Below are 50,932 nucleotides of genomic sequence, written 5' to 3'. Positions count from 1 at the left end.
CTCGCAGCCATGGCGCGGCGAATTTTGTGACAGATCAACCAGGCCGTTTTGTAGGTGACATGGATCGCTTCGGAGAGCTGGCGGGCATTCACGCAGCGGGGCTGGGCATGCAGAAATATGGCCTGGAACCAACGATGAAGAGGCGTACGGCTGCCCTCCATAATGGTGCCGGCGATCAAGGAAGTTTGCGTATGGCAGGAGCGACATTCGTAGAGCGGAATCCGACGGGTGGAAATGAGATAGAAAAGCGAGTGGTTGCAGCGCGGACAGCGAAAGCCGTCGGGCCACTTCAACTCGAACAGAACAGGGAAACAATCCGCTTCCTCTTTAAAGACGGAACAAAACTTTTGGAATTTCTCCGCGGCTTCTTTAAGGCTCATACGAATCTCCTTTCCGTTTTCAGCGAACGTTTGTTCTACTTTTATTATACCAAACATTTGTTCTTATTTAAAGTTGTAATTCGCTCATTTTTCTTTTTATCCATGTGATTTCCAACTGACTCGAAGGGATGTCGGCAAAAGGGGAGAAAAGCTGTAAGCATGGTATGAGATAGCGTGAACTGACCGAAAGGGATAGCGACAAAGGGGTGAAAAAGGCGGTGGGGCAGGTGCGGCGTGAACTGAATGGAGGGGATAGCGGCAAAAGGCGCACAGAGAATGAATGGAGAGAGATAGAACGAACTGATCGAGAGGGATATCGGTAAAAAGGATGAAAAGTAGATGTGATGCTGGAGAGGACTGACGGAAGGGGATAACGACAAAGAAGTGGAAAGTGGGATGGGAGAAGCAGACCGCCTGATGGAAGGGGATATCGTGAAAGGGGAGAAAGGAGAAGAGGAGACGAGAGGGCTGCCTTTGTTCCTCGTTGTGCCGCCGCTCGCGAGATTGTTCTGGAATAAGCGGTTGGAACCATGTAAATTTGTCGACGTATGAGATAATATAGGCTATAGAGAGGAGAGAGTGGGATGAGTTTTTTCAAAAAAATTACGGATACGGTCAGCAAAGGGGTAACGACGGCAACGGAGAAAGCGCAGCAGACCGTGGAGATCACCAAGCTGAACAATCAAATCTCTGGCAAACGCAAAGATATCGATAAATTGTACGCCGCGATCGGCGAAGCCGTATACGAAGCTTATTTGGCGAAGGATCTGTCCGTCTCGGAAGATCAGGTAAGACCGAAGTGCGAGGAGATTTCCTCGATTCGGGAAGAGATCGCCTCGCTGGACGCCAGAATCAAAGCGATCCGCAACGAGAAGGACTGCGAATCATGCGGCAAGCGGGTGTCCGACGAGACGAGATTCTGTCCTTCGTGCGGCCACGCCTTCCCGCCTCCTGTCGTCGAGAAGGAACCGATCCAAGTCGATCTGCACGTGCCGGAAGAGCCGCATGGAGCGGGGACGTCTGAGGCGGCAGAGGCATCGGCTTCGCCGGATGCGTCAGATGCGGCGACATCGGCGGAAGAAGAAGCGCCTCGCCTGGATCAGCGGCAGATTTGTAATAGCTGCGACACCCCGCTCTACGCGGACAGCCATTCCTGCCCGGCCTGCGGGCAATCTACCCGCGCGTAAGCTCTCTCCCCGCGTTGACCGGACGGTCCGCTTCCTGAACCGGCCGATGGACGACGGAAAATACTTGAAAAAACGAGTAACGAGCCCGGGACCGCTCCAAATCGGCCAATACCCGCTGGCCAAAACAGCGCTGGTCTTCGCAAAAACAAGCCTTCACCGGAGTTCATCCGGACGAAGGCTTGTTTTTCTATTCTTTGACCGCACCGGCGGTAATGCCGGAGAAGACGTACCTTTGCAGGAACAGGTACAGCAGCAGCGTCGGGATCAGCACGATCAGAATCGCCGCCGACAGCTGTTCGAAGCTGGAGGCGCGCTGGCCGACGAACGTCATGAGCGAGGTCGACAGCGTATGGAGGCTCTTCGACGGCATGTACAGATAAGGGATGTACATGTCGTTCATGATGTCGACCGCTTTGATGATGCCGAGCGTGGCGGAAGCCGGCAGCAACAGCGGGAAGATGATTCGCGTGAAGATGCCGACGTACGAGGAGCCGTCGATCATCGCGCTTTCGTCGAGCTGCGCGGAGATTTTCTCGATAAACTGCAGGAAGATGAAAATTTGCAGCAGATCGGTACCCGCGTAGATGAGCAGCGGCGCTCCGAGCGAGTCGTACAGGCCGAGCCCCTTGATAATCTGGAACCTGGCGACCTCCGTCGTGTAGAACGGCACGACCATGGCGACGATGAACATGCCCATGACGAGCTTTTTCAGCCTAAAATCGAAGCGGTTCAGCACGTAGGCCGTCATCGCGCCGAGAATCGTGTTCAGGAACACGCTGACGAAGACGAGAATGCCGGTGTTGCGGAAGCCGACGAGCATGTTGCCTTTTTCGAACGCCGTCTTCAGGTTGACGAAACTCCACTGCTTCGGCAGAGAAAGCGGAGAGGAGCTCATCAAGTCTCCAGGCGTCTTGAATGCGGTCATGACGTTGATGGCGATCGGAAACAGCACGACGGCGGTAATGGCGACGAACAGCAGGTAGAGCAGCGGAAGGGAGCGCGCCCGAACGTTCATGACGATTCTCCTTTCCCTTTGAACAATCGTCCCTGCAAGTAGCTGAAGACGATGATCATGAGCATCAGAATGACGGCTAGCGACGAGGCGAGTCCGTAGTTGTTATACTTGAAAGCCGTCTGGATCGTATATACCGTAAAGGTGGTGCTCGCAAGTCCTGGCCCGCCCTGCGTCATCAGAAACGGAATGTCGAACACTTGCAGAGCGCCCCTGACGTTCAGGAACAAGACGATCTCCATTACCCGCGAGATGCCGGGCAGCGTAATATGGACGAATTTCTTGAGCGGTCCCGCTCCGTCGATCGTTGCCGCTTCGTACAGGTCGTTTGGGATCGACTGCAGACCGGCAAGGAACAGCACGACGTGAAGCCCGCTGAATCTCCATAGCGAGACGACGACAAGCGAATAGTTGACGATGCTCTTGTCGCTGAGCCAGTTCCGAATCCAGCTTTCCAGACCGACCGCTTCGAGCAGCGCGTTGATCGGGCCGTTGATCGGGTTGTACAGGAAGCTGAACAGATAGGCGACGGCTACGCCGTTCAAAATGTAAGGCATAAAGACGATAGAGCGGAAAAAGCGGCTTGCGCGCATTTTGTTGTTCAGGAATACGGCCAGCATAACCTCGAGCGGGATAAATACCGCGTGGATGCCGAAATACAGAAAGTTGTTGGACAGCGCCTTCCATACGTCGGGATTGCGGAAAGCCTCGACGTAGTTGTCGAATCCGACGTAGTTGAAGCTCTTGCTCATTCCGTTCCAATCCGTCAAGCTGAATTGCAGCAGTCTGAGCGACGGGTATAGCAGGAACAGGAGGAGCAGCGCCACGGGTATGAACAGGAACGAGACGACGACCAGTCTCTTCTGCATCGAATAACTCATAAGACAATCCCCTTAATGATCGAGGCCGTCCTTGCCAGGACAGCCCCGTGTCGTAAAATTGCGCTTGTCGATCAGGGACCGGAGCGTCGGATTACTTGGAGGCTTTCGCTTTCGCCCACTTGTCGTTCAGGGCGGGCAAAATGTCTTCGACCTTCTTGCCGGCCATCATATCCTGGCCGATCGCTTTTACGTCGAGCTGGATCGCGTTCGTGATCCGGGTGTATTCGGCGTCTCCCGGGATATAGCTGAACGTCTCGTTCTGGTTGTCGGCATAGAACGCTTTCAGGAACGGCACGTTCGACTCCACGCCTTCGAACGTGGATACCAGCTTCTGCGCGTCGATGTACGTCTGGTACACGTCCGGGGAGAAGAACCAGTTCAGGAACTGCTTCGCTTCTTCCTGATGGTCCGATCCGCTCGTAATGCCGTAGAAATGGTCGGTGAACATCATCAGCTTAAGCGGCTCGCTCTCGTCGAGGCGGTAAGGCATCGGGAAAGCGGCCAGATCGTCGATACTGCCGACCTTGGCTTCATACGTCGGAGCGAACCACAGTCCCGCTGCGATGACGGCCGCCTGCTTGGACGAGAACAGATCGGTCGCCTGATCCCAGCCGATGCCGAGCGGGTCGGGTCCCATCACGTCGAGGGCGTACAGCTCTTCGATCTGTTTGTACGATTCGAAGAAAGGCTTGCCCTCCGCGAACGGACTGTCGTCCTTGGCCATATCGCTCAGATAGGATTCGGCTCCAGAGACGAGCTGGGGAAGGAACTCGTTAAACGGATAGTTCGGCCAAGCGTCCTTGCCTCCCATAGCGTACGGAATGTATTTGCTGTTGTCCTTGATGTTCTGCAGCAGATCGAGGAATTGCGGCCAAGTCGTCGGCACCTGCAAATTCAGTTCCTGGAAAATGCTCGGACGGTAGTAGACCAGCTCGGGGAATGCCATCATCGGGACGGCGTAAGTTTTGCCGTCGATCGCGAACTTGTCGGCGTATTGGTTCTGGGCCAAGTAAGCTTCTCCGTCCAGCGGGACGAGCTGCTCCCGGAAGTCGTACAGCCAGTTCGGCTTCAAGCCCATGACGTCGGGGAGCTCGTTGCCCGTCGCCCGTACCTTCATCGCCTGCAGGTAGTCTCCGTCGGACTTGAACGTCTCGAGCTCGACGGTGACGTTCGGAGCGACGCTCGAATACGCTTTCACTTTCTCGTCGAGATAGGTGAGAAAGTCGTTGTTGACGTCCCAGATGGCCATCTTAAGCGTCACTTTCTCTTTGCTGGCGGCCGGAGACGAGCTCGCTCCGGATGCCGCCGGACTTGGCGAAGCTTCTCCGCCGTTGTTGCCTCCGCAGGCGGACAGCAGCGTAGTTGCGGCCAGTGCGGAAGCGAGCGCCAGCGTGACCCTGTTTCTCTTTTTCATCTTTGCAGACCTCCGTAATGGAATAATGTAATCGCTTTCGAATTGTATTTTATCGGCTATGGAGGCGCTTTCCCATGTTAATCCTTGTTCTTTTTTTCTCTCTTTTTATCCTCGGACGGCGCGAAGGGACTCACTTGGAAACCAGCTGCTCGCGATATTCGAGCGGCGTCTTGCCCGTTACCTTCTTGAAAATTTTGCTGAAATGGCCCTGATTCGGATAACCGACCTTCTCGGCGATTTCGTAGATTTTCATGCCGCTGCCCATGAACAGAATCGCTTTCTCCACGCGGGTTTTCATAACGTATTCGACGAACGTTTCTCCCGTTTCCTTGGCGAAAATCTTGCTCAGATAGCTCTCGCTGATGCCGGCCGCTTCGCTTGCACTCGCCAGCGAGATCGGCTCCTGGTAGTGCCGGTCGATCCACTTTTTCACCTTGTCGACGAGCGGAGGGGAAGTTTCGAGAAACCGTTTCTTCGGATCGATCGCGTCGTGGACGGCGCGAACGAGCGAGCCGATCCACACGTTCAGCGCGCGGGAATGCTCGAAATGTCCGACTCGCTCGAGCGGGGACTGCGGTTCGCCCAGCTCGGCCCAGCTCAGTCCTCTGGAATGGAGCAGCGAGCCGATCTCCCAGAGCAGGGAGCGATATTCCTGCTCCGCCGTTTCCACGGGAACGCCGCACGAGCCGGCGAGCTTGTTCATTCCTTCTTCGAGGGGTCCGGTCCAATCGGTTCGTCCGGCTTCCAGGCAGCGCAAAATTTCCGGGACGTCCCAGACCGGAGCGGTCAGCTGCCGCGGATAGGCGCTGACGTCCTCTTCGAAGTAGGCGCGTCCCGAGCCGAGGTAGAAGCGCGTCCGCGCCAAATGCCGTGCCTCGCCGTAGCGTTCCTGCCATGCGGCTGTGCCAGAGCCGGCGCGAAGCAGGCCCAGCGTGGCTTCCAGGTTCAAGTAATCCCGGATCTGGCTGATGATTCTGCCCGCCAATTCCGCGACGGCTTCGCGGGCTTGCAGCTCTCCGAGGCGGCCGGGCACGGGAAGCAGCAGGGCGTACTCCCGCGAAGCGATGCGGGCGATCGTCGGTTCGATGCGGTAGTTCGCGGAAGCCTGGCGAATCGAGTGTGCGATCATCCGGCTCCGCGTCTTGTCCATCTCTCCGGATTCGCCCGAGGCATCGCGATCGACGAGCAGACAGCAGAGAAACGGCATGCCGCTGTCCGCGGAGGCGAGCCATTCGGGAGTCGGAGAAGTTTCGGCTCCGGGAGCGGCGTCGGGACGGACGAGAGCAAGCAGCGCTTCTTCTTTGCGCGCTTCCTCGAGGGCCAGGCTTTCGAGCTGCCGGCGTTCCCGGAGATGGTTGGCTTCGCCGATTTTGCCGACCGTTTTGTCGATGATTTCCCCGACATGCTCCGCGTTCAAATCTTCTTTGATCATATAGTCGTGGACGCCGTGCATGAATGCCTCCCGAACGTATTCGAACTGGGAATAGGCGCTGAGTACGATGACTGCGGTGTCCTGCCCCTCGGGCGACGACCTCAGTTTCTTCAGAAACTCCAGACCGGTCATAATCGGCATCTGGACATCGACGACGACCAGGTCGATTCGGCGGGAAGAGACCATGCGCAAGGCGTCCAGTCCGTTCGATGCTTCCGCCGCGATCTCGCAGCCGTAATCCTCCCAGCGGATCAATTCCCTCAGCGCCAGCCGGTATATCGGTTCGTCGTCGACGATCATAACTCTTAACATATCAGTTCTCCTCTCTTAACACGGGAAGCGCAAGCGTGACGATCGTGCCCTTGAGCGGCTCGCTTGCGATCGACAGCCCGAAAGACGTCCCGTAATTCAGCGTCAGCCTGTCGTGAACGTTCCGCAATCCGATGCCGTTAAAGCTCATCCGTTCACCGGCGTCGGCTTGGTCCAGCAGAGCGTTGCGGACGTCGGGGCTCATTCCCCTTCCGTCATCGCCGACGGCGATCGCGAAGACGTTGTCTCGGCGGATTTCGCCGGCGATCCGAATCGTTCCTCTCGTTTCCCGCTCGTGCACGCCGTGGATAATCGCGTTCTCGACGATCGGCTGAAGCAGCAGCTTCAGCATGCGGAGCGAACGCGTATCGGGCGGGAAGTCGTATACGACGTCGAACCGGTCCCCGTAACGGATTTTCATGATCTGAACGTAATAGTCCAGCAGGTTGATCTCTTCCTCCACGCTTGTGTACGCGCCTCCGCGGTTAAAGGCGGAAGACAGCAGCTTCGTTAACGCCTCGGTCATTTTCTGAATATTGGGAGCTTTAGAGAGACCGGCCATCAGCTTGATCGTGTTCAGCGTGTTGAGCAGGAAGTGCGGATTGATCTGCGATTGCAGAGCCGCGATCTCCGCCAGCCGCTTCTGCGTCTCCTTGTCCTCGATCTCGCGGATCGACGCTTTGAGCTGCGCGACCATCTCGTTGAAGGTAACGCCCAGCACGTACGTCTCGACGGGGCCGGACTCCTTGATGTTCGCTTTCAAGTTGCCCGTCTTGACGGCGGCCATCTGGTTGACCAGCGATCCGAGAGGTTTGACGATGCTGCGAACAAGCCAGTAAGAGACGAATAGAAACACGAGCAGGGCAGCCGCGGACATGACGAGGATGCGCCTGTACGTGGCGTTGGTCTGCTCCAGCATTCCGGCGTAGGAATACACCTGGATATATTTGAACCCTTGTTCCGATAAGCGGTAGACGACGAAAGATTGCCGTCCGTCGATCGTCTCGACGTAGTGGCCGTTGCCGCCTTCCAGCGCTCGCCGGTAATGCGGATTGTCCGCGATGCCCCGGTCCATCGCCTCGGCGTCTGTCGAAGCGATGACGTTGCCGGATGCGTCCAGGACGAAGCTGTCGCCTGCGTCGCTGGCTTCCGTCTTGAGCAGCTCGGCGATTTCCCTGACGTGAAAGACGAAATATATCGTTTCGACGCCGAACAAGGGGATGCTGTAGTTCGGCGCCACCGCCAAGCTGATGTAGCGGTGCCCGCCGAACAGGCTTGCGTTCGTCTCGGCTCCCATGATGTGCACTTTGTTCGGGTTCAGCAGAACGTTGCGGTACCAAATCTGGCCGCGCATCGTTGTCTCGTCGATCGCCAAATTGCGCTTGTAGTTGTCGACGCCTCCGCCGCGGAAAGTGAACAACACCGATTGGACATCGGGCGTGTAGTGGAAGTAGCTGTGCAGGGTAGATTCCAGCTTCCTGCTCTGCTCGAGCTGCTCCTGGCGGGTTGCCGAGAAGCGGGCCGCCGATGCGGCAGCGATGATTTCGCGGTCGTTGGCGATCGTGGCGATCGTGTTTTTCATCAGCCGCAGCTTGGAATCGACCGTATACGAAACTTGTTCCAACGTCTGCATCGCTCTGGAACTGGCATTGTCCAGCAGAATCGTATTGAAGGAGCGGACCGAGTAAGCGGCGATCAAGGAAATTGGAAGCGATATCATAATGACGAACGAAACGAGCAGGACGGTCGAGAACTTCCATCTTCTGCGATAGAGCGGCATCGAGCTTCGGGGCAAAGGGTTTCCCTCATTCCTTCGAGTGGTATGGAATATCGTATACGATAGCTTGTTTTCTTTTATTCGACAAGATGGAAGGTGCGAGGGGGAAGACGCAGGAAATCGTTCGTCGCGCTATTCGATTTTAGGCTGCGTTAAGTAATGTGACTTGGCTAAAACGAGGTTTTTTTTCGATTTAGGACAAATCTATCAACGATTTCCTTACTTTTTAGTAAAACAAGATAAAGACATTTCGATTATTATGTTATAATATATAACATAAATAGTTAGTTAAGTTGTTGGATGCTGGATTTCGGCTGTCAATGTTATATTATGTGGCGCTTTGTAATAGAAGGAGGCAAGCTTCATGACCATCATGCCGCGCAAAGAAACGTACATCGATCATCGGGAGGATCTTTCGTCCGGCGTTATGGAACGGACGGTACTTCAAGGCAACGCGATGCTGACCGAGCTTAACGGGCGATTGCGGAAGCTGACGGCGTTGCTGTTGGAGGGGAGAGGCCTGTACGCGATTTTGGACGAAATGGAAGCGATGCTGGACAATCCGGTCGTCGTCGTCCGGGAGCACGACAAAGCTTGGCTGTCCCGCGGGCTCAGGGATACGGAACCGACCGAAGTATGGCCGCTCCTTCAATCGCTTACTTACCGCCAGCTCGACCGTGGGGCGGGCGAAGGATACGTTCCGTTGACGAATTCCGTCCGCGTCTACGTTAAGCCGATTCCGGAGCAGAAGACAAAGCAGTCCTACCTGGCGGCGGTCGAGCATAAGCGCGAGCTGAGACCGCTCGACAAGCTTAGCATCGACCGGCTGGCTTCGCTGGTCGGCATGGAGCTGGCCAACGTGGAAGCCGTTCGCGAAGTGGAAGACAAATATTTGGACCAGTTTCTGCACGACTGGCTCACGGGGAAAATCGTCTCCGAAGCGGATTGGAAGCTGAGGGCCGAAGTATGCGGCTGTCTGATTCCGGACGGAACGGCGCTCGTAGCCGCGATGGTCGGATTGCCCGAGACCGACGGTTCGGCGGATCGCCTACGTGAGGCGTGCCGCCTGCTCCGCTCGGAACGGGGGCGCACAGCCGAAGGGTTGCTCGTCGCGCCCGTTGGCGACGACTTGGCTGCCGTGCTGTCGATTCCGCAGGGGAAGCTGGCCGAGGGCGAACGCGAGTCCGCGCTGTTCGCCGCGTTAACCGAACTGCTGGACAGTCTGAAGGAGCATCTCGGAGAACCCGAGCTGAAGCTGTACGCCGGGAGGGCGGCGCACCGGCCGGACGGCTTGCAGGGCAGCTGGACGCAGGCCAAGCACGCCCGTCAGGTGGCCGAAGTGTGCGCGCTTCCGGGCGACGTCATCGCTTACGATAAACTGGGCGTGTATTCCCTCTTGTACTTGATCCCTTCCGGGGAAGAGCGGGAGCAGTTCCTTAACCGATACTCGCTGCCGCTTCAACTGGCGGATCGCAAGGGAGGGGGGAGGCTGATGGAGACGCTGGAAATGTTTTTCCGCTGCAACGGGAATATCAAGCTCACTTCCGAAAGGCTGTTCGCCCACTATAACACGATCGTCTACCGGTTGGAGAAGGTGCAGGCGATTCTGGGCGTCTCCCTCGACGATCCGGAAGACCGGCTCCAGCTTCATCTGGCGCTGAAGCTCGGCCAGATTACGCCAAGCTCCGCGCCGAACTGAGCGTCCCGACGGCAAATAAACGTACGTCCCCGCACTCTGTGCGGGGACGTACGTTTATTTTGCGACGGCTCGATTAATATCCCGCGCGAAGAATGATAACCAACAAAACGAACAAAACCAGGGCGAATGCAGCCGTTCCGAAATAACCGCCGCCGTGAGTCGGCTTGCAACCGCAAACTGCCGCACCTGCTACCGGATAACTCATTTGTGAAAACCTCCCGTATTCATGTGGTTGTGATGGCGAATCACAATGTCAGCATATGACGGGGGGCATATGGAGTCCTGTACGTTTGTACCGTCAGGACGAATAATCCCTATTTTCAGCGGATGTCCCGACTGGAGAAGCGACGAGGTTGTTGAAGTGGCGAATGTGCTTGATTCTCGTGACGCCCTGCACCGGGCCGCTGCAGCCGACGCGAAACGTGGACGAGCTGGAAACCCCAAGCGCGTAGACGCAGCCTACCTGCAGGGTGGGCCAGGGCGATTCGCTCCGGAAGCGAACGGGAACTTCGGCTTCGGGAACGAGCTGCGGCAAATAAAAGATCGGATAAGCTTCGAAGAAAAACTCGTCATCCTGGAAATTCGCGATAGCCCGCTGCACGGCGAGCGCCCGCGAAGCCATATTGGTGTCCTGTCCGTCTCCAAGGTGCACGATTCCCGACGAACTGACGGTGTTCACGTAAAGCGAGAGCAGCGTCGTGCTTCTGGGGTCACGGTTCATTTTGTTCTTCTCCCCCTCCCGGCAGCGGCAAAGGAGCCATCGGAGTCACGATCATCGATTCGGCGGGCGTATCGAAGTAAGAATACAGCGTGATCGATTCGGTGTCGCCAAGCAGCAGCGCCGACGAACTGGACACTCCGACGAGATTGATGCAGCCGACGGATACGGGGCCGTTGGTTACGTGAAGAGACAGCGGCGACGACAAGGCGCTCACCCCCTTTTATCGGACTGTTGGAATTGTTGTTGTTGCTGTTGCTGTTGCTGCTTGCTTAAATAAGCGGTGAAGGCGCCTTGAACGTCGCGCATCGTCTTCTCTTTGACCGAATCCCGCCATTTTCGCTTCTCCTCCTCCGTCCCTTCGGACGGGTAGGCTTCGGAGCGGGCGTAATAATGCACGCGTTCGTTAAGCTGCTTCTTCACGTCCGCGACGATCTGCCTGCGGTGCTCTTCACCCAGGACAATTCCGAATTGCGGCTCCAGTCCGGCCAGTGCGCCGTAAGCTTCGGCGTCCATGTAGGCGGCCATCTCCTGCTGAAGCTGGCGCATCGGCTGAAGCGCTGCGTCGGCGCTTCCTTCGGCCGCTTTCCATCCGGCGAAGCCGGGCGTCTCCAGAGATTCCATGTCTTGAATGCCTTGCGGAGAGATGCCGACGTTCAAAGTGCCTTCCAGACGGTTGACCTTCAACTGGTCAAAGTGATATTCGACGTGCAGAGGGGGTTTGCTCTTCACTTCGTCAAGCTGCTTCTGCAGCGAGGCGATCTGCTCCGTCATCTGCTTAAGCCGGACCTCCGCCTGATACAGGCGCTGGGCCATGCCAGCCCACGAATTTGGGTGCACGGCCGCTTGCCCGTTGTTGAGATGAACGCCGGGCTGGGCCGACTGATAGACGCCGTTCCACAGATTGGGCTGCGGCTGTTGTCGCGGCTTTTGGTGTTGTTGCGGTTGTTGCGGTTGCATCGTCATTGCCCCTCTCTCTTACGTCGGATTCGGCAAAGGCACGAGCGACAGGGTGGCCAGTTCCTCGCTCAGCTCCGGAGCGGGCTCGGCGAAGCCGCCCGTATTGTAGAGCTGCGACAAGGATTGGATGCTGCCCGCGCTTCCGATCTGCAGGACGGAGGAGTTCGTAATGCCATCTATTCGGAGCTGGCCGATCGTTATCGATTGCTGGATGTTCCAGTTCACAGTTAAATAACCCCCGAGTTTCCGATGTTCGTTTCGCTGGAGTCTTGCACGTCGGGATCGTTCGTGTTCGTGGCGCTGATGGCGTTATTGGAGCGCGACAGATCTCCTGTCAAGAAGGAGCCGGCTCCAGCATAGGTTTTGGAGATGCTCGAAGGAGAGATTTGAATCGCGTCGCCGAATTGGACGACGCCGCTGCCGCCGACGCTCAGGATTTTGACATTGCCGACGATGCATGGCATAGGCATAACGACTCCTTCACTCTAGGCTCATAGACAGTGTATGAAGGCTGGCGCCCAGAGGTTCTCTCAAGTCAGGAGGGAACGGCCGGGAGGCCGGTTTCATATGCTGGAGGAAGGTGTCTGGGCGGAAGCCCGGTTATCGGATTATCGGGCGGGGAGGAGATGGCATTGAAATCTTTTTTCGACAGCGGACCGCTTCCGGATTGGCAAGAGCTTCGGAGGTGGCTAGGCAAGGATATCCCGTGGAAGATGGCGGAAAATTGGGATCGGGCGGGCGACGCCAATTGGATGAACGATTATGTAAAGAAGCTTCTGCAGAACGCCATAGCCGGGGCGAATGCTTCGGAGCGCGCGACGGTGCAGGCAGAAACAAGGCAGGGCGGGAAATACGTCAGCATCGCGATCCGGCTGGCGCCGGAGGTCGACGTCCGGTCTTTGCAGTTGATGGCGACTTCGGAGCGGCTCAAAATCAGGGGTCTTCCGGGAGGCAAGAAGCGGGTGATCCGGTTTCCGAGCCTCGTCTATGCGCGATCCGGCAAAGCGATCATGAAAAATGAGCGGCAGATTGTCCTCCGCTTTAAACGGAGGCCCCCCGAAAAGAACGAATACGAATTGTTTATCCAAACGTAAAACGTTATAATGCTAGAGGAAACTAACATTCGGAATATTGGATCAGGCATTCGTTAAGGGGGCAAGGCAGTGGAAATCACGGACGTATCGCAAGTGTCGCCCGGTTTGTTCATCGCGGGAGTAATTTTCATTACGATGATCGGTTCGTTTCTGAGCATGGGCGTGCTGCGCTTTTTTCAATTGAAGAAGCGTCAGGGTGGCATTTATTTGGGGTTGTCGGCGGTCTCTTTCGTGACGATGGTGCTCGTGGTGAACACGTGGTTCTCTTGAACGGGGAGTCGGGGGTCGCTCGCGCGGGTCGAACGGATGCGGGCGGCTTCCTTAGCATACGGAATAATGGAAGCGATTTCTTCGCGGTCGGCCAGGAAGGGAGCTCGACCGCCGGGACGAAGAGCCGCCCCGACCGCGCGACGGGGGGCGGCGATCGGGGCGGCCGGTGATCGGAGAGAGCGTTAGCGGCGTTTGCTTCTCCAGTTGGACGTGACGACGTTGCCTTCGCGGTTGTTAACGCCCTCGAAGTCCCCGCAGTAGACGTCTTTTACGGACACGCTGGTCTTATGGTGATAAACCGGGACGCAGTGATGGCGTCTGATGACTTGAATCTGATGAACGACATCGACATGCTGCGGATGATAGTAGTCTTCGAATACCGTTTGCGGCGGATCAAAAATGGCCTTGCTGTTGCATTTTGGATGATCGGACACTTAGATCATTCTCCTTCCTTGGGATGTTGTACATTATACGGCGACCGCTCCCGGTTGCCTGTTCGAAGGCCTAGGGGCTCGCCCACATCTTGCGCGGTTTGACGGCAGATTGGGTTTGTTGCATAGTAAAAGAATAAAAGGGTTGCGGGAGGGTATCTCGTGGGAACGACGGAACTCATCATGCAGAGGGTATATCCTGGGCTTAGTTTCGATACGGCGTACCGGAATTTGCGGCTGCTGCTGCTGGATATGGACGTAGTGGAGCAGATCGTGTTCGAAGACGGGGTCAAATTCAAGCGGTATTGCGGGGATTGCCGGGAGGCGGCTTCGGGCTCCGTGCCGGAAGCGAGATGAGCGTCGCCCGCCGCGCGCTGCAGGCGCCGATTCACGTCTATCGCAAGTTCATTTCACCGCTGAAGCCGCCGACCTGCCGCTTCCTGCCTACCTGCTCGGAGTATGCGCTGGAGGCGATCGAGGTGCACGGCGCCGCCAAAGGCTCTTACCTCGCCGTCAAACGGATCTGCAAATGCCATCCGTTCCACCCCGGCGGCTTCGATCCCGTTCCGGAGCGGAAGAAGCAGGAATCGACTTGACACGACGGCGTCCGTTCGGTTATATTTTGTGCTATATTGTTTCCAGTGAAGGGATAAGTACGAGGAGACGAACTATCGCAGAGAGCCGGGGGAGCTGAGAACCGGCATAGGGCGGCCTTGGAAGATGGTCCTGGAGGAATCGCTTTCGAGCATGGCGCGGCGGCAAGCCGTATCGGTGAGGGAGCGACGCGGAGATCGGCGTTAAAGATCGGCTTAATGAGCTTTCGCGGGACTGTGGTCCTGCGGGAGGAATTTGGGTGGTACCGCGTGAGCGCAGCTCTCGTCCCATACGGACGGGAGCTTTATGTTTTTTAAACCGCGAAGGAGATGAACGCAATGACGGAAAAGGAAAAATCGTTCTACATTACGACGCCGATCTATTACCCGAGCGACAAGCTGCATATCGGCCATGCGTACACAACGGTGGCGGGAGACGCGATGGCGCGCTACAAAAGGCTGCGCGGATACAACGTGCGTTACTTGACGGGAACGGACGAACACGGGCAGAAGATCGAGCGGAAGGCGCAGGAAGCGGGCAAGACGCCGCAGCAGTTCGTCGACGACATCGTCGTCGGTATCAAGGAGCTGTGGAGGAAGCTGGAAATTTCCAACGACGACTTCATTCGCACGACGGAACCCCGCCATACGAAGGTCGTCCAGGATATTTTCGCGAAGCTGCTGGAGCAAGGGGACATCTATAAGGGCGAGTACGAAGGCTGGTACAGCATCCCGGACGAAACGTACTACACGGAGTCGCAATTGGTCGACGTGGAGCGCAATGACGCGGGAGAGGTCGTCGGCGGCAAAAGCCCGGACAGCGGCCATCCGGTGGAGCTGGTCAAGGAAGAGAGCTACTTCTTCCGGATGAGCAAATACGCCGATCGCCTGCTGCAATATTATGAGGATCACCCCGACTTCATCCAGCCGGAATCGCGCAAGACGGAGATGATCAACAACTTCATCAAGCCGGGGCTGGAAGACTTGGCCGTGTCGCGGACGACGTTCAACTGGGGCGTCCCGGTTCCGGGAGACCCGAAGCACGTCATCTACGTGTGGATCGACGCGTTGTCCAACTACATTACGGCGCTCGGATACGGGACGGACGCGGATGAAGCTTACCGCCAATATTGGCCGGCCAACGTCCATCTCGTCGGCAAGGAGATCGTCCGCTTCCATACGATCTATTGGCCGATTATGCTGATGGCGCTTGGCGTGCCGCTGCCGCAGAAGGTATTCGCGCACGGCTGGCTGCTCATGAAGGACGGCAAAATGTCCAAGTCGAAGGGCAACGTCGTCGACCCGGTCAAGCTGATCGATCACTTCGGCCTGGATGCCGTTCGTTATTACCTGCTGCGGGAAGTGCCTTTCGGAGCGGACGGCGCGTTCACGCCGGAAAACTTCGTGGAACGAATCAACTACGATCTGGCCAACGATCTGGGCAACCTGCTCAACCGTACGGTAGCGATGATCGACAAGTATTTCGGAGGCGAGGTGCCGCAATTCGGCCTCGGCGTGACGGAATTCGACGGCGATCTGGAGCGGACGGCGCTGGCGACGGTGGAGAAGGTGGAGGCGGCGATGGAGAACATGGAGTTCTCCGTGGCGTTGTCCGCGATCTGGACGCTGGTCGGCCGGACGAACAAATATATCGACGAGACGAAGCCTTGGACACTGGCCAAGGAAGAGGCGGACCGCGCGGTGCTGGCTTCCGTCATGGGGCACTTGGCGGAAAGCCTGCGGATCGTGTCGATTCTGATCCAGCCGTTCCTGACGCATGCGCCTCGGAGCATGTGGACGCAATTGGGACTGGCGGAAGGCGAGCTGACGGCATGGGAGAGCCTGCGCGAGTTCGGGGCGAAGCTGGCCGGCACGAAAATCAGCAAAGGCGACCCGATCTTCCCGCGTCTGGATTTGGCCGAAGAAGTCGCATGGATTTCCGGCTCGATGGGCGGCGCAGCTGCCGCCGCAAGCGCGGAAACCGCGGTGCCGGCGGAGGCGGCCGCGGAGGAAGCTCCGGAGCTCGCGCCGGAAATTACGATCGACGACTTCATGAAGGTCGAGCTTCGGGTCGCGCAGGTCGTAGCTTGCGAACCGGTTCCGAAGGCCGACAAGCTGCTTAAGCTGCAGCTCGATCTCGGCTTCGAGCGCCGGCAGGTCGTATCCGGCATCGCCAAGTTTTACAAGCCGGAGGAACTGATCGGCCGCAAAGTGATTTGCGTAACGAACCTGAAGCCGGTCAAGCTGAGAGGCGAGATGTCCCAAGGCATGATTCTCGCCGCGTCCCAGGGCGATCAGCTGACGCTGGCTACGGTTCCGGACGGCATGCCTAACGGCGCGATCGTGAAGTAGGGCGCGGGAGAATTCGCGAAGGAACCCGCGGAAGGCCCCGTTCTGCTTGCTCCATAGGAACGGTTATCATGGCATTCTGATCTTTATCGCCGCGTTTAAGCGCGGCGAGGGACAGGGTGCCTTTTTCTTTCGCCGACGTTTCCGTCGTTAAGATGAAGAGAAGAGGGGGGCGAGTGGAGGCGAGCAATAAGCACGCGGCGCGGTACTCATGGTCGGGCGCGGGCTTGCCCAACAATACGAAGTTGACAGCGGGCGGTTGGCGGCCTATAATCGGATCTGTTAATAAAAAAGATTACGATTAAGGGGTCTATCATGAAAACATCATCTTTCAAATTGTCTTTGATCATAGCGTTGAGCGTTTCCGTTGCGCTTCTGGCCGGCTGCGGCAAGAACGATTCCTATTCGCAAGCGGAAGGCAAGGTGAACGTGGTCACCAGCTTCTACCCGCTGTATTTCTTCGCCAAGGAGATCGGCGGCGAGCATGCGCACGTCGTGAACCTGATCGCCGCGGGCGTCGAGCCGCACGAATGGACGCCGAAGAGCCGCGATCTGGACGCCGCGTCCAAAGCCCAACTGTTCCTCTACAACGGCGCGGGTCTGGAAGGCTGGGTCGACGGCTTCCTGAAAGGGCTCGGAGCGGGCAGCCAAGTGCTCACCGTCGAGGCGAGCAAAGGGATCGAGCTGATCCAGGGCAATCCGGAGCACGACCACGAGCATAAGGGCGAGGACGGGCACGGGCACGAAGGTGAAGAAGGGGCCGAGGACGGGCACGGGCACGAAGGTGAAGAAGGGGCCGAGGACGGACACGGTCACGAGGGAGAAGAAGGGGCCGAGGACGGACACGGTCACGAGGGAGAAGAAGGCGCCGAGGAAAATCACGACGACGAGCATGAGGGCGAAGCGGGCGGCGAGGCTCATGACGGCGAAGAACCCGGTCACAGCCACTCCGATCTGGACGTCGATCCGCATACGTGGACCAGTCCGCGCTCCGCGCTGGTGATGGCCGCCAACATTTTGGATGCGTTCGTGCAGGTGGACCCGGCCAACCGTACGGCTTACGAGAGCAACTATTCCAAGCTGGAGAGCAAGCTGCGCGAACTGGACGACAAGTTTACCAAGGAGCTGTCCGGCTACGAGCGCCGCGACATCGTCGTCTCTCACCAGGCGTTCGGATATTTGGCCCGGGATTACAAGTTGAACCAGATCGCGATCATGGGGCTGTCCCCGGAAGCCGAGCCGAGAGCGCAAGATTTGCTGGAGATCGCCAAGTTCGTGAAGGAAAACGGCATTCCTTACATTTTCTTCGAGGAGCTCGTGTCCCAGCAATTGGCCGATACGCTGGCGAGAGAAGCTAAGGTGGACACGCTCGTGTTGAATCCGCTGGAGGGGCTTACTTCGGAGCAGGAAAAAGCGGGAGAAAACTACTTTACGCTGATGGAGCGCAATCTGGAAAACTTGCAGAAGGCGCTGCAGTAATCTAACATATAAGGATTAGAAGCCATATGAACGCAAGAAAGGAGGGCTTCGGATGAACGCAACGGCAACGGATGCAACGACGGCGGCGGGAGCGACGGAAACGAGGGCGGCGACGGCGGCAAAAACGGCGCAAGCGGGCTGCCATCAGGAGATCGTGAGCCTGAGCGGAGTGTCGTTCTCCTACGATAACCAGCCGATCTTGCAGGACGTGAGCTTCCGCATCATGGAACGGGATTTCGTCGGGCTGATCGGCTCCAACGGAGCGGGCAAAACGACGCTGCTGAGAATGATCGTCGGCTTGACCCGCCCGCAGAAAGGCTCCGTCTCGCTGTTCGGAACGCCCGCGGCCCAGTTCAAGGACTGGAATCTGATCGGCTACGTTCCCCAGAGGAGCCACTTCAACCCGCTGTTCCCGGCCACGGTGAAGGAAGTCGTCCTGTCGGGATTGTACGGCAGGAAGAAGCTGTTTCGCCGCATATCCAAGGAGGATGTCGGGCGCTGCGACGACGCCTTGAAGGCGCTGAAGATCGAGGATCTCGGGGATAAGCGGATCGGAGCGTTGTCCGGAGGGCAGCAGCAGAGGGTGTTCTTGGCGCGGGCGCTGATCAACAACCCGAAGCTGCTCATCTTGGACGAGCCGCTTACCGGCATCGACATCGAGACGCAGCAAAACTTTTTCCACATGATCAAGCATATGCATCAAAGGCACAACATTACGTTCCTGATGGTGTCCCACGACATGGACATGGTCCGCTCCTACTTGGGCGAGGAGCCGAAGGAGCGCAGCGGCAAGCTCAGCTTCTACGTTCGCCACTCCCACGACCTGGAAGATTGCCAAGGCACGGATTTGCTGCACTCGTTGCGGAAAGAAGGGTAACCGGGATTGGAACTTTTATCGGCTGAATTTTTCCAGAGGGCTCTGATTGGAGGCGCCTTGATCGCGATAACCGCTCCGCTGATGGGGCTGTTTCTCGTGCTCAGGCGCTTGGCCATGATCGGGGACACGCTGGCCCACGTAAGCATCGCGGGCGTCGCGCTCGGCTTCCTCATAAACGTATATCCGGTTGCGGTCGGTTTGCTGTTCGCGATAGCGGCTTCGTTCGGGATTGAGTGGCTGCGCAAGGCGTACCGCACGTACGCGGAGCTGTCGCTGGCCATCATCATGTCGGGGGGGATCGCGCTCGCTTCGTTGCTGTTTACGATAGGTAAGAGTTTTAACCAGAACGCCAATTCATTTTGGTTCGGAAGCATTTATACGCTCGATTATACGGACATCTACGTTATCTTGGGCGTTACGGTCGTCGTGCTCTCGATGGTGCTCATTCACAAGAAAGAGCTGTTCTTGCTGACGTTCGACGAAGACGCGGCGGCGGTGAGCGGTTTGCCTATGAAGTATTTTAATATTATGCTTAGTATATTAACCGCTCTCGTCGTCAGCGCGGCGATCAAGATCGTCGGCGCGCTGCTCGTGTCCGCCCTGCTGACGATTCCGGCCGCGTGCAGTCTGGCGCTGTCGCGCAGCTTTAAGCAAGCCGTCATTCTCGTCGTCGTCATCGGCGAGGCGGCGGTGCTGGCCGGACTGTGGATCGCCGGCGTCGCCAACCTCGCTCCGGGCGGAACGGTCGTGCTGCTGCTCATCGCCATCCTGGCGGTGTCCATCGCTTCGACGCGGTTAATCAGAACCTAGGTCCAGGAGGGATACGCAATGGCGGACTTAAACGTCGGAATCGCCTTCGCCGCAGGCTTGGCCTCATTTATTTCGCCCTGCTGCCTGCCGCTGTATCCGGCGTACTTATCCTACATAACCGGCGTCTCCGTCAATCAGATCAAGACGGATACGAGCCGCAGCATGCGCATGAAGACGATGAGCCACACGTTCTTTTTCATCCTTGGCTTTTCGTTCGTGTTTTTCGCGCTGGCGTACGGCGCCAATGCGTTCACCGACGTTTTCAGGGATTATCAGGATACGATTCGTAAAATATCAGCCATTTTCATCGTGCTGATGGGCTTGTTCCTGATGGGCATCTTTCAGCCGCAGCTGCTGATGAAGGAACGCAAGCTGGTCTTGAAGTGGAAGCCGGGCGGCTATCTCGGCTCGTTTGTGTTCGGCATCGGCTTCTCCGCCGGATGGTCGCCGTGCGTCGGTCCGATTCTCGGCTCGATCCTGCTGCTGTCCGCAAGCAATCCCGGTACGTGGGTCGGATTGACGACGGCATACTCGCTCGGATTCGCCTTGCCGTTTTTCATTCTTGCTTTCTTCCTCGGCACCGCCAGATGGATTCTGAAATACTCGAACGCCCTCATGAAAGCCGGCGGAGCGATGATGATCCTCATGGGCGTGCTGCTGTTCACCGACAAGATGACGCAAATTACGATCTGGCTGCAAAGCATTACGCCGAAGTGGCTGTTCGATATTATGTGAAGTACTCGATGCGGGCTTGTGGAAAACGCTCGAAGATGCGCTCCGTGATCCATTCGCGGAGCGCTTCCGCTTGTTCGTCGGGATACACGTATTTGTGCTGGCCCCAGCGCCCCCATTTTTTCTTGCGCTTCGCCTCGTCCATCTCCAGCTTCGACTTCGGATACCGCTTCTCGATGACCGTCTTGGCCGTCTTCGTGAAGCGGTGCTGGATGAGCTCGAACGTCAGGTCATTCGCCGCTTCCGCGGGCAGAGCCTCCGCCAGCTTATCGAACAGCTCGCCGTAGCCTTCGCGCCATCCGTCGTACCAGATGATCGGCGCGACGATGAAGCCGAGCGGATAGCCGGCCTTGCCGATCCTGCCCGCGGCTTCTATGCGTTCGTGAATACGGGACGTGCCCGGTTCGAAGTTGCGGATGACGTAATCCGAATTGACGCTGAAGCGGATGCGCGTATGGCCGTTATGCCGCAGAGGGAGAAGCGAATCGATGTGATGGTATTTGGTCACGAACCGAAGTCTGCCCAGAGGCTGATCGGCCATGAACTCGATCGCTTCGGCGAGCGAGCCGGTCAAGTGCTCCAGGCCGACGGGATCGGACGTGCAAGCCGCCTCGAATCGGGTCGGCTCGGGCGCGCGCTCCTCGATGTACGACTTGGCGGCCGCGAAGATGTCCTCGGTGTTGACGTAAACCCGAATATAGGGCTTGGCTCCCAGCGTCGTTTGCAAATAACAATAATGGCAGTGACCCATGCAGCCGGTGGCCAGAGGCAGGGCGTATTCGGCGGACGGCTTGGACGTGTCGAATTTGAGCGTTTTGCGCAAGCCGACGACCAAGGTGCGTTTGGCCGTCTTGTACTGCTCCAGCTCGGTGTCGCCGGGCAGATTCGTAATTCGGTTATGGGACGCCGTCGTACGGTAAGGCAATCCGCGCTGCTCGACCCAGTCGAGAATGCGCCTTCCTTTCGGATATTCGAGCGCCGCCGGCTCGAAATAAACGAGCTCGGGCACGAACAGCCCGGTTTCCTTCGCGCGCCGGGAAGGCGCATCGGTGAGGGACATCGTTCAAACCTCCGTTTCTTGTTATAACAATCCGATTAGGCTTATTATGCAATCGAAAAGGCGTCTTGATACTTTTCTTGGCGGACGGCGAGTTCAGACTTGCTCGGTTTGCGTCAAACGGTGTATGATATGGAAGGAAAGGGGGACTAGCGTTGCCTACCCCAAGTATGGAAGACTATTTGGAGAGGATTTACCGCTTGATCGACGAGAAGGGCTACGCCCGCGTCTCCGACATTGCCGAAGGGTTGGAAGTGCATCCTTCCTCGGTTACGAAGATGATCCAGAAGCTGGACAAGGATAATTACTTGATCTACGAGAAGTACAGGGGTCTCGTGTTGACGAACAAGGGCAAGAAGATCGGCAAGAGGCTGGTCGACCGCCATCATCTCCTAGAAACTTTCCTGACGATCATCGGAGTTCAGGAGGATAAAATTTACGCAGACGTGGAAGGAATCGAGCACCATCTGAGCTGGGATTCCATCACGTGCATCGAGTCGCTCGTCGAATACTTCAACCGCGATCCGTCCCGCGCGGAAGAGCTGGTGAAGATCCGGTCCGAGATGGACAGCGAGTGAACGAGAATAACGATCATGCAACAGAGCAGCCGAACCCGCGGAGGGGACGGCTGCTTTTTCGATTCGGGGAGATCCGTGTTGGTGTATTAGGGCCATCGCCGAACGCATATGGATGAAAGCAAGGGGCCGGAAGGTGCGGCCGCGACTTGCGCGAAGTCCGCGGGGAGGCGAGGGCAAGTGGAGACGACTCGGGTAAATGCGGTGTTCGAAGGCGGAGGAGTAAGGGGAATATCGCTGACGGGGGCGGTCCGCGCGGCGGAAAAGCACGGCATCGTGTTCAATCGGGTCGCGGGCACGTCGTCGGGAAGCATCGTCGCCGCGCTGCTGGCGGCCGGGTATACGGCCGACGAGATGAAGGCCGCGATCGAGCGGACGCCGCCGGCCTCCCTGCTGAGGAAGAGCGCTTTTCCGGCGGTGCGCCTCTTCCTGCGCAAAGGGCTCTATTCCGGCAAGCGGCTGGAGAAATGGGTCGCGGAGCTGCTCGCATCCAAAGGGGTTCGCACTTTCGGCGACTTGCCGGACGGGAAGCTGCGAATTATCGCTTCGGATATTACGAACGGAAGACTGCTCGTCCTTCCCGGAGACGTCTCCCAGTACGGAATCGCGCCGGAACGCTTCTCCGTCGCCAGGGCCGTGCGGATGAGCACGAGCATTCCTTATTTTTTCGATCCGGTCGTTCTGCGCCAACCGTTCAAGGAACGCAAAAAGCAAGCGGTGCGTTCGAGATTTTCCTATGTCGTTGACGGCGGCTTGCTGAGCAACTTTCCGTTATGGCTGTTTCAGCAAGACGGTTCGTCCGATCCGGCGACGTCCGTGATCGGCTTTCAGATGGTAGGACGTTCCGACGCGCAGCCCCGTCGAATCAACGGGCCGGTATCGATGTTCCAGGCGATGTTCGAGACGATGCTCAGCGCGCACGACGAAAGGTATATCGAGAAAAACAAGGAGATTCGCACGATCAAAATTCCGACTTTGGGCGTCAGCGGGACGCAGTTTCATCTGACTCCGGAGAAGAGCGAGGCTTTGTACCGTTCGGGGCTGGAGGCGGGGGAGAAGTTTTTTCAAAGCTGGGACCGCAAAGCCGGGGTGCTCAAGGTGAACATCTCCAAACCGAGGTGAGGAACGCGGGGGAAGATCGCCAGGTGGCGGAAGCAGGCAAAGCGAAGGGGCAGTTCCCCGGCCAAACCCATGGCCGACGGAACTGCCCCTTGCTTCAGTGATACCGGGGCGGCTCGTCGTCCCGGTCCTTCCGCCCTTCGATGACGGTGAAAGGAGAAGCGCGTCTTCGTTCCGTCTTCGAGGAAGCGCCGCGGAAATCCGGACGCGGCTTCTTGACGGGAGGGCGGCTCCGCTGCTTCGGCTTTCTCCATCTGTCCGGCGGAAATTTGTACAGCAGAAACACGATCGCTGCCAGTCCGAGCGGAATCGCCCACGAATCGACGGAGCCCTGCATCATCCTCGTAATCACGCCGATCGCCATAAACGCCAGCACGACGGCAAACCAGGGCTGGATTCGGTTTCTCATGCGCATCCTCCTCCGGATACATCAATGATCTTGGCATGCCGGGAACAACTTTAAGCCTGCTTGGCAAGCGCCACGCGCGGAGTCGAGCTCTCGTTGTCGAGCTCTCTCATCCGGTTAAAAGACGCGATGGAGACCGCCACTTGGTCGTCGCTGGGTTCCTTGGTCGTCAGTAGCTGCAGCCACAGGCCCGGAGCTCCGAGCCATTTCAATACCGGGATGTCCCGAAGCGCGTTCGTCCATCTCAGCACCTCGTAGGAGACGCCCAGCACGACCGGAAGCAGCAGGATGCGCTGCATAATGCGCTCGGCCATCGAGTCCCAGGTGAAGAAAGAATAGATGATGACGCCGACAATTACGGTGAAAATAATAAAGCTGCTGCCGCATCTGTAGTGAAGCCGGCTGAATTTCTGCACTTTCTCGACCGTAAGCTCAGATCCCGCTTCGTATGCGCTGATGACTTTGTGCTCCGCGCCGTGATACTGAAACAGCCTCTTGATCATCGGCGTCTGCGAGATGAACCACAAGTATACAAGCAAGAGGATGATTTTGATGACGCCTTCAAGCAGGTTGTGCATTATTTTATTCTCGAAGGCTTGGCTAAAGATCAGCCCTTCGACGAAAGCCGGCACCAAAGTGAAAATCAGCTTGCCTACGACGAAAGATAGTATACCCACGACGGCAACTCCTAAAATCATCGTCAGGTTCCAGCGATCCTTCTCTTTCTCCTGCTCCTTCTGTTTAACCGCTTCTTCCGGACCCGCTTCGTCTTCGGCGTACGCTTCGGCCGAGTAGGTCAGATGCTGGGAGCCTTTGGCCGCGGATTCGACGATGCCTACAATGCCGCGGACGAACGGAATCTTCTTGATCTTGTTAAGAACCGGAGTCGGCTTCTTGGGCACTTCCAGGAAGGTGATTTGCTGATCTTTGCGGCGAACCGCGGTCACGTGAACGTGCTTGCCGGCGAACATGACGCCTTCTATGACGGCCTGTCCTCCATAGATCGAGGGAGATGGTTTTGACATGACGGGTCACCTGCTTTACGGATAAATCTGGGGGCGGCCGAACCTGAGCCCCGAGTAATTCTATTTTACAGGATCGGGGGATAGAAAGCCACTGGCAATGGGGGAGACGGCCCGCGCCAGGAGTAGCCCAAAGCGGATGAGGCCATACTAACCGCGAATTGCCAACCTTGCCGTGGAAGGATGAAAGCGCATGACGTCCGCACCTAAATACGAAAATCGTCGGAAGACCGGAGAGAGCGAGCCGGCTCCGACCCGACCGATCTTGTTCAGTCTGAAAATCGGCTTTTTCGCCGGCTTCATCTGGGGGCTGCTCCGCTGGCTGGCGACCGGACTCAATTTTACGAGCGTGACGCAAGCGTTTCTGCTCGATCCGTTCGTCCCTCGGGCCTGGCTCGGAGGCTTCTATTGGCAGCTGGGAGGATTGGGCGCGTTCATCGCGATGTCGATGCTGGCGGCGCTCGTCTACGTTGCGCTGCTCGGCAAGCTGGCAGGTCCTTGGCCGGGACTAGGGTTCGGCGCCGCCTGGTGGGCGCTCGTGTACGCATGGGCCGGACCTTACATTGGAGCGCTTCCGCCGCTTAACCGGATCGGTTGGGACAGCATCATCACGGATTTCTGCCTGTTCCTGCTTTGGGGGCTGTTCATCGGCTACAGCATCGCGTTCGAGCTCCATGACGAAGCGAGCCGGGAACCGACCCGCAAAGCCGCGGAAGGCTCCCCGCAGCCTTCCTCGTAAACGGCGAGAGCGCAAAAAGCTTAATTCCACCGTTTTCCTGAAAGCCGCCGGTGTGTTACAATGTCTGATGTACTTGGCCCGGTCGGCCAGGCCGACCGACGACGGCTACGGAGCGGGAGGAACAGGACAATGGCAAGCATACTGGTACTGAACGGCCCGAACTTGAACATGCTCGGCATTCGCGAGCCGGGCGTCTACGGCGCCGTAACGCTGGCGGAGATCGAGGCGCGTCTAAGGAAGCTCTCCGTTTCTTTGGGGGCCGAACTGAGCTTTTTCCAATCGAATCACGAAGGGGCTTTGCTGGACGAAATCCATGCCGCCTACGGCAAGCGCGACGGTATTCTGATTAATCCGGGCGCGCTGACCCACACGAGCTATGCTCTGAGGGACGGGCTCTCGTCCGTCGGGCTTCCCGTCGTCGAGGTTCATCTCTCCAACATTCATAAGCGCGAAGCTTTCCGCCATACTTCGCTGACGGCGGCGGTCGCGGTCGGACAGATCGCGGGATTCGGAGCGGACAGCTACGAGCTGGGGCTCATGGCGCTGTGCCGGCACATAGAGGGAGGAAGAACGAATGCCTAATCTTAGGGTTGCCCGTTTGCGAGAAGCGATCGCCGGAACGGAAGGCCATGCGCTTCTTGTCACGAATCGTCTTAACGTGCGCTATTTGACCGGTTTTACCGGAACGTCCGGAGCAGCGCTGATCTCGGCGGACAAGGCTATGTTCGTGACCGATTTCCGCTATACCGAACAGGCCGCTGAGCAGGCGCGGGGCTTCGACATCTTGAAGCACGGCGCAGACATGAACGCGACGATCGCGGGACTGCTGAAGGAGTGGGGCGCGGAGAAGCTGCTGATCGAAGAGCAGGACGTCACCTATGCGGCCTATCGGAAAATGGAAGAGGCATTCCGCCCGGCGGAGCTGCTGCGGTCCGAAGGCATTGTTGAGAAGCTGAGGATGACGAAGGACGAGGACGAGCTGGCGATTTTGCAGGAAGCGGCCGACTTGGCGGATCGGACCTTCGATCACATTCTGGCGTTTCTGAAGCCCGGCGCGACCGAACGGTCGATCGCTCTGGAGATCGAGTTCTTCATGCGTTCGCAGGGCGCGACGAGCTCGTCTTTCGACACGATTGTCGCTTCCGGCGAACGTTCGGCGTTGCCGCACGGAGTCGCCAGTAACAAGACGATCGGCGCCGGCGAATTCGTCACGCTTGATTTCGGCGCCTATTACAAAGGCTACTGCTCGGATATTACGCGTACGGTTGTCGTTGGCAAAGCGAGCGACAAACACAAGGAAATCTACGCGATCGTGCAGGAAGCGCAGCAATACGCCCTCGATCATCTGCGTCCGGGGATGACCGGAAAAGAAGGCGACGCCTTGACGAGAGATATCATCACACGGTATGGTTATGGGGAATATTTCGGTCACGGTACGGGACACGGAATCGGTTTGGAGATTCACGAATCGCCGCGGCTGTCGCTTACCGGCGATGTTGTGCTGACCCCCGGCATGGTCGTGACGGTCGAGCCGGGCATCTACCTCCCCGGCTTCGGCGGGGTTCGGATCGAGGACGACGTCGTGATGACAGAAGGCGGTATCCGCATTCTGACAAGCTCGCCCAAGCGGCTGATCGAGTTGGACTAATCAAGAGCAATGTCTCTACAGGAGGAGTATCGAAGTGATTTCTGTCAACGATTTTAAAACAGGCTTGACTATCGAAGTGGACGGCGCTCTGTGCACCGTTCTGGACTTCCAACATGTTAAACCGGGCAAAGGCGCCGCATTCGTACGCTCTAAGCTCAAAAACCTGCGCAACGGCAACGTGGTGGAGAAGACGTTCCGCGCAGGCGAGAACGTCGTTCGCGCCCACGTCGAAAACCGTGCGGTGCAGTACCTGTACAACTCGGGCGCCGAATACACGTTCATGGACAACGAGACATTCGACCAGTTCGAGCTGACCAAGGCGCAGCTGGAATGGGAAATCAATTTCCTGACGGAAAACATGACCGTCAACATCTCCAGCTACCAAGGCGAGATGATCGGCATTACGATTCCGAACAGCGTCGATCTCAAAGTCGTGGAAACCGAGCCGGGAATCAAAGGCAACACCGCTACGGGCGCGACGAAGAACGCGAAGTTGGAAACCGGCTTTAACGTTCAAGTTCCGCTGTTCATTAACGAAGGCGACGTGCTGACGATCGATACGCGCGAAGGCAGATACGTATCGCGCGCTTAAGCTTCTCGACTTTCCGAATCCTCGATTCCGCCTGACGGCGGGTCGGGGATTTTTGCGCTTACCAGAAAGTATAAAATCACGCCTTTTTGCCGGTATCCCGTCCAGTCAGGTTGTCTGTATCACATTTTCGAATATGTACGTAGTGCCGTTTCCCTTCCTTTGCCGGTATCCCGTCGACTCAGCTTACCTGCGCCACTTTCCGAATATGTTCATAGTGTCTTTTCCACCCTTTTGCCGGTATCCCGTCCAATCAGGTTGGTCGTACGCATTCTGCGAGATCGGCTATGATCTATCCTTCATTTGTCTGTATCCCGCTAGCTCAGTACCTTTGAAAAAAGCGGGATCTAGAGTGTGAGGGACTTGCTTCGGTCCATTTGAAAAGGAGCGGATCATTCAAGTTTAAGGAGTATTGCCGTGAGGCACGAGTCAGTCTGCCAGACCAGGAACGGTCGCTAGACTTCGTGAGTTCAGGATAGGTGATTGTGGAAGAATGGAATCAATCCGCAAGCAACTGGACGTGACTACCAACTGACTCAAAGGGATAGCGGCAAAAGGGATGAAAAAGCGATGGGCTAGGCGCGGCCTGAAACTGAACGGAGGGGATAGCGGCAAAAGGGATGAAAAGCGATAGGCTAGGCGCGGCGTGAAACTGAACGGAGGGGATAGCGGCAAAAGGGATGAAAAAGCGATGGGCTAGGCGCGGCGTGAAACTGAACGGAGGGGATAGCGGCAAAAGGGATGAAAAGCGATGGGCTAGGCGCGGCGTGAAACTGAACGGAGGGGATAGCGGCAAAAGACGCAGAGAATGGAAGGGGAGAGATAGAACAGACTGATCGAACGGGATAGCGATAAAAGGAAGGAATGAACGCCAGGTGTGATGCTGGGGAGGACTGACGGAAGGGGATAATCTGCATCGTACCCGACAAGACGCCTTCGCCGTCCTACGGGTGCTGAAGGCGTTTTTGCTTGGAATTCGGAGAGGCAGCCTCTTCAAAATGTCGACATTATTTTTGTTCTTTTTGGGCCAATGGACTTATGCTATAATATAATGCTGTATGCAGTGTTCTTTTATTAGCTTGGAAAGTTGACTGGGGGAGTGGCTACCGGTGTCATTGACAGTGATGAAATTCGGCGGAAGTTCCGTAGGCACGACTGAGCGGATGGGCCGGGTGGCGCAGCGAATCGTGGAGAAGAAGCTGCAGGGCGACCGGGTCGTCGTCGTCGTGTCGGCGATGGGAGATACAACGGATGATTTGATCGACAAGGCGAGAGAGATTAACGGCAACCCGCCTGCTCGCGAGATGGATATGCTGCTGACGACGGGCGAACAAATCTCCGTCGCTTTGCTGTCCATGGCGATCCATAAACTCGGGCATGGCGCTAAATCTTACACGGGGTGGCAGGCCGGTATCGTTACGGAAGCGACGCACGGCAAGGCGAAGATCAGCGACATTTCGCCGGAGCGGATTTTCGCTTCACTCGACGAAGGGAACGTCGTTATCGTCGCCGGGTTCCAAGGAATGACCGAGGGCGGAGAGATTACGACGCTCGGCCGCGGCGGCTCGGATACGACGGCGGTCGCGTTGGCCGCGGCGCTGAAAGCCGACGTGTGCGAAATCTACACGGATGTCGACGGCATCTATTCCACCGATCCGCGCGTCGTCAAATGCGCGAGGAAGCTGGACGAAATTTCGTACGACGAAATGCTGGAGCTGGCGCATCTGGGGGCCGCGGTGCTTCATCCGCGCGCGGTCGAATACGCGAAGCATTACAACGTAAACCTGGTCGTACGCTCGAGCTTTACGAATAACGCAGGCACGCTCGTGAGGGAGGAAGCGCAAATGGAGCAAGGAATCGTCGTAAGAGGAATCGCAGCGGATAAAAACGTGGCCCGCATCAGCGTGCTGGGCGTCGAGGACGTGCCGGGCGTATTGGCCAAAATGTTCGGAGCGCTGGCGGAGCAAGGCATTGACGTAGACATCATCGTGCAAAGCGGCGTGCAGGACGGCAAGGCGGACTTCTCGTTCACAGTATCGCTGGCCGACCGTTCGAAAGCGCTGGACGTTCTCGCCGGCATTAAGACGGAAGTGCCTTACCGCGAAGCGACGTTCGAGGAAGGTCTCGTGAAAGTGTCGATCGTGGGAGCGGGAATGGTGTCGAATCCGGGAGTCGCCGCACAAATGTTCGAGGCGATCTCCAGCGTTGGCGTCAGCATCAAAATGGTGAGCACGTCGGAGATCAAAGTTTCCTGCGTCATCGCCGCCGAGCCGGTACAGGAAGTCATTCGCGCGCTTCACACCGCGTACGGATTGGATACGGCGGACACCGCGTTCGTCGGCGGTCCCTCCGAGCGGCGCTAAGGATAGGACTGTTTCATAAGTCAGAGCAGAGGGACTGAGCTGTAAGCCAGACCATTTAAAGGATCGAAAAAGAAATAGGGGTATGTATCTCCTGGAGAGCGAAAGCGCCTGCCTCATACGGTCATGAAATTACCCTAGTACGGGTTAATCGATTCCTGATTTCATGATCGTATCAGCAGGGGAAGGAGATACATCCCCCGTTTTTGTTCATCGATCAATCCAATTTTTATGGTTCAGTCCCTTTATTTTCCCGCGAGCAACTGGACCAGCTTGATGATGACGGCGGTAATGCCGGCGGCCATGAGCGGACCGACGGGGATGCCGCGAAACAGCACGACGCCGACGATCGAACCGATGACGATGCCGACGATCAGCTGCGGGTCCGCTTTGAGCGTCTCGAGACCTCTGCTGTTCAGGAAAGCGCCGATCGCCCCGCCGATCAGGGCGACCCAGCCGATCCAGCCGGAGAAAGCGTCCATAATATCTTTGGGCTGAACGCGGCCGGAAGCGAATGGGACAAGCACGGCCAGCGTCAGGAAGAGCAGGCCGAGCTCGATTCCCCTCCTCTCGATGGCGGGCAGGTAGCGGTCGAGATGGGCGAGCTTAACGATCAGCAGAATGCACGCGGCGGTCGTGATGATCGACGACCTGCCGATCAGCCCGATGACGATGAGCGCGACCAGTACCAAATCTCCATATAACATCCGCGTCACGCTCCCGTTCAACTCCAGATGGTACACGATATGGAACAAGCCTCGCGTTTAGAACGCGAGGCTTGTTCCCGTTGCCGCGGCCCGATGCCGTCAGATCATGTAATCGAAGTAAGGAGTCCGCTGCAGCTCGAACGTATCCGAGCGAAGGCCCCGGCGCATCGCTTCAAGCGCGAGCACGTCCTGGAACGGGATGTTGCCGAGGTTGACGCGCGCTCCGATCGCTTTCAGCAGGGAGACCTGCTGCTCTTTAAGAGGAGCTTCCCAGAGAATGCGGTCCTGGTTCGGCAGGGCGCTGCGGATATAGGAAAGATCCTCCTCCCGGCATGCCCCCTTCTCGTCGAACAACCCGACGTCGATGCCGGACTCTCTCGCCTCCACCGTCACCATGTCCGCTCCGCAGGCAAGGTCGCGTTCGGCGGTGGCGGCAAAGTCGGCGAAGTCGATGCGGGAACCGGGACGTTTTTTTCCGTATTCCGTGAACACTTGCAGGCCGAGACATTTCGCCTCCTTGATCAGTTCGTCGCGAAGGTCGCGATCGAGATGGATCGTTCCGTCCGACACCTCGATTCCCGTAAACCGCATCGCCAGCACCTGACGAAAGAAGCCTGGGACGACGTCCAGCTTCACCGCAGCTTCCAACAGCGTGCCTCCCGGGATGACGGCGATTCCGCGTTCGGCGGCGAGGTCGACTTTCTTCCGAAGGATGGACGGCGGATAGAGAGGGGACGTGCCGAAGCCGATTTTGACGATATCGATATAATCCCCGGACAAGCTTAGCAGATCCTCGAAGGCGCTCTGGCCCAAGCCTTTGTCCAACACCATCGTGCGGCCCGTCAGGCGGGGCTTGGAAGCTCTTCGCCCGCTAGGGTCGGACAACAAATCGGGCCACTCCGATTGCAGGGTCGTATTCCGCATGCTCAACTCTCCTCATTCGCAGCAAAGGTGGGTAATACCCGACCAATATATGCGTTAGCCCATAAGATGGTGCTCTTCTCTTATTCTCCGACTCTTCCGAAATGAATCCCGCGCGCAAATTAAGAGACAAGTTAACGGTTTGTTCGGCATAAGGATAGTAACGCGAAGACGACTCGGCAATCGATAAGGAGGAATGTTCTGTGGACAAGGCGGCATTCAGCATGGCGATGCTGCGGGTATTATCCGGCAGCATCGAATTGATCGCCGCGATCGTCATGCTTCGGCTCAACGACGTTCAGAAGGCTCTGGCCGTCAATTCGATGCTCGCCCTGGTCGGCCCGCTCGTTCTGATTTCCACGACGACGATCGGATTGGTAGGCTTGGCGGACAAGCTTTCCCCTGCCAAGTTCGTCTGGATTCTCGCAGGGGTCGGCTGTCTGCTGATAGGAATATTAAGAAAATGAGACTTTCCCCGCCAGTCGGCCAAGCAGGCATAATCGCGCCGTCCAAGCATACATATGAACAAGCATGATCCACTACCGGCGGAGAGGGGGAGTCAGCTTGCCGCAACCGATCATGGAGCTGTTTCCGACTTCCTTGCGCTCGGTTCTCGAGCGAATGCCCGAGGCGGCCAAGGAGTCGCTGGAAGAGATTCGCATTCGCGAGAATCGCCCGATGGAGATCGGCTACGGAAGCCGTTATGCGTTCGTGCGCGAGGACGGCTCTCTGACGGAGAGCAGCCCGGAAGCCTATCGACCGGGCCGCGACCAGTGCCGCGCGCTGCTCGAGCGCATTACGAACCATTCCATCTACGCGGCGGAAGAAGAGCTTCGCAGGGGATACGTCACGGTAGCGGGAGGCCACCGCATCGGGTTGGCCGGCCGCGCCGTGCTGGATGGGGGAGCCGTCTCCCACTTGAAGGATATCGCGGGGTTCAACGTCCGGATCGCCAGGGCACGGGCCGGATTCGGCGGCCACGTGCTGCCCGGATTGCTGGACGTTCAGGCCAGAACGATCCGGCATACGCTGATCGTCTCCCCGCCTCAGCAGGGCAAGACGACGTTGATCCGGGACCTGGCCCGCTGCATCAGCTACGGAACCTGGCACCACCCCGCTGCGAGGGGATGGGGCAGCCGCAAAGTCGGCATCGTGGACGAGCGTTCGGAGATCGCCGCCAGCGAGCGCGGGGTGCCGACGTTCGATCTGGGGCCGCGCTGCGACGTGCTGGACGCCTGCCCGAAGGCGGAGGGCATGATGATGATGCTTCGCTCGATGTCGCCGGAGGTGCTCGTCGTGGACGAGATCGGCAGGCCGGAGGACGCGGAGGCGATTCGCGAAGCGATCCACGCGGGCGTGCGCGTGCTCGCGACCGCGCACGCCGCCGACATGGCCGACGTGCTGGCCAGGCCGGCGCTCGGCAGGCTGGCCGCGGAAGGAGCGTTCGGCGCCTACGTGTTCTTGAGTAAATCGGGGGGGAGCGTGGCGCACCGGATCGTCGCCGCGGAAGAGGCGCAGCGGGAGGTCGCGGTCGGCCGTCCGGGAGCGGCGATGGCGAGGGACGCTCCCGGATTGTCGGCCGGAGCGGTTCGTCCGGAAGCGGAAGCCGCGTCGTCGGGCGCGGTCGCCCGGGTGACGGTCAAATCCCGTCCGATGCCGGTGATCCGTTCGCCTAGCGGCGGCCTAAGGGAGGGAAGCGGAGATGCTTAAGTTCGTCGGAGTTCTGCTCGTTCTGTTCGCGGGAACGATGATCGGACTCGTGCAATCGGCCCGCTACGCCGCCAGGCCGCGGCAAATTCGCGAGCTGCTTCACGCCTTGCAGCGTCTGGAGACGGAGATCGGCTACGGCCGAACCCCGCTGCCGGAAGCGCTGGACAGAATCGCGGCCGCGATTCCGAAGCCTTTGTCGGCGATGTTCGCCAGAATCGCCGCTTCTCTCGCCGGAGACGAAGCGCGATCGGGGGAGACGGTGCGGGACTGCTGGGAGAAGGCGATCCGCGAGTTCTGGCCGGCGACGGCCATGAAGCAGTCGGAGAAGGAAGCGGTGCTCAGGCTCGGGGAGTCGCTCGGTGGAAGCGGCCGGGAGGACCAGCTCAAGCATCTGAAGCTCGCGTTCCACCAGCTTCAGGCGGAGGAGGGGGCCGCTCGCGAGGAGCAGCGAAAATACGAGAAGCTGAGCCGCAGCCTGGGCATGCTCGGGGCGGCGCTGGTCGTCATTCTGATGTTATAGGCGGGACGGGCGATTGCGGCTTGGAGCATTTGGTTGTCGTTGGACAATTAGGAGGCCATAGCGATGAACATCGATATCAGCACCATTTTCCAAATCGCCGGCATCGGCATTATCGTGGCGATGATCCACACGGTGTTGAAGCAGATGGGCAAGGAAGATATGGCGCACTGGGTAACGCTGATCGGGTTCGTGGTCGTGCTGTTCATGGTCGTACGCATGCTCAATGACTTGTTCCAGGAAATCAAGACCATTTTCCTGTTCCAGTAGGTGGGTTGGATGGACATACTTCAGATCGTCGGAATCGGGTTTCTCGCGACCGTGCTTATTCTCGTCATCCGGGAACAGAAGCCGATGTTCGCCTATCTGCTCGCCGCCTTCGTGGGGGTCGGAATTTTCCTCGCGTTCGTGGGCAAGATCGGCGACGTCATCTCCGTGCTGGAGGAGCTTGCGGACCGGTCCGGCATTCCTTCGGTCTATCTGAAGACGATGCTGAAAATCATCGGAATCGCCTACATCGCGGAGTTCGGCGCGCAGATCGTCCGGGACGCGGGGCTGGAAAGCATAGCGACGAAAATCGAGTTTGCCGGAAAAATGCTCATTCTCGTCATGGCGGTGCCCATCATCAGCGTCATCGTCGAAACGGTGCTGAACCTGCTGCCGGCTTGACGGGCGCGGAGACGGGAGGAACGGGATGAGTCGCACGGGAAAAGCATTCAATCTGTCGCTGCTGGCGCTGCTCGCCTTCCTGTTCGCGGGAGCTTCGGCCGCGCTGGCGAATCCGGCCGGCTCGGGAGGAGGCCAGCCTTCGCTCGAGGAACAGGGAAAGCTGTCCGAGGACTTGGCCCGGCGGCAAAGCGAAGAGCTCGAGCTGGGACGCATCCAGCAGTATTGGAACGGCTTGAAGTCGGAATACGGCGGGTACTTCCCCGAGGGCAAGCTGCCTGAACTGCGCCAGCTGATGTTTCCCCAAGGGGAGAGTTGGAACATCGGGCAGGTGCTGTCCGGTTTGGCGAAGTTTTTCCTGCACGAGGTGCTGTACAGCGGCAAGCTGCTCATGACGATCGTGCTGCTGACCGTCTTCACGATGCTGTTGGAGACGATGCAAAACGCTTTCGAGCGGGGAGCGGTCAGCAAAGTTGCTTACGGCATCGCTTACCTGGTCGTCATCATCCTTGCCGTGAACAGCTTTCGCACGGCGACCGCCTACGCGGCGGAAGCGATCGGGAATATGGTGCAGTTCATGCTGGCGATGGTGCCGCTGCTGCTGACGCTGCTGGCGGGAACGGGAGGCGTGACGTCGGTCGCGGTGCTTCATCCGCTTATCGTGTTCATGATCCATACGATCGGGACGCTGGTGCATCTGGTTGTGTTCCCGCTGCTGTTCTTCTCCGCGGTATTGCATCTCGTCAGCGCCATTACCGAGAGGTACAAGGCGACGCAGCTGGCCAACCTGCTGCGCAACGTAGGCGTAGGGCTGCTCGGCATTCTGCTCACGGTTTTCCTCGGCGTGCTGTCGGTGCAGGGGGCGACGGGAGCGGTCGCGGACGGCGTGGCGCTCAGGACGGCGAAGTTCGTGACCGGCAACTTCGTGCCGGTCGTCGGCAAGATGTTCTCCGACGCGACCGATACCGTCATGTCGGCAAGCCTGCTCGTCAAAAACGCGGTCGGGCTGGCGGGGGTGATCGTCCTGATCTTCCTGTGCGCCTTTCCGGCCTTGAAAATATTAACGCTCGCGCTCATCTACAACTTGGCGGGAGCGGTCATGCAGCCGCTGGGAGACACGCCAATCGTGCACTGCCTGCAGACGATCGGCAAGACGCTGATCTACGTCTTCGCCGCCCTCGCTTCGGTCGGACTGATGTTTTTCCTGGCGGTGACGATCATTCTGACGGCGGGCAACGCCGCCCTTATGATCCGATGAACGGGAGGCGATCGCCGGATGGACATCATGGACGGATTGTCGGGCTGGCTGCGGCAGGTGATCGCGGTCATCCTGCTCGCCTCGCTCATCGACTTGCTGCTGCCGAACCGAACGATGCAGCGTTACGTGAGGCTCGTCGCCGGGCTGTTCATCCTGCTGACGGTGGCCGGACCGATCATGCAGTGGGTCAAGGGGGACTTCGGCAGCAGGCTGGCCCAAGGTTTGCAGTCGGTCGAGAAGACCCCGGAAGGGGCGGGCAGGCAGCTGGCCATGATCGAGGCCGACGGGGCTAAGCTGCGCGAGAGCCGACTGGCCCAGGCGGCCGATCTGACGGCGGCGAAGCTCGAATCCGAGATCCGGAGCGAAGTGGAGCAGGCCGGCGGCCGTCCGGTTCGCCAGGTGCAGGTCGATCTGGAGAAGGTGTCGGACGGCTCGCTCGCGGTCGCGAAAGTATCGATCGAGCTCGAGCCGGAAGCGGTCTCTGCAGGCGAACGGAGCGACGGCGCCTCGTCCGGGGAGATCCGGGACGTGGAGGCGGTGGCGGACGTAGAGATCGAAGTCAAGGTCGGAGGCGGGACAGCGCCCGAGAAGGAGTCGGACGGCGCGATTCCGGCAAGCGGAGGGACCGAAGGGGAACGGGAGCTCGACGGGGAGACGCGAAGAAGCGTGACCGCGCTCGTATCGAATCGCTTCGGGCTCGCGCCCGGCATCGTCGAAGTCAAGCTGCCGGACGAAGCATGAGTCAGATTAGGAGAGGTGTGTCATGGCGAAATGGCTGGAGCGGCTGGAATCCTACATCGGCGGAGGTTCCGGAGGACCGCGCAGGGTGAAAGCGTTCCGCTGGCTCGTGCTGATCGGCTTGATCGGCGCGGCGATGCTGCTCGCGGCTTCCCTGCTTAACGTCAAGCCGGTCGATCCTTCCAAAACGCCCAACTTCTCGCCGCCGAGGGACGAAGACGTTCCGCAGCAGGAGACGTTCCTCGGCGGCGGCGACGACAAAGGCGTCTCGACATTCGCCGATATCGAATCGGAGTTCGAGAGCCGGCTTAAAGGGATGCTGGAGAAAATCGTCGGAGTCGGCACTGTCGACGTTCTCGTCACGGTCGATTCCACGGAAGAGACGGTCGTGCAGCTCAACGAGAAGCAGATGCAGACGATTACGGACGAGACGGACCGCAACGGCGCCAAGCGGCATATCACGGACATCTCCAAGGACGGTCAGGTCGTGCTGTACGAGATCTCGTCGGGGGTCCAGTCGCCGATCGTCGTCAAGAAGATCAAGCCGCGGCTTCGCGGGGTGATGATCGTCGCCAAGGGCGCGGAGAGCGCCGCCGTCAAGAAGATGATCGCGGAAGCCGTGTCGGGAGGGCTCGACGTGCCGATCCATCGCGTCTCCGTCGTCCCCCGCAAAACGTGACGAGTCCACAAAATATCGAAGATTCCGGGAGGAATGGAACAATGAACAACAAACGCCAAACGATCTGGCTCGTATCGATGCTTAGCTTGATGGTCATTTTGTCCGCCTATTATTTATTCAGCGAGGACGCTCCGTCGACGAACAACGCCGCAGGCGGGCCGAATCAGGTCATCGAGGACGCCGGCAAAGTCGCGGCGACCGATCCCGACGGCGTCACCGTACAGCAGGTCGACCAGATGACCGACGAGCTGACGGACGCCGAGACGGGGGCCGTCGGCACGGGCGACGCGGTATCGCCGGAGGACCAGGAAGTGCTCAAAGGAATCGCCAACGCAACGGGCAACGACCGCCTCGAACAGATCGCGTACGAGCGGCTGAACAAAGTGAGCAAGCGGGCGGAAGAGCTGAGCACGGTGATCGGCAATACGAAAGTCACCCAAGAGGAAGCAATGGCAGCCGCCGAGGAATTGGGTCGTCTGGAAGACCTGGACGCCCGGATCACGAGCCTGCAGGAGAAGCTGCTGCAAGACTTCGACAACGCGGTCGTCGATGAAGTCGATACGAAGTTCAATGTCATCGTGCTCAGCGATAAGCTCGAGAAGACGCAGGCGATCGGCATCATCGATCTGGCGACGAAAGAGCTTAACGTAGGCCCCGATCGGGTTAGCGTCCAGTACGTGGAATGATCGGGAGACGGGAGCTGCGAGGGGCAATAGCGGAGGCGAGGCTGCCTCGGATGCGGATCTCCCGATCCGTCTCCGGGCAGCCTTCTTCGCGCTTGCGCGTCCCGGCGGCTCTCATAACCCTTTCCATTTCGAACGTTTATGGTATAATAATCCCGTTGTGGGTTCGAACAAGATCTGCGTTCGAGCATGCTTTCTTCAGACGGGGGAATCCCGAATCAAGGAGTGACCGAGATGTTTAAGTTGAGCGAAATCAAAGAATTGATCAAATTGGTGGACCAAACGAGCGTACACGAACTGGAAATCGAAAACGAAGGCATGCGGCTGTCGATCCGCAAACCGGGCCGCACCGAAGTCGTCAACGTGCAAGCGCCTTCCTTCCCTACTACATATTTGCCGTCCGCTCCGATCGCGCAAACCGCGCCCGCCGCGCCATCCGAAGAGGCGAAAGCCGCTCCGGCGGCCGACACGTCCAACCTGCACCGGATCGTCTCCCCGATGGTCGGCACGTTCTACCGTTCGCCGTCCCCGGACGCGTCTCCGTTCGTGAACATCGGAGACAGAGTTTCCGACAAAACGGTCGTGTGCATTCTGGAAGCGATGAAGCTGATGAATCCTCTGGAAGCGGAAGTCAAAGGAGAAATCGTGGACATTCTCGTGGAGAACGGACAGCTTGTCGAGTTCGGCCAACCGCTATTCCTAGTAAAGCCGGAATAACCCCGAGGAGGACTTCGCTTTGAAATTCAACAAAATACTGATCGCCAATCGAGGCGAGATCGCAGTGAGAATTATCCGCGCATGCCGCGAGCTGGGCATTACGGCGGTAGCGGTCTACTCCGAAGCCGACAGGGAATCGCTGCACGTGCGCCTGGCCGACGAAGCTTATTGCATCGGGCCGACCGCGTCCAAGGACAGCTACCTGAACCTGACGAATATTATGAGCGTCGCCACCTTGACGGAATGCGACGCCATTCATCCCGGCTACGGATTTCTTTCGGAAAACGCCGACTTCGCGGAGATCTGCGAATCGTGCAATATAACGTTCATCGGTCCTTCGTCCGAGGCGATCAGCCGAATGGGGGACAAGTCCGTCGCCAAGCAGACGATGAAGGACGCCGACGTTCCCGTCATTCCGGGCTCCGACGGTCTGCTTGAGGATTTGGACGACGCGGTTCGCGTCGCCCGCGAGATCGGTTATCCGGTCATCATCAAGGCGACGGCCGGAGGCGGCGGACGCGGCATTCGGATCGCCGATAACGAAGAGATGCTGATCCGGGAAATCACGACCGCGCAGCAGGAAGCGGAGAAAGCTTTCGGCAATGCAGGCGTCTATCTCGAGAAATACTTGACGGGCATGAAGCACGTCGAGATTCAGATCATCGCCGACAAGCACGGCAACGTGGCGCATCTCGGAGAGCGGGATTGCTCGGTGCAGCGCCGCCGCCAGAAGCTGGTCGAGGAGGCCCCGTGCCCGATCATGACGCCGGAGCTGCGCGAGCGCATGGGTCAAGCGTCCGTCCGCGCCGCGAAGGCCGTGAACTATTCCGGCGCCGGAACGATCGAATATTTGCTCGGGCCGGACGGCAACTTCTACTTCATGGAGATGAATACCCGCATTCAGGTCGAGCATCCCGTGACCGAGATGATTACCGGGATCGACTTGATCAAGGAAATGATCGCCATCGCCGAAGGCGAGACGTTGTCCTTCAAGCAAGAGGACGTCAGACTCGACGGATGGGCGATCGAATGCCGGATTAACGCGGAAGACCCGGAGCGCAATTTCATGCCTTCCGCGGGACGCGTCGGCTTCTATCTGCCGCCGGGAGGTCCGGGGGTGCGGGTGGACAGCGCGGCTTATCCGCAGTACGTCATTTCTCCGCATTACGACTCGATGGTCGCGAAGCTGATCGTATGGGCGCCGACGCGCGAGGAAGCGATCGCGAGAACCCGCCGCGCCTTGAGCGAATTCATCGTAGAAGGCGTCAAGACGACGATTCCGTTCCATCTGAAGCTGATGAACCATCCGATCTTCAACAATGGCACGTTCGATATCAAGTTCCTCGAGGAGCACGACGTCGGCCTCTAAGGCCGGCCGCCGCCGGTTTTCCGTACGCGGAACAAAAAAACCGGCCAAGCGTTTGTCATAATAATCCGGGAATGCTATATTTATAAGTAGTGAAGGCGGACGCTCGGACTTAAGCGAATAGGTCCGGGATATGGAGGTGGAACTGCGAAATGGAAATGATAGCCCCGGATTACGAAAGAACCGATCTCGGCACGATCGAGATCGCCCCGGAGGTCATCGAGGTGATCGCCGGTCTGGCCACCATCGAAGTGGACGGCGTCGCCGGCATGAGCGGGGGCCTGTCGTCCGGCATCGCCGAATTGCTCGGACGCAAGAACCTGTCCAAGGGTGTCAAGGTAGAAGTCGGTCAGAGAGAGGCTGCCGTGGACGTGTCGATTATCGTTCACTACGGCCGCAAAATTCCAGAAATTTCAAGCGAGATTCAACGCAACGTCAAACGTTCGATCGAATCGATGACGGGACTTAACGTCGTGGAAGTCAACGTACATATTCATGACGTTCACTTCAAGACGAACGAGAAACCCGAAGAAGAAGAATCCCACGCACGCGTCCGATAACGACGGAGCCGTACCCCGGTTACCGCGGCGTCGAGAACGGCTTCGGTCTGCGGATGACGGCCCTCTGACGAGAGTTTCCTGCGGGACAACTCTCGCAGAGGCCTTTTCGCGATCATAGCGCTTCATTGTATCTGGGAACAGGGAGGGCTCATTCGTTGATTAAAGTGTTGGACAGGCTGCTTCTGTTATTGTACAGTTTGGTGATCGCGGTCGCTTCTATCGTGGCGATCGTGGCCGCGAGCGGAGGATTTTCCGAGGAATGGCTGAAAGAGGTCGTATCCGATTTTACGGGCGACGTGCGCGTCGTGCAAGCTTCGGTCATCGGAGTATCGATCGTTCTGCTGCTCGTCAGCATTCGATTCCTGTTCGTCTCGGTTCGCAGGGACGGCAATTCCGCTCCGTCGATCAATCAACGCACGGAGCACGGAGACATCCGCATCTCGGTGGAGACGGTCGAGAATCTCGCGCTGAAGGCGGCATCCCGGACGCGGGGCGTCAAGGACTTGCGCGCGCGCGTGCGGATATCCGAAGCCGGGCTCGGCATTCTGATCCGGGCTTTCGTGGACGGAGACGGCTCCATTCCGGCAATGTCGGAGGAGATGCAGCGCACGGTTGCGCAGCAGATCGAGGAAGCGACGGGCATACCCGTGGCGGAGGTTTCGGTTTTTATCGCGAACGTGACGCAAGCGCCCGCTACCTTCAAGAGCCGCGTGGAATAGGAGGGGGGACCGCCTATGTGGAAAGCATGGTTGGAAACCTACGGCGGCAGAATAGCAGGAATCGCGGCCGGTCTCTTATTCGGCATTATCTATTTGATCAGCGGATTTTGGGATATGCTGTTTTGCGCGTTGCTCATTGGCATAGGTTATTGGATTGGCAAACAGAAGGACGAACGGCGCGGCCCGATCTTTCCGCTCGAGAGATTGACGGACTGGGTGTCTGACCGTTGGCCTTGGTCGCGATAATCCCTGCGAATGCACGGGATTTTTTGCGCGTTTATGGAAAAAATTATAGTCTGAATGCAAGGAACAGGGGACACGGCTTCAACGACACGAAACATTCGGGAGGACTCATGAAGCGCAGACTGGCAAGGGAAATCGCGGTACAAAGCCTGTACCAGATCGAAATGAACGGAGTGACCGGGCTGGAAGCCGTTAATACGGTGATGGACGAAGCCCGGCAAGACAATGAAATCGGTACCGACGTGGCGGAGCTCGGGAGCATCGACTCTTTTACGAGAGAGCTGGTGCAGGGCGTGCTGGACAAGCAGCAGGAGATCGACCAGCGCCTGGTCGTCTATTTGACGGGATGGCAGGTGGATCGGCTGTCAAGAGTCGATCGGCAAATTCTGCGTCTCGCCGTCTATGAAATGCTGTATCGGCAGGACGTGCCTCCCAAAGTCGTCATCAACGAGGCGATCGAGCTCGCTAAGCATTTCGGCCGGGAGGAGAACGGCAAGTTCGTGAACGGCGTTCTGGGCCGCATGATGAAAGAGAGAGAAGAGAACAAAACCGAGGAGAGTGACCGGAAGTGAGCGCACAACTGATCGAGGGAAAAAAAATATCCGACTCCATCCGCGAAGAGATCAAGCTGGAAGCGGAGCGGTTGAAGGGAGAAGGCGTGACTCCCGGTCTTGTCGTCATTCTGGTCGGCGAAGATCCGGCTTCGCAGGTGTACGTGCGCAACAAGGCGAAAGCCTGCGAGCAGCTCGGCTACTATTCCGAGGTCGTCCGCTTGCCCGCCGAGACCAGCCAGCAAGAGCTGCTGGGGCTGATCGACGGTTACAATCGCGATAGCAAGGTGAACGGAATTCTCGTGCAGCTTCCGCTGCCGAAGCATATTGAAGAGAAGGCGATCATCGACGCGATCGCGGTCGAGAAGGACGTTGACGGCTTCCATCCAGAAAGCGTCGGCAACCTGATGATCGGCGACGATACGCTGCTGCCCTGCACGCCGGCCGGCGTTATCGAGCTGTTGAAGCGGACCGGCAACAATCCGTCCGGCAAACATGCCGTCGTTATCGGACGCAGCAATATCGTCGGCAAGCCTGTGGCGATGCTGCTGTTGCGGGAACACGCGACGGTAACGATCTGCCATTCCCGCACCCCGAATTTGCCGGAGATCGCAAGGCAAGCGGACATTCTGGTCGCCGCCGTCGGCGTGCCGAAGCTGGTCAAGAAGGACTGGGTCAAGCCGGGCGCGGTCGTGATCGACGTCGGCGTTAACCGTCTTCCTGACGGCAAGCTGTGCGGCGACGTCGATTTCGACGACGTCCTGGATACGGCCGGCTGGATTACGCCGGTGCCGGGCGGCGTCGGGCCGATGACGATCACGATGCTGATGGCCAACACGCTGAAGGCGGCCAAACGCGCTCGCGAGTAGGGCTTCCGGGATGAGAGGAGAACCGGCGCGCGCGCTGACGATACGCGAGATCACCCGACTCATCAAGAACAAGCTCGAAGGCGATCCAGGGCTTCAGGACGTATGGCTGAGAGGCGAGATTTCGAATTTTACGCTTCATTCCAGCGGCCATATGTATTTCACGCTGAAGGACGAGAACTCCCGATTAAAATGCATCATGTTCGCATCCTACAATCAGAGATTGCCGTTCGCTCCGAAGAACGGCATGAAGGTGTTGGCGCGGGGAGGCGTCTCGGTCTACGAACGGGACGGCCAGTATCAGTTCTACGCGACGGCGATGCAGCCCGACGGCATCGGCAGCCTGTATCTGGCCTTCGAGCAGCTCAAACGCAAGCTGGAGGAAGAAGGGCTGTTTCGTCCAGAGGCGAAGCGGGCGCTGCCCCTTTATCCCCGGACGGTCGGGGTTATCACGTCGCCGACCGGCGCAGCCGTGCGGGACATCCTGATTACGCTCGAGCGCCGCAATCCGGGCGTGCACGTGCTGCTGTATCCGGTATCCGTGCAAGGCACCGGCGCCGCTCCTTCCATCGTCAAGGCGATTCGGGAGATGAACGAGCTGGGCGCGGCAGACGTGCTGATCGTCGGCCGAGGCGGCGGCTCGCTTGAAGAGCTGTGGGCATTTAACGAGGAGGTCGTCGCACGGGCGATTCGGGCCTCCGCGATTCCGGTTATCTCTGCCGTCGGCCACGAGACGGACTTTACAATCTCGGATTTCGCCGCGGACATTCGCGCGGCAACGCCAACCGCGGCCGCCGAGCTCGCGGTCAGGCATATTGGGGAGCTGCGGCAGGAGCTGGCCCATCTGGAGCAGCGAATGGCCGGGGCGCTCGGACGCGGGCTTGCGAGGGCGAAGGAGCGGTGGCAGCATGCGGCGCGTTCGCCTTACTTCACGCAGCCGAGACGAAGTCTGCTCGTGCAGGCCGAGCGGCTGGACCGGCTGAAGGAAGCGCTCCGCTACCGGATCAGGGAGGAACAGAGCCGGGCCCAAGAGCGCGCCACGCGGCTTGCGGGCAGGCTGCAGGCGGTTAATCCGAGGCAGCAGATCGTTCATGCCCGGCAGCGGATGACCGCAGCCGCGAAGGGGCTGGAGCTCGCGATGAACGCGATTGCGCGCGACAAGGCGAGCCGCTTCGACTCTCTGGTCAGGCAGCTCGATGCGCTTAGTCCGCTGAAGGTCATGGCCCGCGGCTACAGTCTGGCCTACGATGAGCAGGAGAAGAAGCTGATCCGTTCGGTTAACGAGGTTCAGCCGGGCGATCTCATTCGTCTTCGTCTTACGGACGGTAAACTGGACTGCCAAATCTGGGGAATACACGGGGAGGAGCAAGTCAATGGCTAACAACGGCGCGGGGAAAGCCGAAGCGGCCGGGGAGAACGGCGCGGCGGAAATGTCCTTCGAACTGGCGATGGAGAAGCTCGAGACGATCGTCGCCAAGCTGGAGAGCGGCGACGTGCCGCTGGAGACGGCGATCGAGCTGTTCCAGGAAGGGATGACGCTGTCGCGTCTCTGCGGACAGAAGCTGGAGCAGGTCGAGCGCCGCATCGAAATGCTCGTGGAAGGCGACGGCGGACTGCAGCGCAAGCCGTTCTCCGCGGGGAAAGAAGAGTAATTATCGGGCGCGATTCGGCATACATAGGTTTTGAAGAGCAGAGGGGTTATGACGTGAAGACTTCGGTGGATTTGCACACTTATTTGCAGGAGCAGCGGGAACGGGTGGAAGACGCGCTGCGCAACGTTTTTCCGGAGGATTGGCCGATTCCGGACCGGCTGCGGGAAGCGATGGACTACTCCTTGCTGGCGGGAGGCAAGCGCCTCCGGCCGATTCTGGCGCTGGCGTCGGCCGAAGCGGTGTCGGGCAGGGAGGAGACTTCCGCCAAGGCGCTTTCTTTCGCATGCGCGGTCGAGATGATCCACACGTATTCGCTTATCCACGACGATCTGCCGGCCATGGACAACGACGACTATCGCCGCGGAAGACCGACGAATCATAAAGTGTTCGGCGACGCGATGGCGATTCTCGCCGGCGACGGGTTGCTGACGCATGCGTTCCATGTCGCTTCGCGGGCTTCGGAGGCCGGCGTGCCCGCGGAACGCGTGCTTGCCGTCGTCCGGGAGCTGTCCCGCTACGCCGGGCTGCCGGGCATGGTCGGAGGTCAGGTATCGGACATGCTCGGAGAGCAGGGGATTACGTCGCTGGAGCAACTGGAGCATATTCACCTGCACAAGACGAGCGATCTGATTTCCTTCTCGCTGCGCTCCGGCGGCCACGCGGCCGAAGCGGACGATCGTCAGCTGGAGGCGCTGGGCCGATTCGGGCGCAACGTCGGCTTGGCGTTCCAGATCCAGGACGACATTCTCGACTTGACCGGCTCGGCCGATAAGCTTGGCAAGCCGGTGAAGAGCGACGAGCGCCAGCAGAAAGTAACCTATCCGTACTTGCTCGGCCTCGAAGAGAGTCGCAGACGCGTCTCAGAACTGACGCGCGATGCGGCCGACGCCTTGCTGCAAGCTGGGCTGGCGAAGCCGGACCGCCTGCTGGAGATCGCGGATTATTTGCTGAACCGGGATCATTAACGACGCGATACAAGGAAGCCCCGTACGGGACGGACGGCGCAGTGGGCGACGTTTGTCAGGTCGGGGCTTTTCGTTGCGGAATTTGGGCATTGAATCGGGGTTATGGTATAATGGGTCTATTATTGATATGGGGAAAGCGGGGAACATGACTTGCTGCTCGAGCGAATCGACAGTCCGGATGACTTGAAGAAACTAACGCTGCCCGAGCTTCCTCAGCTGGCGGAAGAAATTCGACACTTTCTCATTCGGAAGCTGAGCGTAACCGGAGGGCACCTGGCGCCCAACCTCGGCGTAGTGGAGCTGACTTTGGCGCTTCATTACCATTACGACAGCCCTAAGGATAAATTTATTTTCGACGTCGGGCATCAGGCTTACGTGCACAAGATGCTGACGGGCCGCCAAGACCGCTTCGATACGCTGCGCCAGAAGGACGGCCTTTGCGGGTTCGTCAAGCGCAACGAGAGCGAGCACGACGTATGGGAAGCCGGCCATAGCAGCACCTCTTTGTCCGCAGCGATGGGGATGGCTTTGGCGCGCGATTTGAAGGGCGAATCGAATCGCGTAGTCGCGATCATCGGAGACGGTGCGCTCACCGGAGGCATGGCGCTTGAGGCGCTTAACCATATCGGTCACGAGAAGCGCAAATTGATGGTCGTGCTGAACGACAACGAGATGTCCATCGCTCCGAATGTCGGAGCTATCCATAATTATCTGGGCAAGGTCAGGACGGAGAAGATTTACCGCAAGGCGAAGGACGAACTGGACTGGTTGCTGCGCAAGGTGCCCGCGATCGGAGGCAAGCTGGCCCGCACGGCGGATCGCGTCAAAGACAGCCTGAAATATTTGATCGCGCCGGACGGCATGCTGTTCGAGGAATTCGGACTGAAGTATTTCGGTCCCGTGGACGGCCACGACTTGAGCAAGCTGCTGGAGGCGTTCAAGCAAGCCGACCAGGTCGACGGGCCGGTGCTCGTGCACGTGCTGACGACCAAAGGGAAAGGCTATTCGCCGGCCGAAGCCGATTCGCATAAGTGGCATGGCGTATCCGGAGCGTACAAGATCGAATCCGGACAAGTGATCAAGCCGGTCGGTCCTCCGATGTATACGGAAGTGTTCGGCAACGCTCTAATCGAGCTTGCGGAGCAGGATTCCCGCATCGTCGCCGTTACGCCGGCGATGCCGGGCGGATCGGGCTTGCTGAAGTTCGCGGAGAAGTTTCCCGACCGCATGTACGATGTCGGCATCGCCGAGCAGCATGCGGGGACGATGTCGGCCGCGCTGGCGATGGAAGGGATGAAGCCCGTATTCGCCGTCTATTCGACGTTCCTGCAGCGCGCGTACGATCAGGTCGTCCACGATATTTGCAGGCAGAACTTGAACGTCGTGTTCGCCATCGATCGGGCCGGCTTCGTCGGAGCCGACGGCGAGACGCATCAGGGCGTATACGATATCGCCTTCCTGCGGCACATTCCGAATATGGTCATCATGATGCCCAAGGACGAGAACGAGCTGAGAAACATGCTGCGTACGGCGATCGATTACGACGGCGGACCGATCGCAGTGCGGTATCCGCGGATTGAAGGCGTAGGCGTCGAATACGACGAGCGGATGACGGCGATCGAGATCGGAACGTGGGAGACGGTTCGCGATGGGGACTACGCGGCCGTGCTGGCGATCGGTCCGATGGTTCAGGTAGCCGAGGATGCGGCGGACCTGCTGAAGCGCGAAGGCATTAACGTGCGCGTCGTTAACGCCCGGTTCGTCAAGCCGTTGGATCAACAAATGCTTCTATCGTTGGCCAAAGAAAGACTGCCGATCATGGTCGTGGAAGAAGGCGCGGTTCAAGGCGGTCTGGGCAGCGCGATTCTGGAGTTCTATGCACTTCAAGGCGTTCAACCGGCTTCGGTTCATCTGGCCGGCATTCCCGACTTATTCGTGGAGCATGCGACGGTGAAGGAACAGCGCGAGGAAGTCGGACTGACGGCCGAAAGCCTCGCCCAGCGCCTGGCTTCGCTCTCCGTGCGGAAGAGGCAAAGGGCCACCTGATGGAGAAAACGCAGACGACCAAGGAGCGGCTCGACCTGCTGCTGCTGGAGCAGGGATATTTCGAAAGCCGGGAGAAGGCGAAAGCCGCCATCATGGCCGGGCTCGTACTCGTCGGAACGGAGCGCGTCGACAAGGCGGGCACGAAGGTGCCGCGCGACGCGGCCATTACGGTGAAAGGCTCCGTGCATCCTTACGTGAGCCGCGGCGGACTGAAGCTGGAGAAGGCGATCAAGCATTTCGGCCTTGACCTGCGGGATGCGGTCATGCTCGATATCGGCGCTTCGACGGGCGGCTTTACGGATTGCGCCTTGCAGAACGGAGCCGCGCGGGTGTACGCGGTGGACGTCGGCTACAATCAACTGGACTGGTCGCTCCGTCAAGACGAGCGGGTTCAAGTACTGGAACGGACGAACTTCCGCCACATGACGGCGGATCAGTTGGACGGTCCGCAGCCGGGCTTTGCGAGCATCGACGTTTCGTTTATCTCGCTTAAGCTGATTTTGCCGGTGCTGGCCGAGATCCTCCGGAAGGACGGACATACGGTCGCTCTGATCAAGCCTCAGTTCGAAGCGGGCAGGGAACACGTCGGCAAGTCCGGCGTCATTCGGGACCCGGTCGTGCACGCGCAAGTGCTTCGGGACGTGCTAACCGTGGCGGAGGATCTGGGATTCCAGTTGCAAGGACTCACGTATTCTCCGATTACCGGGGGCGAGGGCAACATCGAATTTCTCGCCTATTGGCATCTCGGCTCCCCGTCTTCGGAGGAGGAGCCATCCGCGCCTGTCGCGATGGATCGGCCGCTCGAGGAGCTGATCGCGATGACGGTGGAGGAAGCGAACCGAACCTTCCGCCGCACTCCTTCATAAGAGAGCAATCGCCCGGACACCCGGAGCTGCCGAAGAACGGCCTGAGGATCGATCCGGGCCTGCGCGCATCTCCGGGTTTTTGCGCGAGCTTGGAGGAAATCGTCGTCCGATCTCGAAAAGGTAAAATAACGGATACAACTTGTCCAGACAGCGCGGCTCTCCGTAACGGAACGTTCGGGAGGCGGTTATGGATAGCGTAGGAGATTGGCTCATCATGCTGATTGCGGCTGGCATTATGGGATGGTGGGTGATCAGAAGGCTGGACCGTTGGCTGCACGAACCCCCCGATGCCCGTCTGCGCAAGCTTGCGACCGCTGGCGGCGTCGAAGAGGACGAGCACGTCGTCTTGCTGAAGGAGCAAGGCTTTCAGGTGCTGTCGGGCAAGCACCGCATTCCGCTCGGAGTGTCCGTGGACGACGGCGCGGTCATGCCGACTCGCCTCTATTTCGATTATTTGGCGGCGAAGGATAATAAATATTACTTGGTGAAGCTCGAACGGCCTAAACAGCCGCTCGAATGGACGGCCAGCGGCTTGCGCGAAAGGCTGCTCGTCTATGCGCTGTTGTTCCCGGATTGCCACGGTATCGTCATCGTGTTTCCGCAGCAGCGTCAAATCAAAACAGTGCGATTCAAAGTGGAGGCTGGCGAGAAATGAAAGGACAACGTCAACGCAAAATCCGTGAGTTGATCGGCTCAAGGGAAGTCGAGACGCAAGAGGAACTCGTGGAAGCGCTAAGCTTGGAAGGAATGCAGGTGACCCAAGCGACGGTGTCGCGCGACATTAAGGAAATGCAGCTGATCAAAGTTCCTCTGGAGGACGGCCGATACAAGTATTCGATGCCCCAGGACCAGCGTTACAACCCGGCCCAAAAGCTGAAGCGGGCGCTGCTCGATCACTATCTGGGGGCGGAATCGGCGGAAAATCTCGTCGTTCTGAAATGTCTGCCCGGCACGGCGGGGACGATCGCGGCGCTGATCGACGGCATGGATTGGCCGGAAATCATCGGGACGATCGGCGGCGACGATACGACGCTCATCATCACGAAGACGAAAAGCCTCGGAGAAGACGTGCTGAAGCGAATCAACGACATTATGCTATGACTTAAGACTAGACGGGTGCAGGGGGGCTTATCATGCTTCGCGAGTTAACCATCCATAATCTTGCCGTCATCGAGAGCGTATCCGTCGCTTTCCATTCCGGATTTCACGTCCTTACGGGAGAGACGGGGGCCGGCAAATCGATCGTAATCGACGCCCTGACCTTGGCGGCCGGCGGCCGCGGCTCCGCCGAGATGATCCGGCACGGCTGCGACAAGGCGGATATCGAAGCGGTGTTCGATCTTCCCTCCGGTCATCCCGTATGGGAGACGCTCGGACGTCTCGGCATCGAGGCCGATCGCGACGAGACGCTGCTGATTCGCAGGGAACTGCTGTCTCACGGCAAATCGTCGGCAAGAATCAACGGTCAGAGCGTCACGCTGACCATGCTGAAGGAAGTCGGCGAGCATCTGGTCAACATTCACGGCCAGCACGAACATCAATCGCTTCTGAAGACGGAGAAGCATCTGGAATGGCTCGATCTGTTCGCGGGCGAGGACATTCGCGAGGAGAAGTCGGCGTACCGCCAGCTGTATCAGCAGTATGTCGGAGTGAGCAAGGAGCGGCGCGAGCTGGAGGAGAAGTCGAGACAAGGCATGCAAATGCTCGACTTGTATCGGTTCCAGCTGGAGGAGATCGCGGCAGCCAGGTTAAAACCGGGCGAGGATGAATCCCTTGCCGACGAACGGCGCAAACTAGCCCATGCGGAGAAGCTTGCGGATGCCGTCACGGAAGCGTACGATCTGCTCTACGGAACGAAAGGCTTATCTGCTCTCTCGCGTTCCCTCAGCCGTCTGCAGGATATCGTGAAATTCGATCCCGCTGCGCTTCAGCCGCTCGTGGAACAGCTTCAGAGCGCTTATTACAGCGCCGAGGACGGCGCGTATCAGCTTCGCGATTATAAGGATAATATCGAATTCAATCCCGAGCGTCTGGCTCAGATCGAGCAAAGACTGGACGTTCTTCACGGATTAAAGCGCAAATACGGCGAGACGATCGAGGACATTCTGAACTACCGGGCCAAAATCCAAGCCGAAGCCGATCAACTCGACAATAGCGAGGAATTGCTCGAGAAGCTGACGGCTCAGGAAGCGCAGCTTAGGATCGAGCTGCAGACGCGGGCAGAGAAGCTATCGGCGATTCGCCGCAGCGCCGCCCGAGTGCTCGCCAAGCAGATCGAGCAGGAGCTGGCCGAGCTGCAGATGGAGCGTTCCATCTTCGAGGTCAAGCTCGGAACGGCCGAGCTGACGGTCTCAGGGACAGACACAGCGGAATTCATCCTGTCGACAAATCCGGGTGAGCCGCCCAAGCCGCTGGCCAAGATCGCGTCAGGCGGCGAGATGTCGCGCGTCATGCTGGCGCTGAAGGCGATTTTCGCCCGTATCGACGAAATTCCCGTGCTCGTTTTCGACGAAGTGGACACCGGCGTCAGCGGAAGGGCGGCGCAGGCAATCGCGGAGAAGCTTAGCTTGCTGTCCCGCCATT

The 50,932-nt window shown here is 58.5% G+C and carries 61 protein-coding genes; 43 read left to right on the top strand and 18 right to left on the bottom strand.

The features are described from left to right. On the bottom strand, window positions 1–380 hold a 380-nt coding region (locus ACESLM_RS02735), incomplete at its 3' end, for a transposase (protein ID WP_372629867.1). A gap of 396 nt (window positions 381–776) precedes the next feature. On the opposite strand from ACESLM_RS02735, the gene ACESLM_RS02730 reads away from it, so the two are divergent. Together ACESLM_RS02730 and ACESLM_RS02725 are read left to right on the top strand one after the other, a co-directional pair. Beyond that, window positions 777–932, top strand: coding sequence for a hypothetical protein (locus ACESLM_RS02730; protein WP_372629775.1), 156 nt, complete (start codon window positions 777–779; stop codon window positions 930–932). Between the two features lie 32 nt (window positions 933–964). After that, the gene (locus tag ACESLM_RS02725) at window positions 965–1,567 is read left to right on the top strand and encodes a zinc ribbon domain-containing protein (RefSeq protein WP_372629773.1); all 603 of its coding nucleotides are present in this window, start codon (window positions 965–967) and stop codon (window positions 1,565–1,567) included. A 187-nt stretch (window positions 1,568–1,754) separates the two neighbouring features. Here the strand turns inward: ACESLM_RS02725 and ACESLM_RS02720 are convergent, their stop codons facing one another. The 5 genes from ACESLM_RS02720 to ACESLM_RS02700 form a co-directional block, all read right to left on the bottom strand. Continuing rightward, on the bottom strand, window positions 1,755–2,582 hold the full coding sequence (locus tag ACESLM_RS02720; RefSeq protein WP_372629772.1) for a carbohydrate ABC transporter permease: 828 nt from the start codon (window positions 2,580–2,582) through the stop codon (window positions 1,755–1,757). After that, window positions 2,579–3,460, bottom strand: a complete 882-nt coding sequence (locus ACESLM_RS02715) for a carbohydrate ABC transporter permease (RefSeq protein ID WP_372629770.1) — start codon at window positions 3,458–3,460, stop codon at window positions 2,579–2,581. Before ACESLM_RS02715 ends, ACESLM_RS02720 begins: the two co-directional genes overlap by 4 nt. Before the next feature lie 91 nt (window positions 3,461–3,551). Continuing rightward, window positions 3,552–4,874, bottom strand: coding sequence for an ABC transporter substrate-binding protein (locus tag ACESLM_RS02710; protein ID WP_372629768.1), 1,323 nt, complete (start codon window positions 4,872–4,874; stop codon window positions 3,552–3,554). Window positions 4,875–5,004: 130 nt separating this feature from the next. Next, window positions 5,005–6,618 carry a response regulator gene (locus tag ACESLM_RS02705; protein WP_372629766.1) on the bottom strand — a complete coding sequence of 538 codons (1,614 nt, stop codon included), beginning with the start codon at window positions 6,616–6,618 and terminating at the stop codon, window positions 5,005–5,007. Between the two features lies 1 nt (window position 6,619). Then, window positions 6,620–8,410: a sensor histidine kinase gene (locus tag ACESLM_RS02700; protein ID WP_372629764.1), complete on the bottom strand. Its 1,791-nt coding sequence runs from the start codon at window positions 8,408–8,410 to the stop codon at window positions 6,620–6,622. Between the two features lie 346 nt (window positions 8,411–8,756). On the opposite strand from ACESLM_RS02700, the gene ACESLM_RS02695 reads away from it, so the two are divergent. Further along, entirely contained in the window at window positions 8,757–10,091 is a 1,335-nt protein-coding gene (locus ACESLM_RS02695) for a PucR family transcriptional regulator (RefSeq protein WP_372629762.1), read from the top strand. 73 nt (window positions 10,092–10,164) lie between these two features. On the opposite strand, the gene ACESLM_RS02690 is transcribed toward ACESLM_RS02695, so the two are convergent. The 6 genes from ACESLM_RS02690 to ACESLM_RS02665 all read right to left on the bottom strand — a co-directional run bounded on the left by ACESLM_RS02690 (window position 10,165) and on the right by ACESLM_RS02665 (window position 12,233). Next, window positions 10,165–10,296 (bottom strand): sporulation protein YjcZ, encoded by a 132-nt coding sequence (locus ACESLM_RS02690; RefSeq protein WP_372629760.1) that lies wholly within the window; start codon window positions 10,294–10,296, stop codon window positions 10,165–10,167. A gap of 93 nt (window positions 10,297–10,389) precedes the next feature. After that, the gene (locus ACESLM_RS02685) at window positions 10,390–10,812 is read right to left on the bottom strand and encodes a spore germination protein GerPE (RefSeq protein ID WP_372629758.1); all 423 of its coding nucleotides are present in this window, start codon (window positions 10,810–10,812) and stop codon (window positions 10,390–10,392) included. Further along, the gene (locus ACESLM_RS02680) at window positions 10,802–11,017 is read right to left on the bottom strand and encodes a spore gernimation protein GerPD (protein ID WP_372629756.1); all 216 of its coding nucleotides are present in this window, start codon (window positions 11,015–11,017) and stop codon (window positions 10,802–10,804) included. The genes ACESLM_RS02685 and ACESLM_RS02680 overlap by 11 nt, the downstream gene beginning before the upstream one ends. A 5-nt stretch (window positions 11,018–11,022) precedes the next feature. Beyond that, a complete protein-coding gene (gerPC, locus tag ACESLM_RS02675) occupies window positions 11,023–11,769 on the bottom strand; it encodes a spore germination protein GerPC (protein WP_372629754.1) in 747 nt (248 codons plus the stop codon). An 18-nt stretch (window positions 11,770–11,787) separates the two neighbouring features. Continuing rightward, the gene (locus ACESLM_RS02670; RefSeq protein WP_372629752.1) at window positions 11,788–11,994 is read right to left on the bottom strand and encodes a spore germination protein GerPB; all 207 of its coding nucleotides are present in this window, start codon (window positions 11,992–11,994) and stop codon (window positions 11,788–11,790) included. A gap of 2 nt (window positions 11,995–11,996) precedes the next feature. Beyond that, complete coding sequence (locus tag ACESLM_RS02665) at window positions 11,997–12,233, bottom strand: spore germination protein (RefSeq protein WP_372629750.1); 237 nt, start codon at window positions 12,231–12,233, stop codon at window positions 11,997–11,999. A 162-nt stretch (window positions 12,234–12,395) separates the two neighbouring features. Here ACESLM_RS02665 and ACESLM_RS02660 point away from each other — a divergent pair, with 162 nt between their 5' ends. Next, a complete protein-coding gene (locus ACESLM_RS02660; RefSeq protein WP_372629748.1) occupies window positions 12,396–12,863 on the top strand; it encodes a hypothetical protein in 468 nt (155 codons plus the stop codon). Between the two features lie 69 nt (window positions 12,864–12,932). Beyond that, window positions 12,933–13,133, top strand: a complete 201-nt coding sequence (locus tag ACESLM_RS02655; RefSeq protein WP_094051025.1) for a hypothetical protein — start codon at window positions 12,933–12,935, stop codon at window positions 13,131–13,133. Between the two features lie 182 nt (window positions 13,134–13,315). Here the strand turns inward: ACESLM_RS02655 and ACESLM_RS02650 are convergent, their stop codons facing one another. Beyond that, on the bottom strand, window positions 13,316–13,567 hold the full coding sequence (locus ACESLM_RS02650) for a hypothetical protein (protein WP_372629746.1): 252 nt from the start codon (window positions 13,565–13,567) through the stop codon (window positions 13,316–13,318). 159 nt (window positions 13,568–13,726) lie between these two features. Here ACESLM_RS02650 and ACESLM_RS02645 point away from each other — a divergent pair, with 159 nt between their 5' ends. From ACESLM_RS02645 to ACESLM_RS02615, 7 genes are all read left to right on the top strand, one after another. Beyond that, window positions 13,727–13,921, top strand: coding sequence for a hypothetical protein (locus tag ACESLM_RS02645; RefSeq protein ID WP_372629744.1), 195 nt, complete (start codon window positions 13,727–13,729; stop codon window positions 13,919–13,921). After that, on the top strand, window positions 13,918–14,160 hold the full coding sequence (gene yidD / locus ACESLM_RS02640; protein WP_372629742.1) for a membrane protein insertion efficiency factor YidD: 243 nt from the start codon (window positions 13,918–13,920) through the stop codon (window positions 14,158–14,160). Before ACESLM_RS02645 ends, yidD begins: the two co-directional genes overlap by 4 nt. Before the next feature lie 336 nt (window positions 14,161–14,496). Further along, window positions 14,497–16,509, top strand: coding sequence for a methionine--tRNA ligase (gene metG, locus ACESLM_RS02635; RefSeq protein ID WP_372629740.1), 2,013 nt, complete (start codon window positions 14,497–14,499; stop codon window positions 16,507–16,509). 312 nt (window positions 16,510–16,821) lie between these two features. Continuing rightward, window positions 16,822–17,985 carry a metal ABC transporter solute-binding protein, Zn/Mn family gene (locus ACESLM_RS02630; protein WP_372629738.1) on the top strand — a complete coding sequence of 388 codons (1,164 nt, stop codon included), beginning with the start codon at window positions 16,822–16,824 and terminating at the stop codon, window positions 17,983–17,985. Between the two features lie 52 nt (window positions 17,986–18,037). Next, window positions 18,038–18,862, top strand: coding sequence for a metal ABC transporter ATP-binding protein (locus tag ACESLM_RS02625; RefSeq protein WP_372629736.1), 825 nt, complete (start codon window positions 18,038–18,040; stop codon window positions 18,860–18,862). 6 nt (window positions 18,863–18,868) lie between these two features. Next, window positions 18,869–19,672 (top strand): metal ABC transporter permease, encoded by an 804-nt coding sequence (locus ACESLM_RS02620; protein ID WP_372629734.1) that lies wholly within the window; start codon window positions 18,869–18,871, stop codon window positions 19,670–19,672. Window positions 19,673–19,690: 18 nt separating this feature from the next. Further along, window positions 19,691–20,407 carry a cytochrome c biogenesis CcdA family protein gene (locus ACESLM_RS02615; RefSeq protein ID WP_372629732.1) on the top strand — a complete coding sequence of 239 codons (717 nt, stop codon included), beginning with the start codon at window positions 19,691–19,693 and terminating at the stop codon, window positions 20,405–20,407. Here ACESLM_RS02615 and splB read toward each other — a convergent pair. Next, complete coding sequence (gene splB, locus ACESLM_RS02610) at window positions 20,400–21,464, bottom strand: spore photoproduct lyase (protein ID WP_372629730.1); 1,065 nt, start codon at window positions 21,462–21,464, stop codon at window positions 20,400–20,402. The two genes, ACESLM_RS02615 and splB, sit on opposite strands and share 8 nt — an antisense overlap. A gap of 152 nt (window positions 21,465–21,616) precedes the next feature. Between splB and mntR the strand changes: the two genes are divergently transcribed. Both mntR and ACESLM_RS02600 read left to right on the top strand, forming a co-directional pair. After that, window positions 21,617–22,039 (top strand): transcriptional regulator MntR, encoded by a 423-nt coding sequence (mntR, locus tag ACESLM_RS02605; protein WP_094051018.1) that lies wholly within the window; start codon window positions 21,617–21,619, stop codon window positions 22,037–22,039. A 177-nt stretch (window positions 22,040–22,216) separates the two neighbouring features. Then, window positions 22,217–23,158 (top strand): patatin-like phospholipase family protein, encoded by a 942-nt coding sequence (locus ACESLM_RS02600; RefSeq protein ID WP_372629727.1) that lies wholly within the window; start codon window positions 22,217–22,219, stop codon window positions 23,156–23,158. A gap of 94 nt (window positions 23,159–23,252) precedes the next feature. On the opposite strand, the gene ACESLM_RS02595 is transcribed toward ACESLM_RS02600, so the two are convergent. Both ACESLM_RS02595 and ACESLM_RS02590 read right to left on the bottom strand, forming a co-directional pair. Further along, on the bottom strand, window positions 23,253–23,564 hold the full coding sequence (locus ACESLM_RS02595) for a hypothetical protein (RefSeq protein ID WP_372629725.1): 312 nt from the start codon (window positions 23,562–23,564) through the stop codon (window positions 23,253–23,255). Between the two features lie 50 nt (window positions 23,565–23,614). Next, on the bottom strand, window positions 23,615–24,586 hold the full coding sequence (locus ACESLM_RS02590; protein WP_372629723.1) for a DUF1385 domain-containing protein: 972 nt from the start codon (window positions 24,584–24,586) through the stop codon (window positions 23,615–23,617). A gap of 190 nt (window positions 24,587–24,776) precedes the next feature. On the opposite strand from ACESLM_RS02590, the gene ACESLM_RS02585 reads away from it, so the two are divergent. The 5 genes from ACESLM_RS02585 to ACESLM_RS02565 all read left to right on the top strand — a co-directional run bounded on the left by ACESLM_RS02585 (window position 24,777) and on the right by ACESLM_RS02565 (window position 29,922). Beyond that, entirely contained in the window at window positions 24,777–25,322 is a 546-nt protein-coding gene (locus tag ACESLM_RS02585; RefSeq protein WP_372629721.1) for a YqhR family membrane protein, read from the top strand. A gap of 129 nt (window positions 25,323–25,451) precedes the next feature. After that, the gene (gene aroQ / locus ACESLM_RS02580; protein WP_372629719.1) at window positions 25,452–25,904 is read left to right on the top strand and encodes a type II 3-dehydroquinate dehydratase; all 453 of its coding nucleotides are present in this window, start codon (window positions 25,452–25,454) and stop codon (window positions 25,902–25,904) included. Next, window positions 25,897–26,970, top strand: a complete 1,074-nt coding sequence (locus ACESLM_RS02575) for a M24 family metallopeptidase (protein ID WP_372629717.1) — start codon at window positions 25,897–25,899, stop codon at window positions 26,968–26,970. Before aroQ ends, ACESLM_RS02575 begins: the two co-directional genes overlap by 8 nt. A 34-nt stretch (window positions 26,971–27,004) precedes the next feature. Further along, the gene (gene efp, locus ACESLM_RS02570; RefSeq protein WP_094051012.1) at window positions 27,005–27,562 is read left to right on the top strand and encodes an elongation factor P; all 558 of its coding nucleotides are present in this window, start codon (window positions 27,005–27,007) and stop codon (window positions 27,560–27,562) included. A 1,106-nt stretch (window positions 27,563–28,668) separates the two neighbouring features. After that, window positions 28,669–29,922 carry an aspartate kinase gene (locus tag ACESLM_RS02565; protein WP_372629715.1) on the top strand — a complete coding sequence of 418 codons (1,254 nt, stop codon included), beginning with the start codon at window positions 28,669–28,671 and terminating at the stop codon, window positions 29,920–29,922. Between the two features lie 242 nt (window positions 29,923–30,164). On the opposite strand, the gene ACESLM_RS02560 is transcribed toward ACESLM_RS02565, so the two are convergent. Together ACESLM_RS02560 and comA are read right to left on the bottom strand one after the other, a co-directional pair. Continuing rightward, the gene (locus tag ACESLM_RS02560) at window positions 30,165–30,626 is read right to left on the bottom strand and encodes a DUF441 domain-containing protein (RefSeq protein WP_372629713.1); all 462 of its coding nucleotides are present in this window, start codon (window positions 30,624–30,626) and stop codon (window positions 30,165–30,167) included. Between the two features lie 99 nt (window positions 30,627–30,725). After that, the gene (gene comA, locus ACESLM_RS02555; RefSeq protein ID WP_372629711.1) at window positions 30,726–31,550 is read right to left on the bottom strand and encodes a phosphosulfolactate synthase; all 825 of its coding nucleotides are present in this window, start codon (window positions 31,548–31,550) and stop codon (window positions 30,726–30,728) included. Window positions 31,551–31,750: 200 nt separating this feature from the next. On the opposite strand from comA, the gene ACESLM_RS02550 reads away from it, so the two are divergent. The 24 genes from ACESLM_RS02550 to recN form a co-directional block, all read left to right on the top strand. Continuing rightward, window positions 31,751–32,014 carry a YqhV family protein gene (locus ACESLM_RS02550; RefSeq protein ID WP_372629709.1) on the top strand — a complete coding sequence of 88 codons (264 nt, stop codon included), beginning with the start codon at window positions 31,751–31,753 and terminating at the stop codon, window positions 32,012–32,014. Between the two features lie 97 nt (window positions 32,015–32,111). Continuing rightward, complete coding sequence (gene spoIIIAA, locus ACESLM_RS02545; protein ID WP_372629707.1) at window positions 32,112–33,257, top strand: stage III sporulation protein AA; 1,146 nt, start codon at window positions 32,112–32,114, stop codon at window positions 33,255–33,257. After that, entirely contained in the window at window positions 33,250–33,777 is a 528-nt protein-coding gene (gene spoIIIAB, locus ACESLM_RS02540) for a stage III sporulation protein SpoIIIAB (protein ID WP_372629705.1), read from the top strand. The genes spoIIIAA and spoIIIAB overlap by 8 nt, the downstream gene beginning before the upstream one ends. A 63-nt stretch (window positions 33,778–33,840) precedes the next feature. Then, complete coding sequence (spoIIIAC, locus tag ACESLM_RS02535; protein WP_094050916.1) at window positions 33,841–34,044, top strand: stage III sporulation protein AC; 204 nt, start codon at window positions 33,841–33,843, stop codon at window positions 34,042–34,044. A gap of 9 nt (window positions 34,045–34,053) precedes the next feature. Continuing rightward, the gene (gene spoIIIAD, locus ACESLM_RS02530; RefSeq protein WP_094050917.1) at window positions 34,054–34,443 is read left to right on the top strand and encodes a stage III sporulation protein AD; all 390 of its coding nucleotides are present in this window, start codon (window positions 34,054–34,056) and stop codon (window positions 34,441–34,443) included. Window positions 34,444–34,468: 25 nt separating this feature from the next. Next, window positions 34,469–35,698 carry a stage III sporulation protein AE gene (gene spoIIIAE / locus ACESLM_RS02525; protein WP_372629702.1) on the top strand — a complete coding sequence of 410 codons (1,230 nt, stop codon included), beginning with the start codon at window positions 34,469–34,471 and terminating at the stop codon, window positions 35,696–35,698. Window positions 35,699–35,716: 18 nt separating this feature from the next. After that, window positions 35,717–36,439 carry a stage III sporulation protein AF gene (locus ACESLM_RS02520; protein ID WP_372629700.1) on the top strand — a complete coding sequence of 241 codons (723 nt, stop codon included), beginning with the start codon at window positions 35,717–35,719 and terminating at the stop codon, window positions 36,437–36,439. A 22-nt stretch (window positions 36,440–36,461) separates the two neighbouring features. After that, a complete protein-coding gene (gene spoIIIAG, locus ACESLM_RS02515; protein ID WP_372629698.1) occupies window positions 36,462–37,115 on the top strand; it encodes a stage III sporulation protein AG in 654 nt (217 codons plus the stop codon). A 41-nt stretch (window positions 37,116–37,156) separates the two neighbouring features. After that, entirely contained in the window at window positions 37,157–37,801 is a 645-nt protein-coding gene (locus tag ACESLM_RS02510; RefSeq protein WP_372629696.1) for a SpoIIIAH-like family protein, read from the top strand. Between the two features lie 231 nt (window positions 37,802–38,032). Next, on the top strand, window positions 38,033–38,515 hold the full coding sequence (gene accB, locus ACESLM_RS02505) for an acetyl-CoA carboxylase biotin carboxyl carrier protein (protein WP_372629695.1): 483 nt from the start codon (window positions 38,033–38,035) through the stop codon (window positions 38,513–38,515). A 19-nt stretch (window positions 38,516–38,534) separates the two neighbouring features. Then, window positions 38,535–39,884, top strand: a complete 1,350-nt coding sequence (accC, locus tag ACESLM_RS02500; protein ID WP_372629693.1) for an acetyl-CoA carboxylase biotin carboxylase subunit — start codon at window positions 38,535–38,537, stop codon at window positions 39,882–39,884. 149 nt (window positions 39,885–40,033) lie between these two features. After that, entirely contained in the window at window positions 40,034–40,441 is a 408-nt protein-coding gene (locus ACESLM_RS02495) for an Asp23/Gls24 family envelope stress response protein (protein ID WP_372629691.1), read from the top strand. A gap of 155 nt (window positions 40,442–40,596) precedes the next feature. Then, on the top strand, window positions 40,597–41,160 hold the full coding sequence (amaP, locus tag ACESLM_RS02490) for an alkaline shock response membrane anchor protein AmaP (protein WP_372629689.1): 564 nt from the start codon (window positions 40,597–40,599) through the stop codon (window positions 41,158–41,160). Window positions 41,161–41,175: 15 nt separating this feature from the next. Then, on the top strand, window positions 41,176–41,406 hold the full coding sequence (locus ACESLM_RS02485; RefSeq protein ID WP_094050926.1) for a DUF2273 domain-containing protein: 231 nt from the start codon (window positions 41,176–41,178) through the stop codon (window positions 41,404–41,406). A 107-nt stretch (window positions 41,407–41,513) separates the two neighbouring features. After that, window positions 41,514–41,975 (top strand): transcription antitermination factor NusB, encoded by a 462-nt coding sequence (gene nusB / locus ACESLM_RS02480; protein ID WP_094050927.1) that lies wholly within the window; start codon window positions 41,514–41,516, stop codon window positions 41,973–41,975. Continuing rightward, entirely contained in the window at window positions 41,972–42,823 is an 852-nt protein-coding gene (gene folD / locus ACESLM_RS02475) for a bifunctional methylenetetrahydrofolate dehydrogenase/methenyltetrahydrofolate cyclohydrolase FolD (protein WP_094050928.1), read from the top strand. The genes nusB and folD overlap by 4 nt, the downstream gene beginning before the upstream one ends. 10 nt (window positions 42,824–42,833) lie before the next feature. Next, entirely contained in the window at window positions 42,834–44,201 is a 1,368-nt protein-coding gene (gene xseA, locus ACESLM_RS02470; RefSeq protein ID WP_372629687.1) for an exodeoxyribonuclease VII large subunit, read from the top strand. Continuing rightward, the gene (gene xseB, locus ACESLM_RS02465) at window positions 44,194–44,472 is read left to right on the top strand and encodes an exodeoxyribonuclease VII small subunit (RefSeq protein WP_094050930.1); all 279 of its coding nucleotides are present in this window, start codon (window positions 44,194–44,196) and stop codon (window positions 44,470–44,472) included. The genes xseA and xseB overlap by 8 nt, the downstream gene beginning before the upstream one ends. Window positions 44,473–44,525: 53 nt before the next feature. Then, window positions 44,526–45,437 (top strand): polyprenyl synthetase family protein, encoded by a 912-nt coding sequence (locus tag ACESLM_RS02460; RefSeq protein WP_372629685.1) that lies wholly within the window; start codon window positions 44,526–44,528, stop codon window positions 45,435–45,437. Window positions 45,438–45,587: 150 nt separating this feature from the next. Then, the gene (dxs, locus tag ACESLM_RS02455; RefSeq protein ID WP_372629683.1) at window positions 45,588–47,483 is read left to right on the top strand and encodes a 1-deoxy-D-xylulose-5-phosphate synthase; all 1,896 of its coding nucleotides are present in this window, start codon (window positions 45,588–45,590) and stop codon (window positions 47,481–47,483) included. After that, window positions 47,483–48,349 carry a TlyA family RNA methyltransferase gene (locus ACESLM_RS02450; protein WP_372629681.1) on the top strand — a complete coding sequence of 289 codons (867 nt, stop codon included), beginning with the start codon at window positions 47,483–47,485 and terminating at the stop codon, window positions 48,347–48,349. Before dxs ends, ACESLM_RS02450 begins: the two co-directional genes overlap by 1 nt. A 187-nt stretch (window positions 48,350–48,536) precedes the next feature. Continuing rightward, a complete protein-coding gene (locus tag ACESLM_RS02445) occupies window positions 48,537–49,004 on the top strand; it encodes a hypothetical protein (protein ID WP_372629679.1) in 468 nt (155 codons plus the stop codon). After that, window positions 49,001–49,450, top strand: coding sequence for a transcriptional regulator AhrC/ArgR (gene ahrC, locus ACESLM_RS02440; RefSeq protein WP_372629677.1), 450 nt, complete (start codon window positions 49,001–49,003; stop codon window positions 49,448–49,450). Before ACESLM_RS02445 ends, ahrC begins: the two co-directional genes overlap by 4 nt. A 32-nt stretch (window positions 49,451–49,482) precedes the next feature. Then, the coding region (recN, locus tag ACESLM_RS02435) for a DNA repair protein RecN (protein WP_372629675.1) at window positions 49,483–50,932 on the top strand (1,450 nt) is incomplete at its 3' end.

This window comes from Cohnella sp. (genome assembly GCF_041641335.1).
GTDB lineage: Bacteria > Bacillota > Bacilli > Paenibacillales > Paenibacillaceae > Cohnella.
The sequence above is the reverse complement of the archived record's forward strand: the minus strand, read 5'-3'. Positions and strand labels throughout refer to the sequence as shown.

Excerpts from the sequence above, each read along its gene's own strand:
- ACESLM_RS02685 (WP_372629758.1), bottom strand. The coding sequence starts at position 10,812 with ATGAACCGTGACCCCAGAAGCACGACGCTGCTCTCGCTTTACGTGAAC.
- ACESLM_RS02585 (WP_372629721.1), top strand. The coding sequence starts at position 24,777 with ATGACGTCCGCACCTAAATACGAAAATCGTCGGAAGACCGGAGAGAGC.
- ACESLM_RS02725 (WP_372629773.1), top strand. The coding sequence starts at position 965 with ATGAGTTTTTTCAAAAAAATTACGGATACGGTCAGCAAAGGGGTAACG.
- spoIIIAC (WP_094050916.1), top strand. The coding sequence starts at position 33,841 with ATGAACATCGATATCAGCACCATTTTCCAAATCGCCGGCATCGGCATT.
- ACESLM_RS02615 (WP_372629732.1), top strand. The coding sequence starts at position 19,691 with ATGGCGGACTTAAACGTCGGAATCGCCTTCGCCGCAGGCTTGGCCTCA.
- metG (WP_372629740.1), top strand. The coding sequence starts at position 14,497 with ATGACGGAAAAGGAAAAATCGTTCTACATTACGACGCCGATCTATTAC.
- yidD (WP_372629742.1), top strand. The coding sequence starts at position 13,918 with ATGAGCGTCGCCCGCCGCGCGCTGCAGGCGCCGATTCACGTCTATCGC.
- ACESLM_RS02520 (WP_372629700.1), top strand. The coding sequence starts at position 35,717 with ATGGACATCATGGACGGATTGTCGGGCTGGCTGCGGCAGGTGATCGCG.
- ACESLM_RS02495 (WP_372629691.1), top strand. The coding sequence starts at position 40,034 with ATGGAAATGATAGCCCCGGATTACGAAAGAACCGATCTCGGCACGATC.
- ACESLM_RS02710 (WP_372629768.1), bottom strand. The coding sequence starts at position 4,874 with ATGAAAAAGAGAAACAGGGTCACGCTGGCGCTCGCTTCCGCACTGGCC.
- ACESLM_RS02510 (WP_372629696.1), top strand. The coding sequence starts at position 37,157 with ATGAACAACAAACGCCAAACGATCTGGCTCGTATCGATGCTTAGCTTG.
- ACESLM_RS02450 (WP_372629681.1), top strand. The coding sequence starts at position 47,483 with ATGGAGAAAACGCAGACGACCAAGGAGCGGCTCGACCTGCTGCTGCTG.
- nusB (WP_094050927.1), top strand. The coding sequence starts at position 41,514 with ATGAAGCGCAGACTGGCAAGGGAAATCGCGGTACAAAGCCTGTACCAG.
- ahrC (WP_372629677.1), top strand. The coding sequence starts at position 49,001 with ATGAAAGGACAACGTCAACGCAAAATCCGTGAGTTGATCGGCTCAAGG.
- gerPC (WP_372629754.1), bottom strand. The coding sequence starts at position 11,769 with ATGCAACCGCAACAACCGCAACAACACCAAAAGCCGCGACAACAGCCG.
- ACESLM_RS02445 (WP_372629679.1), top strand. The coding sequence starts at position 48,537 with ATGGATAGCGTAGGAGATTGGCTCATCATGCTGATTGCGGCTGGCATT.
- ACESLM_RS02590 (WP_372629723.1), bottom strand. The coding sequence starts at position 24,586 with ATGTCAAAACCATCTCCCTCGATCTATGGAGGACAGGCCGTCATAGAA.
- spoIIIAG (WP_372629698.1), top strand. The coding sequence starts at position 36,462 with ATGGCGAAATGGCTGGAGCGGCTGGAATCCTACATCGGCGGAGGTTCC.
- ACESLM_RS02560 (WP_372629713.1), bottom strand. The coding sequence starts at position 30,626 with ATGTTATATGGAGATTTGGTACTGGTCGCGCTCATCGTCATCGGGCTG.
- ACESLM_RS02485 (WP_094050926.1), top strand. The coding sequence starts at position 41,176 with ATGTGGAAAGCATGGTTGGAAACCTACGGCGGCAGAATAGCAGGAATC.
- comA (WP_372629711.1), bottom strand. The coding sequence starts at position 31,550 with ATGCGGAATACGACCCTGCAATCGGAGTGGCCCGATTTGTTGTCCGAC.
- ACESLM_RS02730 (WP_372629775.1), top strand. The coding sequence starts at position 777 with ATGGGAGAAGCAGACCGCCTGATGGAAGGGGATATCGTGAAAGGGGAG.
- aroQ (WP_372629719.1), top strand. The coding sequence starts at position 25,452 with ATGGCAAGCATACTGGTACTGAACGGCCCGAACTTGAACATGCTCGGC.
- xseA (WP_372629687.1), top strand. The coding sequence starts at position 42,834 with ATGAGAGGAGAACCGGCGCGCGCGCTGACGATACGCGAGATCACCCGA.
- spoIIIAE (WP_372629702.1), top strand. The coding sequence starts at position 34,469 with ATGAGTCGCACGGGAAAAGCATTCAATCTGTCGCTGCTGGCGCTGCTC.
- ACESLM_RS02665 (WP_372629750.1), bottom strand. The coding sequence starts at position 12,233 with ATGCCATGCATCGTCGGCAATGTCAAAATCCTGAGCGTCGGCGGCAGC.
- splB (WP_372629730.1), bottom strand. The coding sequence starts at position 21,464 with ATGTCCCTCACCGATGCGCCTTCCCGGCGCGCGAAGGAAACCGGGCTG.
- spoIIIAB (WP_372629705.1), top strand. The coding sequence starts at position 33,250 with ATGCTTAAGTTCGTCGGAGTTCTGCTCGTTCTGTTCGCGGGAACGATG.
- spoIIIAD (WP_094050917.1), top strand. The coding sequence starts at position 34,054 with ATGGACATACTTCAGATCGTCGGAATCGGGTTTCTCGCGACCGTGCTT.
- ACESLM_RS02695 (WP_372629762.1), top strand. The coding sequence starts at position 8,757 with ATGACCATCATGCCGCGCAAAGAAACGTACATCGATCATCGGGAGGAT.
- ACESLM_RS02715 (WP_372629770.1), bottom strand. The coding sequence starts at position 3,460 with ATGAGTTATTCGATGCAGAAGAGACTGGTCGTCGTCTCGTTCCTGTTC.
- ACESLM_RS02660 (WP_372629748.1), top strand. The coding sequence starts at position 12,396 with ATGGCATTGAAATCTTTTTTCGACAGCGGACCGCTTCCGGATTGGCAA.
- ACESLM_RS02595 (WP_372629725.1), bottom strand. The coding sequence starts at position 23,564 with ATGAGAAACCGAATCCAGCCCTGGTTTGCCGTCGTGCTGGCGTTTATG.
- xseB (WP_094050930.1), top strand. The coding sequence starts at position 44,194 with ATGGCTAACAACGGCGCGGGGAAAGCCGAAGCGGCCGGGGAGAACGGC.
- ACESLM_RS02630 (WP_372629738.1), top strand. The coding sequence starts at position 16,822 with ATGAAAACATCATCTTTCAAATTGTCTTTGATCATAGCGTTGAGCGTT.
- accB (WP_372629695.1), top strand. The coding sequence starts at position 38,033 with ATGTTTAAGTTGAGCGAAATCAAAGAATTGATCAAATTGGTGGACCAA.
- ACESLM_RS02705 (WP_372629766.1), bottom strand. The coding sequence starts at position 6,618 with ATGTTAAGAGTTATGATCGTCGACGACGAACCGATATACCGGCTGGCG.
- ACESLM_RS02690 (WP_372629760.1), bottom strand. The coding sequence starts at position 10,296 with ATGAGTTATCCGGTAGCAGGTGCGGCAGTTTGCGGTTGCAAGCCGACT.
- ACESLM_RS02625 (WP_372629736.1), top strand. The coding sequence starts at position 18,038 with ATGAACGCAACGGCAACGGATGCAACGACGGCGGCGGGAGCGACGGAA.
- ACESLM_RS02575 (WP_372629717.1), top strand. The coding sequence starts at position 25,897 with ATGCCTAATCTTAGGGTTGCCCGTTTGCGAGAAGCGATCGCCGGAACG.
- ACESLM_RS02720 (WP_372629772.1), bottom strand. The coding sequence starts at position 2,582 with ATGAACGTTCGGGCGCGCTCCCTTCCGCTGCTCTACCTGCTGTTCGTC.